The 57,671-nt window shown below is 50.1% G+C and carries 45 protein-coding genes (2 of these 45 only partly in view); 29 read left to right on the top strand and 16 right to left on the bottom strand.

Annotated elements, in window-relative coordinates; all coding sequences use genetic code 11:
- On the top strand, positions 1-365 hold the end of the coding sequence (locus AC3GOJ_RS02385) for an SLC13 family permease (RefSeq protein WP_488235861.1). Its footprint begins 1,474 nt before the window's first position; the window shows 365 of its 1,839 coding nt (coding positions 1,475-1,839); the start codon falls outside the window, past its left edge; the stop codon is at positions 363-365.
- Complete coding sequence (locus tag AC3GOJ_RS02380) at positions 365-1,405, top strand: ABC transporter substrate binding protein (protein ID WP_488235860.1); 1,041 nt, start codon at positions 365-367, stop codon at positions 1,403-1,405. Before AC3GOJ_RS02385 ends, AC3GOJ_RS02380 begins: the two co-directional genes overlap by 1 nt.
- A 10-nt stretch (positions 1,406-1,415) precedes the next feature.
- On the opposite strand, the gene AC3GOJ_RS02375 is transcribed toward AC3GOJ_RS02380, so the two are convergent.
- Complete coding sequence (locus AC3GOJ_RS02375; RefSeq protein ID WP_488235859.1) at positions 1,416-2,492, bottom strand: TAXI family TRAP transporter solute-binding subunit; 1,077 nt, start codon at positions 2,490-2,492, stop codon at positions 1,416-1,418.
- Positions 2,493-2,513: 21 nt separating this feature from the next.
- Complete coding sequence (locus AC3GOJ_RS02370; RefSeq protein ID WP_488235858.1) at positions 2,514-3,599, bottom strand: outer membrane beta-barrel protein; 1,086 nt, start codon at positions 3,597-3,599, stop codon at positions 2,514-2,516.
- A 168-nt stretch (positions 3,600-3,767) separates the two neighbouring features.
- On the opposite strand from AC3GOJ_RS02370, the gene AC3GOJ_RS02365 reads away from it, so the two are divergent.
- The 3 genes from AC3GOJ_RS02365 to AC3GOJ_RS02355 are packed head-to-tail and all read left to right on the top strand — an operon-like array spanning position 3,768 to position 8,238.
- Positions 3,768-5,228: a hypothetical protein gene (locus tag AC3GOJ_RS02365; protein WP_488235857.1), complete on the top strand. Its 1,461-nt coding sequence runs from the start codon at positions 3,768-3,770 to the stop codon at positions 5,226-5,228.
- Positions 5,229-5,264: 36 nt separating this feature from the next.
- The gene (locus AC3GOJ_RS02360; protein ID WP_488235856.1) at positions 5,265-7,502 is read left to right on the top strand and encodes a hypothetical protein; all 2,238 of its coding nucleotides are present in this window, start codon (positions 5,265-5,267) and stop codon (positions 7,500-7,502) included.
- Positions 7,503-7,530: 28 nt separating this feature from the next.
- On the top strand, positions 7,531-8,238 hold the full coding sequence (locus AC3GOJ_RS02355; RefSeq protein ID WP_488235855.1) for a response regulator transcription factor: 708 nt from the start codon (positions 7,531-7,533) through the stop codon (positions 8,236-8,238).
- Here AC3GOJ_RS02355 and AC3GOJ_RS02350 read toward each other — a convergent pair.
- Positions 8,228-10,270: a sensor histidine kinase gene (locus AC3GOJ_RS02350; protein ID WP_488235854.1), complete on the bottom strand. Its 2,043-nt coding sequence runs from the start codon at positions 10,268-10,270 to the stop codon at positions 8,228-8,230. The genes AC3GOJ_RS02355 and AC3GOJ_RS02350 overlap by 11 nt on opposite strands.
- Positions 10,271-10,389: 119 nt before the next feature.
- Between AC3GOJ_RS02350 and AC3GOJ_RS02345 the strand changes: the two genes are divergently transcribed.
- Both AC3GOJ_RS02345 and AC3GOJ_RS02340 read left to right on the top strand, forming a co-directional pair.
- Complete coding sequence (locus AC3GOJ_RS02345) at positions 10,390-12,012, top strand: hypothetical protein (RefSeq protein ID WP_488235853.1); 1,623 nt, start codon at positions 10,390-10,392, stop codon at positions 12,010-12,012.
- A gap of 221 nt (positions 12,013-12,233) precedes the next feature.
- Positions 12,234-13,751, top strand: coding sequence for a flavin monoamine oxidase family protein (locus AC3GOJ_RS02340; protein ID WP_488235852.1), 1,518 nt, complete (start codon positions 12,234-12,236; stop codon positions 13,749-13,751).
- On the opposite strand, the gene AC3GOJ_RS02335 is transcribed toward AC3GOJ_RS02340, so the two are convergent.
- The 4 genes from AC3GOJ_RS02335 to AC3GOJ_RS02320 form a co-directional block, all read right to left on the bottom strand.
- Positions 13,748-14,131 (bottom strand): hypothetical protein, encoded by a 384-nt coding sequence (locus AC3GOJ_RS02335; protein ID WP_488235851.1) that lies wholly within the window; start codon positions 14,129-14,131, stop codon positions 13,748-13,750. The genes AC3GOJ_RS02340 and AC3GOJ_RS02335 overlap by 4 nt on opposite strands.
- Positions 14,132-14,234: 103 nt before the next feature.
- The gene (locus tag AC3GOJ_RS02330; protein WP_488235850.1) at positions 14,235-16,208 is read right to left on the bottom strand and encodes a bifunctional metallophosphatase/5'-nucleotidase; all 1,974 of its coding nucleotides are present in this window, start codon (positions 16,206-16,208) and stop codon (positions 14,235-14,237) included.
- 83 nt (positions 16,209-16,291) lie between these two features.
- Positions 16,292-17,005 carry a class I SAM-dependent methyltransferase gene (locus AC3GOJ_RS02325; protein ID WP_488235849.1) on the bottom strand — a complete coding sequence of 238 codons (714 nt, stop codon included), beginning with the start codon at positions 17,003-17,005 and terminating at the stop codon, positions 16,292-16,294.
- 14 nt (positions 17,006-17,019) lie between these two features.
- Complete coding sequence (locus AC3GOJ_RS02320) at positions 17,020-17,742, bottom strand: carbonic anhydrase (protein WP_488235848.1); 723 nt, start codon at positions 17,740-17,742, stop codon at positions 17,020-17,022.
- A gap of 116 nt (positions 17,743-17,858) precedes the next feature.
- Here AC3GOJ_RS02320 and AC3GOJ_RS02315 point away from each other — a divergent pair, with 116 nt between their 5' ends.
- Positions 17,859-18,560, top strand: a complete 702-nt coding sequence (locus AC3GOJ_RS02315; RefSeq protein ID WP_488235847.1) for a response regulator transcription factor — start codon at positions 17,859-17,861, stop codon at positions 18,558-18,560.
- Here the strand turns inward: AC3GOJ_RS02315 and AC3GOJ_RS02310 are convergent.
- A complete protein-coding gene (locus AC3GOJ_RS02310; protein ID WP_488235846.1) occupies positions 18,536-20,590 on the bottom strand; it encodes a sensor histidine kinase in 2,055 nt (684 codons plus the stop codon). The genes AC3GOJ_RS02315 and AC3GOJ_RS02310 overlap by 25 nt on opposite strands.
- A gap of 106 nt (positions 20,591-20,696) precedes the next feature.
- Here AC3GOJ_RS02310 and AC3GOJ_RS02305 point away from each other — a divergent pair, with 106 nt between their 5' ends.
- Positions 20,697-22,169 carry a hypothetical protein gene (locus AC3GOJ_RS02305; protein ID WP_488235845.1) on the top strand — a complete coding sequence of 491 codons (1,473 nt, stop codon included), beginning with the start codon at positions 20,697-20,699 and terminating at the stop codon, positions 22,167-22,169.
- Positions 22,170-22,251: 82 nt separating this feature from the next.
- Complete coding sequence (locus AC3GOJ_RS02300) at positions 22,252-23,973, top strand: carboxylesterase/lipase family protein (protein ID WP_488235844.1); 1,722 nt, start codon at positions 22,252-22,254, stop codon at positions 23,971-23,973.
- Between the two features lie 31 nt (positions 23,974-24,004).
- Here the strand turns inward: AC3GOJ_RS02300 and AC3GOJ_RS02295 are convergent, their stop codons facing one another.
- Together AC3GOJ_RS02295 and AC3GOJ_RS02290 are read right to left on the bottom strand one after the other, a co-directional pair.
- On the bottom strand, positions 24,005-25,168 hold the full coding sequence (locus AC3GOJ_RS02295; RefSeq protein ID WP_488235843.1) for a class I SAM-dependent methyltransferase: 1,164 nt from the start codon (positions 25,166-25,168) through the stop codon (positions 24,005-24,007).
- A gap of 105 nt (positions 25,169-25,273) precedes the next feature.
- On the bottom strand, positions 25,274-26,542 hold the full coding sequence (locus AC3GOJ_RS02290; RefSeq protein ID WP_488235842.1) for a hypothetical protein: 1,269 nt from the start codon (positions 26,540-26,542) through the stop codon (positions 25,274-25,276).
- Between the two features lie 226 nt (positions 26,543-26,768).
- Here AC3GOJ_RS02290 and AC3GOJ_RS02285 point away from each other — a divergent pair, with 226 nt between their 5' ends.
- The 4 genes from AC3GOJ_RS02285 to AC3GOJ_RS02270 all read left to right on the top strand — a co-directional run bounded on the left by AC3GOJ_RS02285 (position 26,769) and on the right by AC3GOJ_RS02270 (position 33,580).
- Positions 26,769-29,066, top strand: coding sequence for a hypothetical protein (locus AC3GOJ_RS02285; RefSeq protein WP_488235841.1), 2,298 nt, complete (start codon positions 26,769-26,771; stop codon positions 29,064-29,066).
- A 188-nt stretch (positions 29,067-29,254) separates the two neighbouring features.
- Entirely contained in the window at positions 29,255-30,790 is a 1,536-nt protein-coding gene (locus tag AC3GOJ_RS02280; protein ID WP_488235840.1) for a hypothetical protein, read from the top strand.
- A 26-nt stretch (positions 30,791-30,816) separates the two neighbouring features.
- Complete coding sequence (locus AC3GOJ_RS02275) at positions 30,817-32,868, top strand: Tle-like phospholipase domain-containing protein (RefSeq protein ID WP_488235839.1); 2,052 nt, start codon at positions 30,817-30,819, stop codon at positions 32,866-32,868.
- A 16-nt stretch (positions 32,869-32,884) separates the two neighbouring features.
- On the top strand, positions 32,885-33,580 hold the full coding sequence (locus AC3GOJ_RS02270; protein WP_488235838.1) for a response regulator transcription factor: 696 nt from the start codon (positions 32,885-32,887) through the stop codon (positions 33,578-33,580).
- Here AC3GOJ_RS02270 and AC3GOJ_RS02265 read toward each other — a convergent pair.
- Positions 33,563-35,584: a sensor histidine kinase gene (locus AC3GOJ_RS02265; RefSeq protein WP_488235837.1), complete on the bottom strand. Its 2,022-nt coding sequence runs from the start codon at positions 35,582-35,584 to the stop codon at positions 33,563-33,565. The genes AC3GOJ_RS02270 and AC3GOJ_RS02265 overlap by 18 nt on opposite strands.
- Positions 35,585-35,771: 187 nt before the next feature.
- Here AC3GOJ_RS02265 and AC3GOJ_RS02260 point away from each other — a divergent pair, with 187 nt between their 5' ends.
- From AC3GOJ_RS02260 to AC3GOJ_RS02220, 9 genes are all read left to right on the top strand, one after another.
- Positions 35,772-36,785 (top strand): formylglycine-generating enzyme family protein, encoded by a 1,014-nt coding sequence (locus AC3GOJ_RS02260; RefSeq protein ID WP_488235836.1) that lies wholly within the window; start codon positions 35,772-35,774, stop codon positions 36,783-36,785.
- A 10-nt stretch (positions 36,786-36,795) separates the two neighbouring features.
- A complete protein-coding gene (locus AC3GOJ_RS02255) occupies positions 36,796-37,833 on the top strand; it encodes a formylglycine-generating enzyme family protein (RefSeq protein WP_488235835.1) in 1,038 nt (345 codons plus the stop codon).
- Positions 37,834-37,963: 130 nt separating this feature from the next.
- Positions 37,964-38,896: a hypothetical protein gene (locus tag AC3GOJ_RS02250; RefSeq protein WP_488235834.1), complete on the top strand. Its 933-nt coding sequence runs from the start codon at positions 37,964-37,966 to the stop codon at positions 38,894-38,896.
- Positions 38,897-38,919: 23 nt separating this feature from the next.
- Entirely contained in the window at positions 38,920-39,531 is a 612-nt protein-coding gene (locus tag AC3GOJ_RS02245) for a hypothetical protein (RefSeq protein ID WP_488235833.1), read from the top strand.
- Positions 39,532-39,542: 11 nt separating this feature from the next.
- A complete protein-coding gene (locus AC3GOJ_RS02240) occupies positions 39,543-40,118 on the top strand; it encodes a hypothetical protein (protein WP_488235832.1) in 576 nt (191 codons plus the stop codon).
- Positions 40,118-41,512 (top strand): 3-phosphoshikimate 1-carboxyvinyltransferase, encoded by a 1,395-nt coding sequence (gene aroA, locus AC3GOJ_RS02235; protein ID WP_488235831.1) that lies wholly within the window; start codon positions 40,118-40,120, stop codon positions 41,510-41,512. The genes AC3GOJ_RS02240 and aroA overlap by 1 nt, the downstream gene beginning before the upstream one ends.
- A gap of 10 nt (positions 41,513-41,522) precedes the next feature.
- Entirely contained in the window at positions 41,523-41,975 is a 453-nt protein-coding gene (locus AC3GOJ_RS02230; protein ID WP_488235830.1) for a hypothetical protein, read from the top strand.
- Between the two features lie 224 nt (positions 41,976-42,199).
- Positions 42,200-43,669: a hypothetical protein gene (locus AC3GOJ_RS02225; RefSeq protein WP_488235829.1), complete on the top strand. Its 1,470-nt coding sequence runs from the start codon at positions 42,200-42,202 to the stop codon at positions 43,667-43,669.
- Positions 43,670-43,687: 18 nt separating this feature from the next.
- Positions 43,688-46,081: a hypothetical protein gene (locus tag AC3GOJ_RS02220; RefSeq protein WP_488235828.1), complete on the top strand. Its 2,394-nt coding sequence runs from the start codon at positions 43,688-43,690 to the stop codon at positions 46,079-46,081.
- Positions 46,082-46,254: 173 nt separating this feature from the next.
- Here AC3GOJ_RS02220 and AC3GOJ_RS02215 read toward each other — a convergent pair whose 3' ends face one another.
- Positions 46,255-46,782: a hypothetical protein gene (locus AC3GOJ_RS02215; protein WP_488235827.1), complete on the bottom strand. Its 528-nt coding sequence runs from the start codon at positions 46,780-46,782 to the stop codon at positions 46,255-46,257.
- Positions 46,783-46,926: 144 nt separating this feature from the next.
- On the opposite strand from AC3GOJ_RS02215, the gene AC3GOJ_RS02210 reads away from it, so the two are divergent.
- From AC3GOJ_RS02210 to AC3GOJ_RS02185, 6 genes are all read left to right on the top strand, one after another.
- Positions 46,927-47,454: a type II secretion system protein N gene (locus AC3GOJ_RS02210; RefSeq protein ID WP_488235826.1), complete on the top strand. Its 528-nt coding sequence runs from the start codon at positions 46,927-46,929 to the stop codon at positions 47,452-47,454.
- Between the two features lie 9 nt (positions 47,455-47,463).
- Complete coding sequence (gspD, locus tag AC3GOJ_RS02205; protein WP_488235825.1) at positions 47,464-49,671, top strand: type II secretion system secretin GspD; 2,208 nt, start codon at positions 47,464-47,466, stop codon at positions 49,669-49,671.
- 6 nt (positions 49,672-49,677) lie between these two features.
- Positions 49,678-51,081, top strand: a complete 1,404-nt coding sequence (locus tag AC3GOJ_RS02200) for a GspE/PulE family protein (RefSeq protein WP_488235824.1) — start codon at positions 49,678-49,680, stop codon at positions 51,079-51,081.
- 14 nt (positions 51,082-51,095) lie between these two features.
- Positions 51,096-52,316: a type II secretion system inner membrane protein GspF gene (gene gspF / locus AC3GOJ_RS02195; protein WP_488235823.1), complete on the top strand. Its 1,221-nt coding sequence runs from the start codon at positions 51,096-51,098 to the stop codon at positions 52,314-52,316.
- Between the two features lie 2 nt (positions 52,317-52,318).
- On the top strand, positions 52,319-53,215 hold the full coding sequence (locus AC3GOJ_RS02190; protein WP_488235822.1) for a M23 family metallopeptidase: 897 nt from the start codon (positions 52,319-52,321) through the stop codon (positions 53,213-53,215).
- Between the two features lie 130 nt (positions 53,216-53,345).
- Positions 53,346-54,815, top strand: coding sequence for a hypothetical protein (locus AC3GOJ_RS02185; protein ID WP_488235821.1), 1,470 nt, complete (start codon positions 53,346-53,348; stop codon positions 54,813-54,815).
- A 27-nt stretch (positions 54,816-54,842) separates the two neighbouring features.
- Here AC3GOJ_RS02185 and gspN read toward each other — a convergent pair whose 3' ends face one another.
- The 4 genes in view from gspN to gspK are tightly spaced (each overlapping or abutting the next) and all read right to left on the bottom strand, a layout consistent with a single transcriptional unit that may run on beyond the window.
- On the bottom strand, positions 54,843-55,622 hold the full coding sequence (gene gspN, locus AC3GOJ_RS02180; protein ID WP_488235820.1) for a type II secretion system protein N: 780 nt from the start codon (positions 55,620-55,622) through the stop codon (positions 54,843-54,845).
- Positions 55,622-56,281, bottom strand: coding sequence for a type II secretion system protein M (locus AC3GOJ_RS02175; protein WP_488235819.1), 660 nt, complete (start codon positions 56,279-56,281; stop codon positions 55,622-55,624). Before AC3GOJ_RS02175 ends, gspN begins: the two co-directional genes overlap by 1 nt.
- Complete coding sequence (gene gspL, locus AC3GOJ_RS02170; protein ID WP_488235818.1) at positions 56,278-57,510, bottom strand: type II secretion system protein GspL; 1,233 nt, start codon at positions 57,508-57,510, stop codon at positions 56,278-56,280. The genes AC3GOJ_RS02175 and gspL overlap by 4 nt, the downstream gene beginning before the upstream one ends.
- A protein-coding gene (gene gspK / locus AC3GOJ_RS02165) for a type II secretion system minor pseudopilin GspK (protein WP_488235817.1) crosses the window boundary here: on the bottom strand, positions 57,507-57,671 show its end. 780 nt of this gene lie beyond the right edge of the window; the window shows 165 of its 945 coding nt (coding positions 781-945); its start codon lies beyond the right edge, outside the window; it ends in the stop codon at positions 57,507-57,509. Before gspK ends, gspL begins: the two co-directional genes overlap by 4 nt.

The raw sequence follows: 57,671 nt of genomic DNA, 5'->3' as shown, positions 1-57,671 counted from the left end.
AAGACTTATTTGGCTTTGTTGGTGGGCGACTCTGGGTATTTATTCTTGCTGCATGTGTCACGACACTGGTGATACGCCTCGCGTTGCCGCTCACGGCCGGTATGCTGGTGGCTTGTGTGATTCTTCTGCCTGTTGCGGAACATCAGGGCATTCACCCTTGGCTGTGTATATTTCTCTGCGCGGTCTTCAGTGACGTGTGGTTTTTCCCCTATCAAAGCTCCGTATATCTCCAGGTGAAATCAACCGTGTCACAAGACGTGTACTCGGAAACTGGGTTCATGAAATACAACATGCTTGCCAATCTGGGCCGAGTCTTGGTGGTGTTTGCCTCAATCCCCTGGTGGATGTTTCTGGGGCTCGCGTGATGACACTCAGAAATTACCGCTGGCCAGCATTTTTTCTACTGGTTTTTGTCCTGCTTCTGGGTGGTTTTATTCTGCTCAAGCCCAGAATTTTGGTGCTCTACGCCTACAGTAAGCCATCGCCCCTCGTGTCTGCCTTCAATATCGGTCTGACTGAAGCGCTAAAAGGTAACCGCACACCGGTGACCCTCACAAAATATTACATGTCGACTGATGGCTTACAGCTGCCTGATCCTCAAGGCCGGAAAATGCAGGAAGCGCTCGATGCAGTGCGTCATCAGAATCCCGATGTGATTGTTGCTGTGGGTCAACAAGCGAATCAGCTGATAGCTACCCACATCTCTGAGATCAACCCTAAAACCAAAATTGTTTATGCCTCGATTGAATCCGATCCAGCCGATTTGGGTTACAAGCCAGATGCACCCGTAACGGGAATAAAGCGTAACCTCCCCGTTGAGGGCATTCTTGAGTTTATCGATCACACCAAACACCTACAAAGTTTCACGGTGGCAGTTATTGGGAGCGATACGCTAACGAACCGTAACCGCCTTAATGCTTTAAACGGTGCCGTATCCAAGGGGCTTAAAGTTGAAACGCATTTACTGTCGAATTGCTTTGAAGATTGGCAGCAGTTCGTTGCACGTTCAGCCATCAAGCAGGATGTTCTGATTGTTCTGCCAACAATAGGCCTTAAGCAGAATTGCGCCGCCGGCGCTGAATCTGTTGAGCGTCGTCAATTTATTCCCTGGATTGAAGCAAATTCAAAAGCGATTCCCATTGGGCTTGATGGTAATTATGTGAAAGATGGCGGTGCTGTTAGCTTTTATCCATCGTATAGCCAGGAAGGGCGTCAGGCGTTGACGTTAGCTTTGAAGATCGTTGATGGACCTAATCAGAACAGAGTGCCTGCCCCCATCAATAACGAAGATTATCAAGTTGCGATAAACGCTGATCGATTGAAGACCCGGGGCATTTTTGTGCCGACGATCTATCTTGAATATAGTCAGCACGCTGCCCAGGTCCTTCAGGATCATCAGCGCTAACGCTTAAACATCAATCTCTAGTGCGTAGATCGCGGATGGCCGACCATATTTCTTTGAGAGGTACGACAATTGCAACAACCGTGAGCAAAATGACCCAGATCCGATCCAGATAAATCGCTAACCACCAGGGCAAATACTCCGTTAAAGCGGGAAATCCATGATCGTAGTAACGTGCAGCAATCGGACTCAAGTCGGTGGTGTTATCCAGCCGGGCTGGGAAAAAATCGGTAGGCGCAAAAAAATGAGAGCCCTCATTGTGAATTTCGCGAATGGCTCTCAAAAGCATCCATTGAATGAGGGGATGTAATTCGTTTTCGACGAGAAGCGTGGTGGTGGTCGCAAGGATTGTCTTATCCTCATTGGGTCGGATGTTGACAAGATCAATGGATCCACGAGGAACAACAAGTTTGTTGAGATAAGGGATCTGGCGCGTGTAAGCATCCGCCAGGTCAAAGCTGATGATTTTGTTATTCGGGTTTTTTAGCAGTCTTTGCACGTTTTCTGAGTCAAGACCGTCAGCGATAAATACCGCATCCAGCTCACCCTTATCCAGCATGGTGACTGCGTCAGCGTGGGTAGTTTTGATAAAGTTCGGCTGATCTTCGACACGGATACCGCGCGCCTTGGCCAGGACCATAAACAAACTTTGCGTGTTTGTACCGTCGTTCCCTATGGCTATCCGTTTGTTCAGTAGATCCCGACCATTCGATGGCGCTTCACCCCGGTAGATCAACCACAGTGGTGAATATTGAACACTCCCTAGAGACGATAGACCAGACCAGGCGATCGGGGGTGGTTTACCTGCAGTCATAAATGCCGCGTTAATGCTGGCGTGGTCATCGTCCAGCTTCGAAATACCTTCATCCATCCCGTGTGTAGAAACGAGTTCGATGTCTAGACCGTGCGCCCGGAAATACTCGGCAATCTTATGTCCCATGAACTCATAGGATGTCCCTTTTTGGCCAATGGCCAAGCGAAGGGGTTCCGTGGGGTAGGGGTTGCTGAGATAAATCAGGAGCGGTACGAGAATTAGACCCAGCAGCGCGATTGCAGACCGAGATGAAATGCCGAGCGACTTTAAAACCATGTTGACGTTCAACCGTTGAATTTAGTAAAGAATCCCGGCTTCTAGCATCACCCGTGTTTGTGATGGGCTGTTTCCGGTTTGGCCAAAAGCATTGCTATACGTGTAGTTCTGGGCTCTCACATAAGACCCTTCGAGTCTGGCAAAGAAAGGACCGTTCTGATACGTTGGCGTCAGGGTTATGCTCCAGGCGGCGCTGTTAGGACCATAGAGTAAATTGTTCGTCGCAACCCCGCTATCTCCTGACGTATTCAAAAATTCAAACCGAAACGGCAGCGTTGAATTTTTTTTGGGGGGTTGGCCATCGATGAACGGGGTAAAGCGGTATGTTGCGAGAATGCCTACACCCTGCGAGCTTGAAACCCCGTTGATGCCTATGGCAGGTCTAGCTGGTACAACGGTATATTGCAGGTAGGGTGTAATGCCAAAAGAATTGGTTTTATAAGACAGCAGCAGATTGCTGATCTGGGAGTTGTTTTGAAGTAAGGGCGTGCCCATCGTATTTAAAGCATTGCTACTGAGGGAGCCATTCCAGATGGCAGTCATGGCAAGCTGGGGGCTAACCTGGTAAGCGGATGAAACACCAAGCCAGTTGTATGTGCCGGAGTAAGCCCCGTCAGTCCAGGCAATCGATGAACTCCAGGCATCTTTCTGGTAATTGAGCTGCATGCCTCGTGTCACAGAATTGGTCTGCCCCCACAAAAGGCCGCGTTGAATATTAATGTTCTCGTAGGTAAAAGTCCCTTCGGCACCACCAAGCGCAAACAGGTTTCCAATGTTCAACGACCAGTTGTCATCGGGCGCAATCGTTGCGATTGCAATCGGTAATGCACCCCAGGTGTTTTTGGTTTGCGTCGCTGATCGTAAGTAGCTTGTGGCGAGGTCGGGCATTGAGTAGAACCCGGCAACCGCAAAAAACTGAAACAGACCCTCTTGTTTCGAAATAACTCCCTGTGCATTGGATACATCGCCATAGTTTCGCGGCTCACCTGACAGCGCATTGGATTGCGTCGCGGCTAAACCCGTCAGTGCCGCATTAAAATGCCAGGTTCCTAGTACGTCACTCTCAAAATGCACATCAGTACCACCAAAGGAGAGACTATCTCCCATACTGATGCTCGTATCGCCATAGGTCGGGTTATCCCAAGCGAGGCTGGGGGGTGATAATGCAATTAGAAGTCCTGCCAGAGCTAACCACCGTCTGAGCGATTTAACCCCAGTGCATGGGGTTGACGGGCTATGGATCTGCTCATTAAGCATGTGTAATTTTTATGATAAATGTCGGAATTTGTCGAAATTTTTATTCGAGTAAACGATACACTAAACACCATTATTGTAATGGTGTCTGAAATGATAAGCCTCAGAAATAAAAACGGAATTCTTGTTTTAACACTTCTCGGGCTGGCTGGATGTGGTGGTGGATCATCCTCATCTACACCTCAGTCAGGTCAACCGGTCGTTACTTCGGTGCTAGTAGACGGGGTAGAAGTCAGCTCTAAAACCTATACTGTTTATAGTGTTGTTGATAGCCAGGGTACGCTCTCTGACAAGCCATTGAGTCAGACAGAAGAGGCTAAATTGCCACATGTGCTGATTCTGACGTCACAAAGCACTTCTAAAAAAATAAACGAAGTGTCTGCCGATAAATACAAAGCGTGCTATCACGACTTCTGGCAAAGCATTCACAGACAGTTGCCCGACAGGACGGCACAACAGATCGTGCAGCGCCTGAATGATTTTGATATGACGATTGATGAATTGTGCAATCGCCAGGTAGAGTCAGGTCTGACGGTAGATGAGTATGTCGAGCTATTCCGTGTTGTCGAAAAATATTGGCCTGACGACAAAGACATCGATGGCAAAATTGCCAGGTTCTTCACGGATCTCGAAATCCCTGCCAGTGTCTTCAAATCAACACTGCAGAAGTTGGGCTATAGCTGGGATGATTTCGTGAAACGCTTATCCGCAGTTCAGGGCGGTGGTCATAAATTCATCAATGAATATTCGGTATCTCCGCTAACATTAGAACCTTTCCTGCGTGATTACATGGCTCGGCCGAATCCGGTTTTGGCGAGCGCACGCAACAACCTCAAACTTTCCAGCGCCTTTCTGCGGCGTGATATGAGTCCGCGTTTGCTTTACGCACTAGGCGAGCGCAGGCTGGTTTCACAGGTTGCCCCCGCCACGGATCCTTACGAAACGGCGGGTAAGGTGATTGATGTTGTCAATAAAGGGGTAGAAACGCTTGGCAAAGTGTTTGAGTTGGGTAAAACCGTCTGGCAATTCATGAAAGATAACCAGGGGGTGGTTGAATCAACCAAAGGGGAGGCGAGTAGCAAGATTCTCTCAGCCGTTGATTCCAGCGAGCTCAATTACCAGTTTGCCAAGACATCACGTTCACCGGTTGTCTCATTTGTTGGCAAGAGTTTCTTCTTCGGTGCGTGGGAAACCTATCGAACCGATTTGCAGCTGTCTGTTGATTACGGTGCAACCCATCCTGATTTCGGCGGACAGTGGATACCTGATCTACGTATCGTCGTCAAAAAGACTGAAGCACCATGGGGGTATAAGCTTTCAGGTGATGCCAAGCTGAGTCAGGTTGTTAACCGAGGGAGTGTTTCAGATCCCATCCCTGAAGTTCAGATCGATATTGTCATGTCCTCAGCGAATCTGACTACCGTGAACCAGACATTTACATTCTCGGCAAATGGCGCAACCGGCGCGCAATTTGTTGAGTAACTATTGTTACCCTTAATTATTCTAAAGATTATTCCTATGAAAAACCTGACCAAATTTATTCTTGGGTTTACGGCAGCCGCATTGCTGGCAGCGTGCGGTAGCGGTAGTAGTAGCAACCAGAATCCGACAACTGAGGGCAAAACACAATTCCAGATGACTAATCTGGGCGCGTATGACTTGGCGCGTGTCGATATTGTGACGAATGACGGTGTGCTGCAATCCTCCAGATCCATTCAGTGTGCGGCTACGTCAGACTGTAGATTCAAAGCCGATATGGAAAAGCCCGGGGATCTGCTATTTTTCGACAAAAACGGTACTTTAGTCAGCGCCTATATTCTGACGGAGGCACCCACTGAACGTGCCTATGTGCGGACGTCACGTCGCATGATGGGCATTTATGTATTTGATCAATTGCGCAAGCGTTATCCACAGTCAGCGGATTTGCTGGCTGCAAAACTGGCAATTTTCTTCACAAATTATGACAGCCCGGATCAATTGCCGGATGACTTTCAAGAGCTCGGTATGTATTACCAGTATCGTATGGCTGGCACTGGCTTGACGACGGATGAGTTCTATACGGCACTGAATAAACGTTTGGAAAACTCTGAAGTTCTGGAGAGCCAACTCTACGCGATGATTGGTTCACGCGTCTTTAATACACTGCTCGCATCACTACCAAACGTGAACGTTGTGAGTCCTGCTTACGCGGCAGGTGATGGAAAGTGCCCGGCTGGCTTCACCTCCGCCATGACGATCGTATCCGGTATCGGTGATTTTATGATTGGCGATGGATTTATCCCTGTTTTTGGTATCGCCAACGAACTTATTAAGGATGCTTGTGACGATACCACCGAGAGACTCGATAAGATCCAGGACTCGATTAATCAGCTCTATGCCCAACTCGCAAAGACAGACGCCAAGATTGATGATCTCATTGATTTCGTGTCAGCAACAGAGGCGCGAACAATCCTTCGGCAAATGAAACTGCATCAGGAGACCCTTCGTAACAGCTACATCAACGCGTACATTGAATTAGTGAACACCACAACATCAAAGTCGCTTAAAGAAGTTGTGCAGAAACAGGGCGGGCTTGAAAAAGCTTTTGCAAAAAGCACGAATCTCCAAGATGTTTTAAAGTTGGCGGATCAATGGACACTCTTGAACACGGGTATTGGAGATGCGGATAAGACAACCTTTGTTACTGCGTTGAACAACCAATGCGCAGGTAGTAGCGATTCATCATCACGGGATTTGCTGAGAAATCGAACCAATTGCAATCTGCTGATCAGTTATTACAAAATGATTGTGACATCAACGCATGGCAGCTATCTGACCATGCTTAAGGACATTACAGATACGATTCAGTCTTACCAGGCTTCGGAAGGTTCATGGATTGCTTTAAATATTAAAAAGCCAGGAAACGAAGTTAAATCTAACTGGGCCGATCAATACACCTACGTTCTAAAACCAGCATTGCAAGCCAATATGGCTAAATTAGAAACTGGGTTTGCTCGTGGTTCGGAACAGGGGTACTTTAAGCTCACGGAAGGCCTGCCGCAAGCGTTGCTTGATAATCTGGTCAGAATTGACTGTAAAAATGGTACTGGTTCAGCAAACCTGACGGAGTGGATCAAAAATGGCACGGATAAGTCTTATGTGACCGTTCGTTGTCAAAATCGTGGGCCAACACTGTCTCGTTATTACTACGCGAAAGATGGTAATGATGTCACGAACCTCTTGGGGGTGGTGATTCCGAGCAACCGTCCCAGCGGTACTGCGGCCGAGCACGAGTTCGAAAATTTCAACACGTGGTACATACCAGAAAGCTGGCCAACATATACGGGCACATTTACACGTGGAACCGTTGTCAAGCAGAATGAAGGTAACGACAAAATCAGAAAAACGACTTATCCAGGTTCAGGCTATATTCCCTATAGCATTTCGGAAAGCAATTGGTCATCCTCTGACCGGGCAAATCCAACCTCAATGTATGTGCTCTATACTGAACCAAAGGCCCAGCGTTCTGATCCGCTCAGCTACGTCTGGGGTGTCGCATACTGGAGGAACCACAGCATTTCTTACGGTGGCGTTTCAGCAGCAATGATGTGTATGACATCGAACTGCACTTATACTGGGGACTACAGAGTAACATTCAAAGAATTTGATGGGCCTGGTTCCATATGGCATGGTATGACTCATTCAGAGAGCCACAACAGCGCCTCAGTTGCCTACGAGTTGAGTGGGCAATTGTATGCACCAAAAACAAACTGGTAAAAGATGAGGCTTTTCTTGGCCTTTGAATATGTCGCATGAAGACAAACGGTTAAAAGTCCTGATCGTTGAAGACGATCAGGACTATTGTGAAGCCTTGTGTGACATTCTTCGTTTGGAGGGTTTGAGTCCAACGGGTGTTTGTTCTGTGGCGGCGTATAACGCGATAGAAGACCTGGAGTCTTACGCACTACTTCTGCTAGATCGAAATCTTCCAGATGGTGATGGTCTTGGTATTTTGAAAAAGCATCGCCAAATAAACGCAGTTCCCGTAGTCTTCATTACCTGCGAAGGCCAGTTAGAAGATCGTGTTGCCGGGTTGGAAGCGGATGCTGACTATTATCTTGTCAAGCCTGTGCAAAATGATGAGCTGCTAGCGATTGTCCATCGTTGTTTGCGACGAAATGCCTCGCCTTTGCAATCAAAGGCCTGGGTCATAGACTTGGTGAAATGGACGCTACTAGACTCGGATAATCATCAGGTATCACTGACACGCACTGAAAAATTGATCCTAAATTGTTTTGTTGGTGCTCCTGGGTTGGCTGTCTCCCGTGCAGATATTGTTCGTCACCTTGGTAAAGATCCTATGTCGTATGATTATCGGCGCCTGGAGGTTGCTATAAGAAGGCTGCGTAAAAAGATCGACGAAGGTGGACTAGGCGCGTTACCCTTAGAATCAGTGTACGGATTTGGCTATGTTCTGAACGTTGATTTGAAATCGATCAGCCCTAATTTGTAACCTGTTGTTTCGGTAACCACAGTGTAAATGTGGCACCGCTGCCCAGCGCACTAGAAACTTCAATCATGCCCTGGTGTAGATCAGCAATCCTTTTAACAAAAGCCAAGCCAAGACCCGCTCCGCGCTTGGCATGCGTCGGGTTGACCCGGAAATACTCCTGAAAGATGGCTTGGTGCAATGAAGGATCGATGCCCTCACCATGATCACGGACTTCAATGCCTACCAGGTTGTCATCAATTATCGTACGAATGATTGTGTGACTATTGTGCGTAGCGTACTTGCAGGCATTGTCCAGAAGATTAATGACCGCAATTTGTAGCAATGCCTCGTCAGCCATTAGGATGGGGTTCGCTTCACATTCGTTAAATACAAACGCGTGGTTTAGGGTAGATTGCTGGTAACGATCTATAAGATCTTCCAACCAGATGTTAATGTCTATCGGTTGCACGTTACGAAGAGCCAGGGCATTCTTCAGCCGGTCTGTTTGCATCCATCGATCAAAAAGAAACGCCAGTTGACGAGAAGCTGCAGCGATGACGTTCATGCGCTTGTCAAATTGATCAATGCCTACTCGGTGCTCTCGAACCAGAAGGTCCGCTTGAGACTGAATATTGTTCAATGGATTTCTGAACTCGTGAGAAATCATGGCACCAAACCGCACATATTGTTCGTGGAGCTTCTTTTCACTTTCGAGACTGTTTTTGAGCTGAGTCGTTCGTTCTGCAACCTGGTGCTCGAGGGTTTCTTCAGATTTTGTCAGCGTATCCACCATCAACTGATGACTTTTCAATGCGTCGTTTTGAGCCTGTTCGCGCTTGGCCCGTTCGATTCTGATTCTGTAAGCAAGCGCATAAGATAGAAAAAGCATCTCTAAACCCAGACCGATTTGAATTGCATAGGTGGTTAGTATGTTGGTAGGCACCCAGTCCAAAATCCGCAATGTGGCAAGAACAACGCCGCTACACAAGAAGCCCCAAGCCGCTAAGTAAAACTTGGCGCTTTCATGCCCTAGAATTAAAACGCGAACAGCTGCTGTGCTAATTAATATGAAATATGGGGCAGTGAGCACCATCAGCATTTGAAACCAAAAGTAGGTAGTGCTAAAATCCCATAGTGTCGTAATTAAACCGATGCCAACAGTCAGATAGCATGCGATCAGCAGTTTAAGAAATAAATCGATTTTCGGTGTTAATCGTGACGTTTTCAAAAAGCTGCGCGCAAACAGGATACTGAAACTGGCACCGATGCTGAGCAGAACGCTCATGGAGATTTGATCCCATAGCGGTTGTTCTGGCCAAAAAAGAATACGTCCAAAGCCGTTACCGGCGAAAATGCCTAGCCCCATCAGTAGGCCAAAGACCCCATAGAAAAGATAGGTCTTATCGCGTAGCGCGAAATAGAGTTGGACGTTGTAGATAATAAGGGCGAGCAGACCACCGAAGTATAAAAACTGGACAATCAACTCTTTTTGAGTTGACTCCACAAATGTCTGCCGTTCGTAGATTTCTATCGGTACGGTCAGCGAGTTGGTTGATTTAACCCGAAAGTAATAATCTTGAGGCGTTGTGTCAAAACTGACAGGAAACACAAAAAATCGATGATACAAGGCGCGCGATTTAATATCACGTGTCGACCCTGTTGTCACAGGCGGTCTATCGGGTGCGTAGAAATCAATCTGATCCAGCCCGAGATAAGGGATCTTGATGATCCATTCTGCGGGTAATTCTTGCTTCCGTGATGCTGTCAGCTTGATCCAGTATGTGCTCTGTGTAAAACCAAAGTTGAGTGCTGAGCCGGATCTGAACTCAGGCGTGTTGAAGGCTCTGTCGGGCAGTTGTTCGATCTCGCTAAATGACAGGTGGTCATTCGGATCCTCAAGAACCATGAGGTGATGCATCGGGTTGATGGGTGTTGCTATTTCATCGAGTTGAATGCCATAAGCGTGACTCGGAGCGAGCGCAAAGAGCATCAGGAGGTTCAACCCGATAGTCAGTACTAAATAATCCCAGAGTTTTCTGAAAAAAATGCGCATGCAACGATGTTATCAAGAGGCTGCGAATTCGTGTCGGATACAGCTTGAAATGTCGGAATTTGTCGAAGCTTTTGTGATGGCCAGGTCCTATACTGAAAAAACTTGCCTTTGGAGTTGACATGAACCGCTACTGCCCCTTTGCTTTAAAGACTGTTTCCGCCCTAATCCTCTCGGCCGCCTTGGTTGCCTGTGGCGATGGTGGCAGCAGTAACACGACGAGCACGACCCAACCGGTTTATACCGCTGTCTTTGATGCAGGGAGCAGCGGCACGCGTTTGTCATTTTTCAAGGTGACCCCCGGTAATGGGGGCTATCCGATCATCGAATTTATCGCGAAGTACAGCGACAAATTGCTGGATGTACCCAACGATGACGGTATTAACGACTTCATGAATAACGAAGGCGTCATTGAGTTAACCAAGGGTGATGCACTGCCGCCGGGTTGTAACCCGCCTGCCGGTCAAACCGGGCCTAAGTACACGGGCTTGGGGCCAAACGATGTGGCCCCATGCGTTTTGCAGCCTGAGCTCAAAAAGCTGGACGCCGCAATTGCCGATCTGAACGCTAAAAACCCAGGCTTAAATCTGACCAAGTCGCAGGTGCTGGTTGAATTGTTTGCAACCGCAGGGATGCGCACGGAAGCGCTTTACAACGGTGGCTCGCATACACAGTCCGAGATTGATCAGTTCTATGCCAACATGAAAACCTACGTGGCTAAGTGGGGCTACAACGCCGGACAGTACAAGACAATCAACGGTAACAGTGAAGAAGGTCTTTGGACCTGGATCAATCTGAATGATCAGTACTTCAATGCGTTTGGCGGAAACAAGACTTACTGGACGGGTTCACCAACGACACGGGGTAATTTTGAAGTGGGTGGTTCATCCATGCAAATCGCCTTCCCAACGGCTCAGCTCTCAGTGGCAGATGAAAACAACGTGTATACGGTCAAGATTAACGGCTACACCTACAACGTTTATAGCAAGACCTTCCTGGGTTTGGGTGGGGATGATATGCGTAAGTTTATGCGGTCCTATGGTTACCAGACAGGAACGGGCTATAACGGCGGCACGGATTGTTTTGGCACGTCGGCGAATGACACCAATAACACTGAATCCAGTGGTATCTCACTATTCTATAACGCGGCGTTCTTCCCGGACAGCGGCACAATTGTGACCAATGCAGTAAACAATCAATGGACGCCCACGCTCTCAAAGGATGCCTTCCCTCTGAAATTCAGTGCAGGCACCTCGGGGTCGTTCAATGCAAGCACCTGTACCACCAAATACAACGGTATATCTACTGCGGTGATGGCGCTGCCGCGAAACAGCTATGGCACGATCCCGGATCAGGCAAAACCTGCCTCATACGCCAGCTTCGTAACGGCCGTTGGTAAGAGTAGCGCACCGTTTATTGGTGTCGATGGTTTCTACCATGCATCCAATGCGCTAGGGTTAGTCAGTAAAACCTCGCTCATCAGCACGTTTACCCAGGCGCAGTTTGATGCGGCGTACGCGAACCTGTGTAATGCAAGTTACCAGGGTAATACCGCTAAGGGTGTCCAAACACAACGCTCCTGTGCAGACGCCACCTACATGAAGGATTTCCTGTGGCGCACTGGTGGTTTGTTCACGTCCGGTACGGGCGCGATTTTTGAAGGTGTCGCCCCGAATGATGACCTCTCAAAGAAAGAAACCTTGACCTGGACTCGTGGTTATCTGTTGAAGAAATATGCTAACTAGTATTTAGCGATTCAGAACGAGAAGGGGAAGGCCATTTTTTTAAAAACTGGCCTTCCCTTTTTTGTTTAATGTCAGCATTTGTCAGGATTCCTCCCGCAAAATTTATGACATTTGATTTACATTAGACGCTGAGATCCGACTAAACTCAGTCGATCATTTGAACTCAAAAGTTTTATTGAGGACGTATTAGATCGCTACTTCTGCATAACCTAGGAATAACCATGACTCAATCAATCTATCAACAGCTTCGTCGATTTGTTGGTCAAAACACTGTAAACCCTAGCCGTCGGAAATTTATCAAACAGGTTGGTGCTGGTTCAATCCTAATATCGACTTTGGGCTTAACTGCTTGTGGTGGCGGTAGTAGCTCAAGTTCGTCGGCTAATACCGGGCCGCGTGTTGGTGTCATTGGGGCGGGGTTCGCAGGTCTGTCGTGTGCTTATGAGCTGCAGAAGACTGGTTATCAGGTGACGTTACTAGAAGCCAGTGATCATGTTGGTGGCAGAGTGCGCTCAAGTTCAGATTTTGTTAAAGGCCGAGTTGTCGAGATCGGTGCGGAACTTATTGGCGTAAACCACCCGACATGGATGGCATACAAAGACATTTTCAACCTAGAGCTTCGACCTCTAACAGATAACCCGGAATGGGCAAGCCCGGTGAGGATTAACGGGACAGTACTGTCCAAGTCTGAAGCAGAGACATTGCTTGATGAAGTCGACCAAATAATTGAATTGCTCGATATAGATGCTGCGCAAGTGGTTGCTGATGAGCCATGGAAAACGCCGGGTGCTGCAGCATTAGATAGCCGAACACTCAAACAATGGGTGGATGCTCTCAATTGTAGCGATCTTTGTAAAAAGGTCGTGACACTGACCTTTGAATCAGACAATGGACAAGTTGCGTCTAAACAAAGTTACCTTGGTATCTTGGCGGTCATTAAAGGGCATGGCGGTGCTGTCAGTTATTTGAACGACACCGAAACGCATCGCTGCGTCGGTGGTAATCAAACCCTAGCAGCAAAGCTTGCTGAAAGCATTAAAAATCTGCATATCAATCTCCCCGTTACAAAAATTGATTGGAGCAGTTCGCAAGTGAGCGTTACCTGTGCTAATGGGCAAATATTGAACTTCGACGACATCGTCCTTGCTGTCCCGCCCTCGGTGTGGTCTAAAATCGATTTTCAGCCGGCACTTCCGGCGGGGCTTAAACCTCAAATGGGATCAAACACCAAGTGGTTTGCACCCATGGCCAGCCGATTCTGGCAAAGTAGGGGCCAAGAGCAGTATGCCCTTAATGAGGGTATTTTTAATATGACTTGGGATGGCACCGATGGTCAGGGTGACAGCACTAACCCAGTGTTTGTATGCTTCAACGGCGGAGATTCGTCTGAACAAGCGCGGCAGGTTTTCGCGAATGGTGGTGAGTCAGCAGTCAGAGAGCGCTATCTAGCAGACCTTGATTTACTGTACCCAGGTTTCAGATCGAACTTAAGCCAGGCTGGAAACAAAACTTTCTTCATGGATTGGCCGAGCCAGCCATGGGCCTTGGCTAGCTACTCATTTCCTGCCCCAGGCCAGATCACGACCCAGGGTCAGACACTCTTTGATGGGATTGGAAAGCATTTGCACTTTGCGGGTGAGCACACTTGCTATCGTTTTGTTGGGTTTATGGAAGGTGCCTTGTATTCAGGTTCACAACTTGCAAAGCGTTTGGCGAAGCGAGACGGCTTTATCGTTTAATGAGCGTGCGTGTCGACTTGCTTTAAATCAGCAGATGATTTTTGAGGGCGCGGCTGTCTGGCGAGTTCACGGGTTTCTGCAACGCGTATCTTGCAATCCGTCGGTATGATGCTGCATAACGCCATATCATCAATGCCTAATTTGAGCTGAACCGGTCGATAAAGCCAGTAAAAATGTTTGGCGGTGTCTTCAGCGCCCGCCATGCCCGTGCGCGTATTACTCAATGCAATAGCAAACCCCGCATAGGTGACTGCAAGTCGATTGGTGTCGTCGCGCTTGTATTTTTTGGCGGCGCTGTTGACACAGTTTTCAAATGCGTAAGTGTCGAAATGAATCTTGTTGTTACAGAGCAGGCGGGTCTCATCCGCCTTGGCGCTCATTTCTTCCAGTTTGCCGGGACTGAGCGTCCCGGCAGCGCTGAATTGTGCACATAGAATCGTGCCAAGTGTAAGAAGCGGTTTGTATATTCTCCGAGACATGTCTTTAATTATTCACACAGACGCCGTTATTCGGGTCATACATAAAAGCGTCTATGCCGGCAGGGCAACCCTGGCATGTGACACGTGGGCTGGGTTTTGAAATCGGTGCAATACCCGGTTTCAGGGTCTTCTGGAAAAGACTTTGAATGGCGGTGAAGTCATCACCGCCCCAGTTAACGTAGTCGGCCCCGGCTTTAAACTGGCTGAACGCGTCACCACCGTCCACAAGGAACTTGCTGGTGATCACGCGATAGGTTTTAGCATTGTCGATAGCAACGCCATTGATTTTGACACTACCAGGGACTAACAATGCCCCTGTACCATCCGGTTGGCCCTGGCCTTTTGTGTAGTCCCAGGTATAGGTAATGCTGCGACTGGGTTGTAGCAACCGACCACAGATTTCGCCTGTTGGCAGCGTAATGCGTTTTGCATCGTTACAGTTGGTTGACTCCCACTGTTGCTCCAGCAGGCGCACCAGCTCGGCACCGGTCATTAGCTTGTAAACGAGTTCATTGCCAAAAGGCTGAACCGCGTAGAGGGATTCATAGGTCACTTTGCCATCCGGCGCAACGTACTGAATCGTATCTCGTAGGCCGCCAACATTGGTAAATGCCACATCGGCGGGTGCATCGGGGTTGGCATCGTTGTAACTATCCAGGAATGCATCGGCAATGATGTTGCCTAGCGGGGCCTCCCAGCTGGCCAGCTTACGGCCACAATTGCTGATCTTTTCCTGGGTATAGCCTTGCGTGGCCTGAAGTAGATTTTTAGTGGCGTTGTCGTAGGCATCAATAATTTTTTGCGTGTCGGCGTCACCGGCAAGCACTTGATAGCCTTTGGGCAAAGTCACTTTTTTGAGGTCGTTAATATCATTGATGACAGGGACCGTTGTTGCCGATTTCTCAGTCACGCCTTTACCCGGAACGATCTTTAGATTGATATCTGTCACAAGACGACCGTAAAGACCTGCAGAGGTCAGCAGGATCCCCGTGCCACGGAAGTTCGGGCAGACATATTCTTCGTGTGTGTGGCCGCTAATGACCACGTCCACATTTTTGAGTCCTTCAACAATAGGGCCTACATTTTCAAAACCGTTGTATCCGGCAGTGCCTCTGCCGCATTGGTTGATCACCTCCTGAGGCTGGTAGTCAATATAATTAGCCTGGTTGTATTTGCCGCCCTGGTGAATTAAAACGACAACCGCATCGGCACCATTGCGCTTCAATTCTTCGGCCTTCTGATTAATCACCGGGATTTCGTCAACAAAGCTGAGGCCTTTGGCGCCGCTCGTGGAATGCGGGGTATCTTTTAAAGTCAGCCCCACATAACCAATCGTGACGTTCCCCAACTTCTTGGTATACGTCGCTGGCAAAATGGGCTGTTGCGTGGCGGTATCTGTCACATTGGCTGCCAGATATTTAAATTTGGCACCCGAAAACTTCCCGTCTGCACGAGATTGGCTGTTCGCGATACAGGTGTTGACGCCTTCCTTACCACCCAGGCTGGCCGGTTTGCAGCCGCCGTTCTGCATACGGATCAGCTCGTCCTTACCTTTGTCGAACTCGTGGTTGCCGACAGAAGTGACTTCCAGACCAATCTGACTCATGACATCGATCGCGGCTTCTTCCGAAGTCAGACCGGCAATCGGCTGAGAGGCACCAATAATATCGCCAGCAGCGACCACCATTGAAAACTCGGATGTGCTGCGCAGTTGTTTAACCAGTGTTGCCAGAAATGCGGCACCGCCAGCGTAAACACTCGACACTTGCCCTGTCGAAGGGTCATACACCTTCACCTTGGCACCGCTATCATTGATGTCGGTTTTGAGTCGGCCATGAAAATCATTCACAGCAATCAGCTTGACATTAACAGCCTGTTGGTCTGTTTGCTGGTTAGAGCTACCGCCGGAGCAGGACGCCAGCGACAAAGTTATCAAGGCACCAGCCAGCAAGCGATTGATTTTTGGTGTTTTAAACATGAGATGCTTCCGAAGGGGGATGGCTAAATTATCGCGTAATGCCTTGCCCGATGTTTCGACAAATTCCGACATTTTTGTGTCAGTCAGCGGGTAAATATCCAGGCTTCGTGCCAGGTATGTTTGGCTAACCGCTTAGAGTTCGGTAGCCTTTGCCTTTCGCATTCAACTTGGTAAAAGTCAGGATGTTCAGGAAAATCAAATTCACTCGCGTGGTTGATCACCAATGCTTGTGCTTCGGCACTCAGATTTTTCCAAGTTTGCCGGAGATGTGACATGTAATTGCGAATGTAGGCTGCGCGGTCTTCCGAGGGTTCGCGAAAGATATCGATCAATACGAATTGACCATTTACAGTCAGCAGATTCGCAACGCCCTCAAGTATTTGCTGTTTTTTCTGGGCGTTCAGATGATGAATGGCATAGCTGCTGAACACCAGGTCGATACTGTTTGCGGGGATCTCTTCAACAACTTTGATCATATCGTCGCAAACAAATTTTGCGTTGATCCCCAGTTGGTTTGCATGTTTGTGAGCGAGATCCAGAGCGGGTTTGCTGAGATCAGAGCCAAGATACGACAGAATACGAGCGGGTGGCAGTAGACTGAGCGTCATGCTGCCATCACCACAACCCAGATCCAATACCCTGAGCCCCTGCTGGGATTGCGATTCTGCAAGTTCACTGCGGACAGCCGCAGCGATTTCATGATGAAACATGTAGTTATGACGAATAATGTCCTGGTAGACCTCCCAGGACTTCAGAAATACCTCGACGGCGCTGTGATCAGGCGTTTGATTTTTCATCGTTGTCTTCTGGCTTAAACCAAGGCTACTTGCCCTGTTTTCAGGTCGTAAACGCCGCCGACCACGCGGAGGCTATGATTTTGCACGAGCCGCCGAAGAATCGGGGTGGAATTCTGTAACTTAGTGACGTTCAAACGAACGTTTTCACGAACGGCCGCGTTTTCAAGGTTATTAGGATCTTTCTTCATTGCAGTATCGACTGCAGGGGCCAGGTTGGAGGTGAGTTGCTGGATATGACCAGGAAAATCTTCATCGTTTTTGACAGCCTTAATGGCCGCATTAATTGCGCCGCAGCTCGTATGACCTAACACCATAATCAGCGGGGATTTGAGCACGGCCGCACCATATTCCAGGCTCGCCAGAATTTCTGGCGTCACAAAGTTGCCGGCAACCCGCGTTACGAACAGATCCCCCCGTTCGGCATCGAAGCATAATTCCGGGCTGATGCGCGAATCGGCGCAACTCAAAAGGCTGGCATACGGGTTTTGGCCGCCGGCCAGTGCCGCCCGAGTTGCCGCAAAATCCGCGGGTAAGGGTTGGTTGCTGACGTAGCGTTGATTGCCGGCGATTAACCTTTTCAGGGCCTCATCTGGAGAAATCACATTTTCGGGTTTGGGGGGTGACGCCGCAAATGCAGGTATACCCGCAGCAAGCAAGCCAGCCGAAGCAGCCAACGTCGTTATCAATTTGCGACGGCTTAGATTGGGCGAAGCTTTTTCTTCACATACCTGGCACATGACGAATTTCCTTAACAAAGCTTTAATGTCTGATTTTAAACGGGTATTGCGGTTCTAAAACTGACAAATACTGACAAAACCAAGCGCTTGCGCCTTATTGCTGGTAATTTAATGAAATGACTTACACCATATTAATTGTCGAAGACGAGCCAGGGTTCAGCCAGCCCCTGAGTGAGATTCTCTCTTTTGCAGGTTTTCAGGTGTCGGTGCTTGCGACTTTGTCTGAATTTCGACGTTTTGCCAACATTCGCGCCACTGATTTGCTCATTCTGGATCGGACCTTGCCCGATGGTGATGGGTTAACGCTGTTACCCGAAATTCGCCAGATTTCCGACATGCCAGTCGTGATACTCACAGGTCTTGGCGCAGCGTCGGAGCGCATTCGCGGTCTAAATGCCGATGTGGATCACTATCTGGTCAAACCGGTCGATATCGAAGAGATATTGGCACTGGTTCAACGCCTGTCGCGAAAACATCATCAACACCTGACCCAGAATGGGGCGTGGTCGCTCGATACCAGTAGCTGGTCACTAATATCGCCCACGGGTCGAATCGCCAAACTGACCCATCGAGAGGCGCTTTTGATGACAAAGTTTGCGGGTATTCCCGGTGAATCGGTTCACCGTGATGTCCTGGTAGAGGCTATGGGGTTTATTCCGGCGGTATTTGATTTCCGGCGCCTTGAATCCACCTTGTCCCGTCTGCGTAAAAAACTGGAAGAGCATGGTTTTGAGAAATTTCCCCTAGAAACAATCTACGGAGGCAAGTACGCTTTCAATGCACTGTTAAATCTTCATGATCGACCCAGAGTGTCATGAGACGCAGGCAGCCAGAGCGTGATGGTGCTACCTTTCCCTAAGGTGCTGTCAATATCAATCCGGCCATTGTGTAATGCCATGATCTTATCGACAAAGGCCAGGCCTAGGCCAATACCATCAGGCGCTGGTTGTTCCTGAGCGGCACGCACATAGGGTTCTAGGATCTGGCGAATTTGCTGCTGATCAATACCGCGCCCCTGGTCAGTGACCGAAATGCCCAAATCATCGTTGTCGCTCTGTAGCCGAATCGTTACAGCACTGCCCGATGCGCTGTACTTGCATGCGTTATCCACCAGATTGAGCAGCGCGATTTCTAGTAGGTGTTTATCTGCCAAAACAGTTGGATTGGGGGCGGATGATTGCAGTATGAATTGATGCTGGTTGTAGTAAGTCCGGCAACCATCCACAATTTCTTCAAGCCAGGGCTGTAGATCGAACTGAGTCAGTTGGAGCTGATCTATCGACATATTCAGCCGATCATTGGCAAGCCACTGATCGAACAGTGTCACCAAGCGACCAATGCCGCCCCGGATGACCTCAATTCGTTCGTGATTCTTTTCAGGGGTAGGGCGTGAGTCCTTATCCAGCATAGTGGCCTGTGCCTGAATCACGTTCAGAGGATTGCGGAACTCATGAGCAATCATCGCGCAAAACCGGGTGTACTGGCTGCGCATGTGTTGCTCACTCAAAAGCAACTTCTGCAGTTTCTGCGTCCGGCGATCTACCGCCTTCTCCAGCCGCTCTTCTGAAACCTGGAGCGCATGAAGTGTCTCTTCCTGTGCAGCAATCAGGGCGTTTTGAGCCTGCTCGCGTTGAGCGCGTTCGCGCTGAAACCGGTATGCCAAAGCCAGAGAAAAAAGCAGCATCTCCAAACCGGAACTGATTTGAAGCGCGTATAACGTGAAGCCATTGCTGGGCAGCAGGCCAAAAATTCGGGCCGCAGACACAAAAACGCCCACGCACAGCACACCCCATGCTGCAAGAAAATACCGTGAGCTCTGGATGTGGTAACGGATATTGCGTATTCCTGCGGCCAGAACGATGACCGGTGTGATGAGCGTCAGCAGGAAAAGTCCCTGAAAAACCGATTCCAGTGGGAAAGGCCTCCACAGGCTTGCAGCAAGCAAGACCGCAATTCCTGCATAAAGCCACATCATCGTTTGTAAAAAACGGTGTGTTTTGGGTAGATAGCGTCGCGTACGAAGAAAGCGCGTTGAAAACAATACGGCCAAACCGCTGGCAATGCTCAATAAAACGGATTGGGACAAGGCATCCCAGGTAGGCGAGTCCGGCCAGAGATAAATACTGGCATAACCATTGCCGGCAAAGATGCCCAGACCCGTAAACAGGGTAAAAAAGCTGTAAATCAGATACTTGTCATCACGGATCACAATAAACAACATAAAGTTGTAGATCAGTAAGCTCAGCAAACCGCCAAAATAGAAGAACTGCAGCAGGTTTTCCCGAGATTCGAGTTCCGAAAAGCGGCTTTTTTCTAGCAAACGCACGGGCAGACTGATCGGGTACGCAGATTGAACGCGCAGATAATAATTCGCGGGCTCGGGGCCTAAAGTGACTGGAAACGCATAAAAGCGGGAGAAAACGGGTCTCTCAGCAATGGGTACCAGGCTACCGCTATGCAATACGGCGCCATCCGGTAGGTATAAATCTGCATGATTAATACCCAGATAGGGTATTTCCACAATCCAGTCTGGCGAAGCATCTGCTTTACGATCAAGTGTCAGGCGAACCCAGACTGGGGACTGGATAAACCCGAGATTCAACACCTCGGTATTCGGGGATGCGGCTTGAAAAGCCTTACCTGCTGACGCCGTTGACACCGATGCCAGCGTTGCCGTGCCCTCGTGGTCTATCCAGTACTGGAGTTCTGGGTTGAGGCTAATTTCGGCGGCCTGTGATTGGCCCGCCGCTGCCAAACCCTGCACAAGGCCAAAGGGCAGCAAAAGCAACAAGACTAGGAAACAGATTCTTTTCAGCATGGGTTTGGGCAGCAAAAGCGTATTCAGCACTTTAAATGCTACTGGCACCAAGCTTACAGGATGTCAGTATTCGTCAGGGTCTTGCGTATCTAATTCACGTAGGATTTTGATCAATTGGATCTCAATGGAGTCTGTCATGCGTATAAATCCGCCGAACGTTTACGCTAAATTATCAACGTTGCTTGCAACGGCAACACTGGCAGCCTGCGGGGGCGGTAGCAATAATTCAACCAGCGCACCTGCGGCCCAGGTAGCTGAAGCCGGTCAACCCGTGGTCAACAAAATTCTGGTGGATGACGTTGAAGTAAGCAAAGCAACGTATAAGGTGTATAGCGTAAGCGATGAGGTGGGTACGCTTTCAGATACCCCCCTGGCCACCGAGGCTGATGAAAAGCGGTTACCGCACGTCCTACTCTTAGAGAGTCAGACCGACTCGTCATCTGCGCTATTGCGTGCCAGGTATGCTGACAAAGGGGTGCCCGCGCTTGCGGCAGCGATGCCTTTGCCGGATCTCAAGTCCTGCTACAAGGATCTCTTTGCAACCGTTAAAACATTCCACCCTACCTGGGGTCGTGATGAGATTGCTGCAAGGCTCAACGATCTGGATATGACGGTGGACGAGGTATGCGGGCAAGTTCAAACCTCGGGCTTAAGCATGAGGGACTACATCGTCCTGATGGACAAAGTTTCGGATTATTGGCCAAACCAGAAAAATATTGATGGCGAAGTCGTCATATTCTTCATAAACATTGGTGTGAAACCATCAACCTTTCAACAGGCGCTCATCGATAATGGTTACACGTGGGATCAGTTTTTGAAGCGTGTGTCAGATCGAGACAAGGGTATTACAGAATTCTATTCGCTCTACGAACAATCATCGCTGACGCTGACCCCGTTTTTAAAGTACTACATGGAAACGGCCACCCAGCCAAAAGTGTTGGCCGCCGCTAAAAACCAATTAAAACTCATGGCTGCCTGGTTGAAGAAGGATCTGCGCCCACAGGTAACCGCGGCTGTTGAACCGAACAGAGTGGTTGCGGCAGCGGGCGACTCCTGGCAAACATTTAATGAGAATGCTCAAAAAACCTTTGATGTATTCAGCCAGTATTTTAATATGGCCAAAGTTATTTGGAGCATCGTTGAAAACAGTGCCGGATCAGCTGAGGTTAAAAATAACCTAGCTCAAAACTATATTCTTTCCAAAAACGACGCGAACGCCATGAATTACTATGGATCGACCCTTTCTAATTCCAAGAAAGTATCTTTTGTGGGTGAAACCTACGCATTTAAAATGTGGGAAAACTATCGTGTCGATGCCTACCTCTCTTGCCGGTATGGCGCTAAAAACGATTCGCAGCCTGGTCAATGGATTCCGGATATCAGCATGAAGATACCAAGGATAGAGGCCGGTTGGAGCGCTATCGGAGGCTATGAAGTTAATGCCAATGCAGTGGCGGGCAGTATTTATAACAACGGAACACCCAATGCCCCGATCCCAGGAATGGACGTGACGATGCAGGTGTCTGCTAAAAACTTCACCACGGTTCGTAATGAGTACACCTTTACATGTACGGGTGATAAAGGCGCGTCGCTGCAATTACAGCCGTAGTTTTAGATTGAAGGCTACTTCTACCATTGGTTAAGAAGTGGCTTCAACAGGGTTATCCGATTCGGCATCAGGAGTATTTGACATGAAAAAACTCATCCAGTTAATCATCGCGGCGGCATTGATTACCTGCCTAGTGTCTTGTGGGGGCGGTAATACGGATAGCGCGTCACCACCAACTGCGCAGACAGATACCGGTAAAGTGCAAGGTGCCGTACGCAATGGGGTGATTGAATATCGCGGTATCCCCTATGCGGAAGCGCCCGTCGGTCATTTGCGCTGGGCTCTGCCGGTTTCTAAAGCGGCCTGGAGCGGCACCCTGGATGCCACAAACTTTGGTTCGGCCTGCCCGCAGCAATCTCGTTATTCGGGTTTGACCGACAGCAGCACCACAGAAGACTGTCTGAGCATCAATGTGACGGTTCCTGCAGATATCAAGCCGGGTGAGCGCTTACCCGTTATTTTCTGGATTCATGGCGGCGCCTACGTTGGCGGTTCTTCCAACCTCTATCGTCTGGACAAACTAGCCAATCAGGGCCGGGTGATCGTTGTTTCTCCCAACTATAGAATCGGCATTCTCGGTTTTATGCCGCTGACGCCACTCAAAGGACAATTGGTTAATGGCAACTTCGGATTAGAAGATCAGCGCTTGGCCATGCGTTGGGTCCAACGCAATATCGCCGCATTCGGCGGTGATGCTAGCAATGTGACTTTGGCGGGTGAATCTGCTGGTGCTGCATCCATCTGCGCACACCTGACCGCGCCTGAAGCCACTGATGCACTTTTCCACAAAGCGATCGTCATGAGCTTTGGCTGTCTCGCGCCGATGAAGAGCATGGATGACATTTTCACCGAGGTCAGCGGACCTGTTGAAAGTGACAGCAAGTACCTCAATTGCTCAGGCAGTGGTGAAGCCCTATTGCAATGTCTGCGAAATAAGTCTGTTGAAGAGATTCTGCAGACTCAAGGTAAATTCACGGCAGATAATGCCACCAATCCTAGGCTCGCTAATCCGTTCTTTACGGTGTATGGCACAAAGAGCGTGCCTAATGTGACGATGCCACGTTCCTTCAAGGAGGCGTTGGACACGCAACATTTGAGAAACGTCCCTTTGCTGATTGGTGGTGCTAAAAATGAGCTGGGCCTCTATGTCGGGTACTTTTGGCAGGCGAACCAGGCTAACCCCAACGCGCCGCCCATCAATGCTTCGAGCGTAGAGCGTTTTTGGTTGCCGTTTTTCTACGGGAATAATTCGACGGTGGTTTCAGGGCAATACGAACCCACGGTAGGTTGGTCAAAAGCAACGGACAACCAATCTGCTGAAATATTGAGTCAAGCGCTATCGGATCATAATCCGTTGATAGGCTTTTCTGGCTGCTTGTATTTGCACACCTACAACAGCATTCGTCAGTACCCCGGAGCCAGCCCTTTGTATGTCTACGAGTTTGCTGACCCGGATGCACTGGTCAATGGGGTGGGCATTACAGAGCCTTACCCACCTTTTCCGTTGGGACCTGTGCATTCGTCAATACTGAACTACGTATTCCCGAACTATTCCAACAATAGCAAGATGAATGCGCAGTCTTTGCCGGATGCCTCAGAGGCGTTATCGCTTAAGATTGTCGATGCATGGACACGTTTTGCGACCACGGGAAAGCCTTCTATGACAGGCGTGACGAATTGGCCAACCTATTCCGGTGGATCTTCGGTCATGAAGCTGATTCCAAACCAGGTGGGTTTATTCAATGCAGATGAAGCGCACCGCTGTAGCAGTTTCTGGAAAGGCCTATATCCAGGTAGTCTCTAGCGGCATCAAGATGCCTAACGCATCAAACAACTCAAGGCTTGTTGGGCAGGAGAACATAAACATGGCCTCTTGCCCATAAAGATTGGATTTCATTCTTGAGTGCCTCAAGGCTTATGTCTTTGATCAGCGGTTCATCCCGCATTTCATCAAGCACCGTCGAAAGGCAATTCTCGCCATTCAGCAATGACATGATTTGAGCAAGGCCAGCGCTAATTTCAAAGTGATAACCATCTCGGGAGCATGCTGCAGGCTTCGACGTGGTAAGGTCGCTCGCTCTATTCAGAACAAGGTTTCTATGGGGAATGATGCTGAAATCGAGGAAATCGTTACCGTCAAAATTGATGTTGATCGATTCCACGTACTCGGGGTGCCCCACCAGCCATCGGTGCGTCCCCTGACGTTGTAAAAGTAGATCGCAGATATGTGCTGCAGATTCAGCGCTGAGACCGTTGAACTTGGCCCAGAGGGGGTGTTCTGCTGGGATGTGTTGTTCCAAGCTGTAATTAATCGGATCACACCATGAGATAAATTCTAAGCCACAGTTTCTGGTGAGTTCGTAAATGCCTTTGACGTCATACGCCACATCCTGCGGATGTAAAAAAGTATCAACCAAACCCGAGTCATAGCTCAGGTCATTAACCGCTTTGATGTACTTCTGTGCAACGTGATCTTCGGGCAGCGTTTGTATGACCGACCTTACAATGTCCACATCCGGAGCGGTTTGTTTGAACGCTAGTTCACGGAAGACCTCTTGCAACAGGTAGACGCCTAGTCGTAACGAAGACCCATAAACCATGAGGTTTATAACCCCATTGGGAGCGAGCACGCTTCTTAGTGCGCGTAATCCCGCTTCGGGATTTGGCAAGTGATGCAACACGCCAGTGCAGGTAATGAAGTCAAACTCTTTCCCGAGCAAAGCGACGTTTTCGATATCCAGCTTATGCAGTGTCAGGTTATCAAGCTGATGACGCTCTTTCAGGGTTAATTGATGCGCCAGGCTCGTGTCTGAAAAATCAATGCCCACAACAGACCACGTCGGGTTTTTGAGTGCGTAATAGGCCGCCTGAACCGTGCCACAACCGGCTACTAGAATGCGCAGCCCATCAACGCCTCTTCGATTCGGGCGAAAGAGCGGCCAATACAGCATGGGGTCACCAATTTCCCAATAAGCACCGGTTGCTATGGCATCAGCCATGTCAGCAATCGGCAACGGGTAGGCCCAGGTTTTGTATTGGTTCTCTACGGAAGATGGCACAAGTGGCATAGGTGGCGAAGCCAATGCTTTGAACAGCTTGCACGTTTAACAGCAAACAGCATAGCCACTCGGAGGTAACTTATGCAGGCCAATGAGCTTAATGACCCCATCGTTGGGTTGTAGGTTGGTGGCATTTGAGTTATCAACCACAACGTAGGTATTGCCCTCGAAGTTAAACCAACTAATCACCGAATTAACGCCGGCTGCCGGATTTTGAGCGGCTAAATCAAGTGCCTGTGCAAGCGTCGTTGCACCGCTCACATCGACTGGTGCCTCATTTATAGAAGCGGTGCCATTAAGAAGGCCTCCGCTTAACCCCACTTGAGAGACAATCTTCAAGGTGTCCCCGGTTTTCCAATCGTGGATGACAATCTGATTCAGTGAGTTGGTCGGCGCAGCACCGCCGATAACAAAAGTATTATGGCCCAGGCCGCCGTACAGGTGATCCAGGCCGCCAGACGTGAGGATCTGGTCATCGTTTTTGCCACCAATAATCTTGTCGGCATCTTTGGAGCCGGAAACATTGAGTTGTCCGCTAAACGAGTTTGCATCAACAATCACTGCGGCACTGAAACCCGTCATGCATGGCAATGTGTTTGATGTATTGGTACTGCCCGCGCCCCCATTGCCGCCAAAACTGACAATGCTGCCATTACCGCCATTACCCCCTAAGCCGCCATTACCCCCTACACCCGCATTGCCCCCATTGCCTGCGCCTGCATTACCCGTACCACCGATCGTATTTCCTGCATTCCCGCCTAAGCCTATGATGCTTCCGACGCCACCATTGCCCCCGTTTCCGCCATTACCTGCGCTTATGCCGTTTCCACCGTTACCGCCGTTCCCTCCATTACCACAAGCAATCGTCAAGTTCTGATCACCCGTGATGGTGACATTCAGGCCGGGGTTGTTAATCATGGCAACGGCACCATTGCCACCATTGCCACCATTGCCACCATTGCCACCATTGCCACCATTGCCGCCTAAACCGCCGTTGCCGCCTGAGGGCCCACCCGCGCCACCATTGCCCCCCGACCCGCCCATGAGGGCATTCGGGCTCGACCCGGTAGAGCTAATCGTTAATTGGTTAACGCCCGATGCTGCTAAGTCATACAAAGCTGAACCAGCGCCGCCATTCCCCCCAACGCCACCAGGCATATTGGCATTCGATCCTGCTATTCCCGGTGTGCCCGAAAGGCGCATTCCGCCAGTGAGATTAACGTTGTTGTTCGACTGAGAGCTATCGCTACCATTGCCGCATGCGGTCAATGCAATTACGGCCGCACTGGCCAGAATAAATTTTTCGTGTGCCATGTTTCACCTAAGTGGCTGTAAGGAGATATCTGCCCTTGCTCGCAAGTGCGTTGGTTCCAGCATGAAATGGGATGGAACGATTTATTGAAGGAATTATTACAGCAGTATAAGCATTGCCTTCCCCCTGGAGCCAGAGTGTCAGTATTCGTCAGGGTTTTGTTAGACAAAATACGGTAGATTCTTAACCTATTAGCAGAATTGTCACAGAAGCATCAAGGAGTCTGACATGAAAAAACTTATCCAACTGAGTGTCGTGATGGCATCAGCCATCTATCTCACCGCTTGCGGCGGCGGGGGCAGTTCCAATAACAGCCAGCCCTCCAGTGAGGCCAAAACGGTCATGAAAATTGGCAACGACAGTCCTTTTGACTATGCCAGTCTGGTTGTTCAATCTGCCAACGGAACAGTTTTTTACGATGGCCAGTTCAAGTGCGTGAAGACTGATACGAATTGCTACCTGAATTTGAATCAGGATATTAACGAGTCTGTTACCCTGCTGTTCAAAGACCCCGCGGGTAAGTTGGTTCGTGCGGTTGTCTTAGCTGATGTGCCTGGCACTTACATCAGCCTGTATCCAAGCGCCATGTCCACAGGGTTTTATCTCGTCTCACGTCTTGCCCGTGATCTAAAGGCGAGTGATAACCTGAGCTGGACTGAGGTCAATGACCGGGTACAGAATTTCTTCACCAATTATGATAGCCCCGATGGCACCTTAGATCCCTATGAGGAAGTCGGCGATTATTACACCAGCCAGCTCATTAAAGGTGTTGGTTCAGAGGCCGACTTTTTAAGTGCATTTGAGCAGCGTTTGCTGAAATGGGATGTTGCCCAGAGCGATGAGCTGCCTAAACCAGGCGCTCAGTATGCCAATCTGTATCAACGCGTTATTGCGCAATTTAAACCGAGCGAGTCTGGCTTGATCAGTTACGCCTTTGCACAAGAAGCAAGCTGTGGAACAGGGCTGTCAACATTTCTTAACTTTACCGAAAATCTTGCGTCAATTATTCCTGTTGTGGGCGATGCCGTATCAGGTGCCGCGGCGATCGGTAACAGCTATTGTGACGACACCGATGCCAAGCTCGATAAGATCATAGGCCAGCTGAATGATCTGCAGAACAGCGTCAATGTTGTGGATAGTAATGTGAGCGCAATCGGGAGTTTCTTATCTAAAAAAGAGGCAAATGACAAAACTGCCGAGATTCAATCAGTAGTTAAAGAACTACAAGACTTGAACGCTCAATACAATGATTTTCTGTTAAGGAAGAAAGCTAATAGTCTCCAAGCATACTTTGCTCAGGTGGGCGGATGGGATGCTGCTATCAAAGATGGAGGCTCTGCACTGGATAAACTTCTGGGTGCGGCTTATAAGAATCGAGATACAAAAAATTTATTCCCGCTGATTCTCAATACGACTGGAAATGCAACATTCCAAACTTACGTGGATGCTCTAATAGCCCGATGTGATAAACAGCCAACGTCTAGCAATGAAAATTTTGTGATCACCCGACAGCAATGCAACAACATTATTCAGGCCAATTCCGGGAGACTGGTTGCAGCGCAGGGAATTCTGCTTCCTATTGCCAAGGATGTCTATGCTGTCCTGAATACTTACAACAAACAAGCTGCAGATACCTATCTGCTGCCTAGCGAAATACCATCTTATGCCGATGCTTACGTGAGAATCAGGAATGAGTTCAATAAGCAGCAAACTCTTATGGTCAACAATTATAAATCCATTATCGGTGAACTCGGGTACTTCAATGCCTTCTCAGGCTTAAACGCACAGTTGATTAGCTCTCTGGTGAGCCGCCAATGTATGCAAGATGGCAAGGACCGGGCCAATGGTCCGTCTATCATTGGCTGGTATCAGCCCAACACAAACACAAAAAATAACTACATCGTGACCAATTGTAAGGTTGGGAGTTCATCAAATCGGATTGTCGCCCGTTACTATTACAACGGTCAAAATGCCAATGGCAGCAATGTAAATGCGAATGACGTAGCCAATGTGCTCGGTGTGCCGGTCGCTTATCATTATGTAAGTACGGGTAACCCACTCTATAATTCTGATGCCAATATCAGCAAGGAAGATATTGATGGTTATGGTAGCTCTCTTATTGAGGCCCCATCACTTTTAGAGGTCGGTGCAGGGGGCACTGGAGTCATCAATCCAGGCAGTCGTTATTTTTATAAAGAATCTCCTGGATTGTGGTATGAGGAGATTACGAGTACTCCATATTGGGTTCTTATTCCCTCCCTTTCAAAAGACCAAAATAAAAAGCCGTTGTACCACCTGGTTGCCAAGATGTATTTAAAAACAATCTCTCGTGAACGGGCAGACTGGTATACAGAAGCAAGCCTGACATGCGTTGCTTCGCCCTGCCGGGTGGATCCGGGTACGGGTCAGTGGTTAATTTTCCACGATGGAACAAGTGAACTAAGGCAAACCCTTGATTTGCGAGATACCGGTAAGAAAACGTATATAAATGAAAGAATTTTAAGACTCGCCCCTGTGAATCAATAGTTCTTATTAAGCGACTTTATCGAGAACCTTGAGAGCCAAGCCCAACAAGCTTGGCTCTCTCGTTTGAAGGATGTCAGTATTTGTCGGTTTCTGTGCCTGAATCTGCTTTAGACTACTAGCATCACTTGAAATAAATGTCTTGCAATGACGTATGTTGTCGCAAATCGGTCCGATTGAAGAGGATTACTATGTTTTCTCATGTCTCAAAACCAATGAATGCATTTATTGCCGTCGTTGCTGCGTCGGTGCTTGTAGCCTGTGGTAACGGTAGCTCATCCACCGCCACCGGCCAGCCGGTTTACACCGGGGTTTTTGATGCGGGGAGTAGTGGCACGCGTTTGTCCTTCTACAAGGTCATCCCCAGCAGCGGTGGCTATCCGGCAATCACTAAAATTGTGACGATTGATGATGACATGGACGGGGTCGTCAATGACGACGGCATCAACGATTTCCTGAATGGTAACGGCTCGATCAAACTGAAGAATGACACCCTGCCACCAGGGTGTCCGGGCACCAGCAATCTGGGGCAGCAGGATGTGGAGCCCTGTGTGCTTCAGCCTTTGCTAACCCAGTTGGACAAAGAAATTGCCACGCTGAATACAAAAAATCCGGGTCTTAATCTGACCAAGGCACAGGTTAAGGTCGATCTCTTCGCCACCGCCGGTATGCGCACAGAAGATACCCGTAACGGGGGCAACCACTCTACAGCTGCTATTGAGCAATACTACGGCCAGATGAAGGGTTATGTGGCCAATTGGGGCTACGACGCTGGTCAATTCAAGACCATTAATGGCAATAGCGAAGAAGGTCTCTGGACCTGGATCAACCTGAACGACTATTACTACAACATCTTTGGTGGCAACCCGACCAAGACAGGTATTGCCTTGCCGCCAGTAGGTGATTTTGAGGTGGGTGGCTCATCGATGCAGATCGCCTTCCCTGTTAATCAATTTCCGAGTGATGCCAATAATGTCTATCGGGTATCGATTAATGGCCGCAGCTTCAATGTGTACAGCAAAACTTTCCTCGGTTTGGGAGGAGATGATGCCCGTAAGTACATGAAGGCCTACAACTTCAACCAGCAGAATGGTGGCGCGAACTGCTACGCCAGTACAGCCACGGCAACGAATACCAAAGAAGGCAGCGGTGTGCAGCTGTATCCAAATCCAAGCACCCAAGTGGCCGGAACGTATCCATTCCCGAGCAACACATTTACCGGTACACCATGGACCACATTGTCGGCCAGCCAGTTGAATCTAAGCCAGGTGGCGGGTTATGACTTTGCGGGTTGCTCGGCTAAGTTCAACACGATTATTGGCCAGGTTATCTCGTTGCCGCGCAACAAGTATGGTACCTATGAGGAAGGGCAAACGGCAACGGTTGCTTCCTTTAAATCAGCCGTTCAGCAAAGTACGGCACCTTTCGTCGGTCTGGATAACTTCTATTATTCCGCGAATGATCTGAAATATGCGCCAACAACCGGTTTTGTAGCGGCCGAGTTTAAGACCAAGCTGCTGAACTACTGTACCGGCCCCGTTGTCAGCAGCACGTTCGCTCAGAATGTTTGCCCAAACGCGACGTATATGTATGACTTCCTGTTTGGCAGCAATGGCCTCTTTGCGAATGGTTCTGCCAAATTCACAGGTGTGCAACCGACCAAAGAAAACGGTGATACCGTGCTGACCTGGACGCGGGGCTATCTGTTGCAGAAGTATTCGAAGTAATTTCTTTGTGTGAAAAGGTGTAGGCTATGAGCGCACCCATCTCTAACGAGCTGTTCTACGCCATTCTGGCGATGGACGCCTATAACCGTGGCTACAATGCCAAGCTGTCGGGCCTCTCAGATGCTATCGGCACCAGGCTGGGCAATGCCACAGTGATTGGCTCTGCAGGAGGCGCTGCTGCCCAGGCCGATGGCTTCTATGCCATCGCCTATGATTTGAACGGCCAGAAAATCATTTCATACCGGGGGACTGATAACGCAGACGTTTTCAGCAAGGGTAACGATATCTGGAACGGATGGGTACAGGGCGCGGGGGTGCTTAGCTCGCAATCCGAAGATGCCATCCGATTTTATGAACAGATTTCAGGCGAATCCGTTTTTAAAGCGAATCCGGGCATCATTACGACAGGACATTCACTCGGTGGCGGGTTGGCAGGCTATATTGGCGCACTCTCCAATGGTCAGGCCTATGTGTACGACGCCATGCCCTTTGGTGCCGCCAGCATGACCCGGGTGATCAAGGAACAGATTGATCAGGCCAATATCATTACCGGACCGGCTGAATTAACGGCATTCCTCACCACGAAGCTGTCGTTTTTTGTGCAGATGCCGGATGCAGACAACGTGCACTATACGTCTGTTGATGGTGAAGTCTTGCAGTTAGTGAGAGCCGCAGCCTTGACTCTGGGCTCCGCCCTAGAAATCGGTGTGGCGACCGCCGTGATTGGGCAGCATATCGCGTATCTACCGATAGCGCCGGCCACGGGTTTGCTGGCAGGCCCCTGGGCTTTGGCAGTCAGCCTTGAGGGAAGCGAGACTAAGCTCGATCCGGTTGCGACCTCGTTAGGAGCAACCGATTTACATTCCCAGGCGTTGTTAGCTTTGCTGCAGTACGCCAAAGATAACAACGATACGGCTTGGCAGACCATTGCAGAGCCTTTGCTTTCTGGCTGGCTCCAAGCCGATAACCAAATCGGCCAATCGCTGGGCTTAACCAGCAACGATCAGATGCTGCGTCAGATTGTGTACACGGCGCTGGATAGCGGCGAAACACCCTACGGTACGGTTGCGATCCAGGCGTTGTTTGATGATGCCAACCAGCTCGGCACGCTCTTCAGCCAAAGCGATATTCTGCAAAGCCTGAATCAGGCCTCCGTCAAAACGGCGTTGACGTCCATGGTCAGCGGTTTTGCCGGTTTTCTTGCCATGGAAAAATCAACAGACGTCAATCTTGCCCAGGGTATCGTGCAACTGGATACGACAAACCATCAGGTGGTTTTCGATCTGACTGCCACAGACATTGCAGACACCCTCATCCTCAAGGCGGACATGATCAACGGCCTGGCTCAGGGCTACAAGCTGCCCTACGATGTCCGTCACGTGGATTACGTGCTTGCCGAGTATGCCGAAACTGCTACGCCAATACTGGCACCTGCCTGGCTATCGTCGACCGATGGTAGTTTCATTATTGGCTCTGGTACAAGCAACAATGTCACCGGCAGCCTCGGTGACGACTTCATTATTTGCGCCAACGATTGCGTGGACGTCGTCAATGGCTTATCAGGCACCGATACCGTCGTGTATTCGGGCAACAAAACCGATTACACCATTGCACGAACCGAAAACGGATTCACAGTCTCGGTGAACAATGTGGTGGATACACTCAGTAATATTGAGACGTTGACTTTTGCTGATGGCAGTCTGGTTTACGGGGTGACTGATGCACATCATCACATTGAGCTTTACGGACTTTATGATACGGTATTCAATCGAACACCAACCCTAGATGAGTTCGAGTATTGGGGCGGGGCGCTTGACTCAGGGCAGGTCATGCTTGGCCAGGTGGCGAATAGTTTGCTGGCTTCAGATGAATATGTCCAGCAGGCAACCGATGCAGCCACCGTGTCACTGCTTTACTCAAATGCCTTCGAGATTACACCGGATGCATCCACTGTTGATTATTGGTTTGGCAAGATGCAGGCTGGCTACAGTGAAGAACAGGTGGCACTGGAGTTTGGCCGATTGAATCAACCGGTCGTCCTGACGGGTCTTGCTGATGGCGGTTACTGGGTGGTGTAACCAAAACGAGACGAGAATGACGTTCAAAATTCTAGTTGTCGAAGACGAGGATGATTTCCGCGATGTGCTAGTTGAGTACCTCGTCCTAAAAGGCTTTGAAGCCGAAGGGATTGGCTCGATTGCTCAGTACCAGGCGCTCTCCAATTCGGGCAGCGTCGATCTGATCGTACTCGATCGCACATTGCCAGATGGTGATGGTCTCGATATCTTAAAAGCACACCGCAAGATCGCAGATATCCCGGTGATCATACTATCGGGTCTAGGTACACTCGAGGACCGTGTCAAAGGTTTGGAGTCGGATGCGGATTATTACCTCGTCAAACCGGTCAAAACGCCTGAGTTACTGGCGATTGTTAATCGATACGCTCGTCGTGGTAAAACCATCCCTTCGCTAGAAACCTGCTGGAAGATAAATGGCAGGCAATGGGAGTTATATTCACCCTGCGGCATTGCTATCAAGCTCACCAACTTGGAAATGGTTTTTCTGCATTGCTTTACTGATGCGGAAGGTGTGACAATTTCCCGTGATGACATCATTAAAATACTGGGCCATCGGCCTGACGTTTACGATGTGCGCCGCCTAGAGACCATGGTCAGTCGGCTGCGTCATAAAACCAAAGAGGCAGGCATGGCCGAGTTTCCGCTCGCGACAGTTTATGGTGCCGGTTATACCTTTAATGGCAAAATAGTCGCACTAGATCCTGGTGCCTGAATCTGACTTTGGTAGCGGTAGCCAAAGAGTAAACGTTGAGCCAGTGCCAAGTTTGCTCTGGACTTCAATGTCTCCGTTGTGCAGCTCGACAATCCGTTTAACGAAAGCCAGGCCTAACCCTGTCCCTTTGATCTGGTTTTCCCGGGAAGCACGGAAGTAAACCTCAAAGATCAGTTCCAAATCCGAAGAGGCAATACCAGTGCCCTGATCGATCACGCGTATACCAATACGGTCTATGCCACCGATGAGGTGTAATCGAATCGTGGTTTTGGGTTGAGAATATTTACAGGCGTTATCAATCAGATTCAAAACCGCAATCTGGAGTAAGTGGCTGTCGGCCTGTATCGAGACAGGACCTGTTGTCGGTTCATATTCAAAAACATACTCCGGATGAAAGCTCTGACTATTTCGCATGAGTTCGGCAAGCATCTCGGTCAGATTAATCTGAACCAGATCAAGATGACCCGCCTGCTGATTGAGACGATCACTCTGCATCCATTGATCAAATAGATTTGCTAGACGGAATGTTGCACTACGAATCGCTCCGGTGCGCTTGCCGGTATTGTTGATGCCAGATTCCGATTCTAGTTCGAGCATCGAAGTCTGGCCTTCAATGATATTGAGCGGATTGCGGAACTCATGAGCAATCATTGCACCAAAACGTACGTATTGATCATGAATGACCCGTTCGCTAATCAGCAGCTGTTGCAGTTTTTCCGTGCGTTTCTCTACGGCTTCTTCCAGGCGATCTTCAGAAATCTTCATCGCATCAAGTGCTGCCTGTTTGGCAACAAGGGATTCTGCCTGAATGTTTTCTCGCATCAGCCGTTCATGCTGGATACGGTAAGCCAAGGCAAAGGAAAATAGCAACATCTCCAGTCCGGAGCCAATCTGAAGAGCGTACAAGGTGAAACCGTTGCTTGGGATGAGTTCAAAGACGCGTAGCGAGGCAATAATTGATCCGACTGCTAACGACCCCCAGGCCAGTGAAAAGTAGTAAGCGCTCAGATGGCCATGCTTGACTGCAATTACGCTGCTGTAAAGGCAGGTGACCGAGGCCAGAAAATTGACGACAAAAAAGATCTCGAAAAGCCATTGTCGCGACAGATAATTACTAAACAGCGTGGAGATAAAGAGCAGGGCTAAAAGCCCGTAAAGTCCGCTCATCGTTTTTAAAAACAGATTGAGCTTGGGCTGCGTCTCACGGGTTCTGAGATAGAGCGCGGTAAAGGCCATGGCAAAGATGCCAGCAAAACCAAAAAGTGTGTTTTGAGAAATCAGATCCCATTCAATCGCATGTGGCCATAGATAGAGGCGGGCATAGCCATTGCCGGCAAAAACACCTAATCCGGTAAATCCGGTAAAGAGGCAATAGATCAGATACTGACGATCACGAACTGTCAGAAACAAGATCAGGTTGTAGAACAGCAGGCTTAGCAATCCACCGTAATACAGTGCCTGGATCAGCGTATCGGTGACCTGCTCATTGTTGAAAGCCGACAGTGTGTAGAGCACCAACGGTATTGTTACTGCATAGTTGGATTCGACCCGTAGATAAAAATACTCAGTTGTGGTGCTCAGTGCCAGAGGGAAGGCGAAGTAGCGATACTTAAACGGACGGCTTTCAATCGGCGCAACTGCACCGCTAGTCACGACAGGCTTACCCGGTGCATAGAAACAAACCTCGTAGAGTCCCAGATAAGGTAGTTCAAGAATCCAGTCGCTGGGTGCCTGAGGCGCTCTGGATAACGGGATTTTGACCCAGAAAACCGCATCCGAAAAACCAAAATTGAGCTGGGAAGCTAACGAGGGAGTTGGTTTAAAGTCAAATCGTTCCGGATACGCAATGATTTCTTCCGATGGCACCTTTCTCGATTCATCGACAAAGACCTCGACATTGCGCAATAGGTTATAGCGCTCTGGTATCGATTCAACGACCATTGCCTGAGCCGGCCAGGCGAGCCCGAGCAGTAGGGTCAGCAGCAGGAAACGTAGAGCAGCCATAAAAATAGGCGTAAGTTATTAATGTCGAGAGACTTTAACCGCTAACCACAGTTTTTGTTCAGTCTTGTCGTGTATTGTCAGTATTGATCAGAAAGTGATTCCTGAATGTCAGGATTTGTCAGGGTTTTTGTCGAAGAGTTAAGTATGATCAAGGAAATCTATCGTTAGGCTGAACCATGGAGTAGTTATGCGATCGAGTGATATCTTTACGGGGCGTCAGCTACCATTGGCGCTAGTAACGACTGCCTTTCTTCTCACGGCTTGTTCTGGAGGGAGCTCAACATCATCAACAGCGACAACCTGTACCGGTTTGGTCTGTATTGAAACGGTGAACGTGGCTGATGTTGGTAACCCGGCAGATAGTGATACCGGCTTCGGCGCTGTAACCTATGACTATGCGATTGGCAAGTATGAAACCACGGTCGGCCAGTATGTCATCTTTCTCAATGCCGTTGCGACTATCCCCGCCAATTCGGCAATTAAGGATCTGTGGACACCCGACATGGAAGACACGGCGAATTATGTCTCTCCGGGGTTGATATCTCGCAAGGGCTCCGGTACGAATGCTGATCCGTATGTGTATGCTGAAATCCCTGATACAGGCTTAGGACAGAACTCCAGCCGGCGGGCCATATTGAATATTTCTTGGTTTTCGGCGGCACGTTTTGCCAATTGGCTCCATAACGGTGCTACCAAAACTTCCAGTACTGAAACGGGCGCGTACACACTCAATGGCGCAACCAGTGGGGTTTTTACTAAGAACGCCGATGCGAAATGGTGGATTCCGTCAGAAAACGAGTGGTACAAGGCCGCGTATTACGACCCGACTAAGTCTGGCACCAACAAATACTGGAAATACCCGACTCGTAGTGATTCACTGCCAGTGGCAGAGCCCTTCCCCGGAGGGACTAATTCGGCCAATTATGATAGCCCTGATGCATTGGAGGGGCACCGCGTCACACCGGTCGGTGCCTACGCTAACAGTATTAGTTACTACGGCACTTTTGATCAGGCCGGGCTGATGTGGGAATGGAACGATGCCATCTACACCGACTATGAGGATAAGCCGTTAACGCGAGGTATGCGTGGTGGATCCTGGAGCCTTGGCATGATCAACGTATCCAAATTCGGACCACGGGATTACGAACCGGTTTATGACGATGACGACAGCGGTTTCCGTTTGGCCACGACGCGTAAGTAAGGGTTGAATTATGATGAAACGTTATTTGACTTCTATGGTTTCGGTATTTGCCCTGACGGCAGGGTTACTCGCGACCTCCTTCACCGCGCAAGCGTTTGTGGTGATTGATACCGTAACCGTTGGTCATCCAGGCAATGCAGCAGATCCGTCCACAGGCTATGGGGCTGTACGTAATTCATTCCTGATGGGCAAATACAAAGTCACTCTTGAACAGTACACCGAGTTTTTGAATGCAGTAGCCAGCGTGCCGCCAAATAGCGTCATAAAAGGCCTGTATAAATGCGAGATGGATGTGCTTAAGAGTGACTGCGCCTCACCCAGCAAACCGCAGGACCCGGGTCAGCTTATTCAGAGAACCGGTGCAGGAACATCCACTAGCCCATACGTGTACACAATTCGTCCATCAACGGTCTGGGGTGCGAATGCCGGTAAGCGTCCCATCCCCTGGGTGACATGGTTTGATGCAGCCCGATTTGCCAATTGGATGCATAACGGTCAGGGTGTCGGGAGCACCGAAACAGGTGCTTATACGCTGGTTAATTACCAAGAAGCCGGCTATGTTCCGCGTAATCCAGAGGCAATTTACTGGATACCCAGCGAAGACGAATGGTACAAAGCGGCATACTACGACCCAACAAAATCCGGCAATAGCTATTGGAGCTATCCGGCCAAAAGTGAAAAACCACCGCGCATAGCTAAAGTGTCCAGCAATCCGCTGGCACCCGCTGCAAATTTCCAGAATGTTTACAAAAAGGATCCGGCTGGTGTGTTGACCCCGGTGGGGGCTTATTGCTCTTCAGACCCTGCGTATAACTCAGCTAGTTATTACGGCACCTGTGATCAGGGCGGCCTATTGTGGGAATGGACTGAGGCCGCTTACCCCAACAACCCTACCGCTGGGCCCAACCGGATCGTTCGCGGAGGATCCTGGGGGCCTGGGCTGACCCCGCTGAATAAGACGATTCGCCGCGACTACGGGCCTATGGGAACAGATCCCTTTTATTACGATGACGATACGGGGTTCCGTATAGCGACAACACTTAGGTAATTAAACAGGGGTAGCCCCCTGGCGGAATGTCAGTATTGCTCAGGAATCGGGCTCAAAATGTCAGGATTTGTCAGGGCTTTTTGTTAAATGAATGCGTAGGATTGTCTCCATTAATCATTAGGAGACCGTCATGCAACGATGTAAAACAGCCCTGGCAGCCTCCATGGCGCTGGCCATCACCACCCTGGTCGCCTGTGGCGGTGGCGGCAGCAACAGCACACAAACAACGACTGTGTCTGGCAAGGTCATGGATGGGTACATCGCCAACGCCACAGTCTGTCTGGATCTCAATACCAACTATCGTTGCGATGCTGGAGAAGCAGCAACTACGACTGATGCTAACGGTAACTTCATACTCACTTTTAACGGCAGTGCTACCAACCGGATCATTTTGGCAGAGGCTTTTGCCAATGCTAAGGATGCGGACGATGGAGGCAAAACCCTGGACGAAGCAGATCGCCATGGCTTTACCTTGGCAGCGCCGGCTATTCAGGCCACGGTTATTAGCCCACTAACCACCTTAGTTACTCTAGACTTGCTGGCGAATATCAATGCGCCAATAACTGACGCCAGCATTGCCGCCTCCGCCAAGAACGTACAAACCGCACTGGATAATGCCGACCCAATTATGGGCGTGGATTATATCAAGTCAGGTAATGTGAAATTGCATCAACTGGCAACCGTTATCACGTCAGCTTTGGCCGAAACCTACATGAAGGCGGATACAGCGGTGCGGGGTGCTGCGTCGGAAACGCTGACCGACCCGCAGTTTATAAGGCAGACGGCATACAAAGCTTTTCTTGATGGACTTTATACCAGCCTGGGGTTTGTGCTGGATTTCAAGAGTAGCAATCCTCTGAAGTACCCCCTGGCAGCAGCAAGAACCAACGTCATGACCGCGATAGGTTTTCTGAGAGTCACGGGTAGTGGCGCTAATACTGGCCTGGTATTTGTTATGCCTGATAGAGAAACATATTTGAACAATCTCTCCTTCCACGAAAGTGCATGTCCTGTGAACTTAACGGATCTTGAGTGTTTTGTGCGTCAAGAGTTTGTACATTAATCAAGCTATCGGGGCCTGAAATCATGAAAAAATTCTATTCTTATTTGGTGCCGCCACTGCTGGTTGTGCTCGCGACTTTATCGATGCAAGTTTCAGCAGCCGAGACAGGGAATGACTGCACGAGACCGGGAAATGATCCACAATATTGGTACGGTACCCTCAATAATGCGTTGGACGTAACTGTTATTCTTGTAATACCCCGCGACCAATGGCAATGCGCAGATTGGCTCGGGACAAACACCCCTGGTCAACTCAACTGGTTGCGGCTGGAACCAGGTCAGTCGCACAAATTTTCAATGTGGCTTATGCCAAAGGGCGCTGCAAACAGTTCCGTCAGCCTTTTTACCATGCAGGTTAGATTCCTAACACAAGCGGGCGGCGGTTTTAATTTGCGCAATGAACGAGTAGGTCTCAATACTTTTCAGGGAATATGGTTGAATGGAACAGACGCTTTTATTTATACGTACAACCCAAATCGATGGGTCTATGTCAACGAGGCACCGGTCGATAATGGCAGCATACCCCTAAGCAACGGTAAGACTGCAACCATATCTTATGTAACTGGGTATATAAATGTCCCCGGCGGAAAACTACCACAATACCCCAGTGGCACCATTACCTTCAAATATCAGTGAGAAACATTGTGATGAGGAAGGTTGTAATTATTATTAGGTGGGCACTGTTTGTTTTGCTCGGCTTTGTTCCCATGAGTGCATCAGCAGAGACAGGCAATACCTGTGTCGTTCCGGAAAAACCATTGAACTGGTATGGGACACTGAAAAACGAATTGGATCTACCGATTGAGATTCGGATACCGCGAAACGAATGGCAATGTGCTGATTGGCGGGGCGTAAATACGCCAGCAATACTTGATGGCGTTGTATTGCAACCTGGAGAGCAGAAGCAATTTGTATTGGGGTTGAACGTTTTAGCAACCCAATGGAGTGTCGCACCCTTCACCATGCAAGTGCGATATAAGCTGTCAAACTCAATGTATGTTGTCCACAATGAACGGGTTGGTCTTAACGATATTAGCTCAATGTCAGCAGCGTACCTCTACGTGTATAACCCAAATCAATGGGTCTACAAGAATTCACCGCCCGTTGATCAAGGTGATATCGTCGTGAGAGGTAAGGTTTCGACCATACGCTACACGTCTACAGACAAGGTTATAGGCCAGGACCTTCAAGTAGGTGGCATCGTTGCATTTAGATATCGCTAATGACTGATGCAGCATTTTCTGGGGCTGCTCTTTCTAACACTGCGTGTAATGAGTTTAACTATCTCACCCCAACCGAGATCTGCAGCATCAGAGAAGTATTGCCTCTTGAGAAACCGATTAATCAACAGGTTTTGCTTCCTGGCGGGAAAGAGGATACCAACAGAGCCTTGATTTTAGCCGCGATCAGCGACGGCCTCGTGTTCCTTGATAACGTTTCACTTGCAGATGACAGTATTGAGCTCATAGAAGCGCTCATCAACCTTGGCGTTGAAATTACGCTTGAAGGCAGGCGCTGCGCAGTTAAGGGAACCTCCGGTAAATTTGAGCCCTGCAGAAGCCATGTTTATTCCGGAATATCCGGGACTTCTAGTAGGTTTCTCACGGGTTTGTCCATGCTTGTTCCGGGCCAGTTTATCTTGGATTGCGGACCACGAATGAGAGAGCGCCCAATGGCTGACCTGATCAACGCCGCAAGAAACCTTGGAGCTAACATTAGGTGCGTTGAGTCAGAAGGTCATCTTCCAGTACAGTTTAACAATGGTCCTTCACCATTCATTCAGGGCGGCAGTATCAAAATGAGTGGGGAGCATAGTAGCCAATTCTTCACCGCGCTATTGCTGGTCGGTTCATGCTTTGGTAACGGTTTAGAGATTGAAGTCGTCGGCAATCAGGTTTCACGCTCATATATTGACATGACGCAATATAGTCTCGCTCAGTTTGGTATCCGGATGACAAATTCCAATTACCAACGTTACCTTGTACCGAAGACGGATCGAATTTTTTGTGAAAATTATCTGGTGGAATGTGATGCCACCGCCGCCACCTACTTTATGGGCATTGCTGCAATCACAGGCAGCAAAGTACGTATAGGGAATCTTTCAGTGAATTCACCCCAAGGTGATGTGAGATTTCATCAATATCTGGAACAGATGGGATGCCTTGTTTCGGTCAATGTCGACGAACATTGGATTGAAGTGACTGGGCCCAAGGAGCTAACCTGTTGTCGTGTCGACATGCTGAGCACACCCGATTCTGCTCAAACACTTGCCGTGATCGCTGCTTTCGCCAAGGGAACGTCACGAATCAGCGGGCTACAAACACTGAGGTTTAAAGAAACAGATCGCCTCAAGGCACTAGAAACAGAACTCTCTCGAATGGGGGTTCGCGTGCAAACAGGCGTGGATTGGATCGAGATTGAAGGGTGCAAGCCGCATGGCGCATTGATCAAAACCTACGAAGACCATCGCATGGCAATGAGCTTCGCGATTGCTGGGGCCGCTATCAATGGCGTTAAGATTGGCGGCGCTGATACTGTTACGAAGTCATTTCCCGAGTTCTGGGCGACACTCGATAAAATTGGTGTCAAAACAAAGCTACAAGAGTGGCTAGTTTGAGGTTTACGTCATGACCATGATATCTATCAATGATGGGTTATTCATTCTCTGGATGATGGGATGCTTTGCCCTTATCCTTACGTCGCCGGGGAAGATCCCAAAAAACAATTACAGCAAGCTGATTGCATGGATCTTTTTGATTTCTTGCCTGACAACTATATGGTTTCATGAAACTGTCATTGATGTTTCTGAACTCAGCCCAATTCATGGGGCGCTTCTTGCTTTTGCTCAACTAGGTATACTAACCCTAACCTCAAAATTGTGGCTATCGATTAACTACGCAAAGCTTAGTCATGCAATAAAGTTGTTAATCTGTGTCGTGATCTATACCTGCCTGTTCGTTTCACTGTTTTTTTCGTATTGGCTCTATAAATTTTTCCCAGAAGCACAGTTGCTATTGTATCCATTGGCAGGCGCAGCGCTCTCAATATCGGCACAGATTCTTGAAGACCGCTGGAAGTGATTAAGACTAACGATGAAACAAAAGATACGACCTTGATGCGAACACTTTAATCAAAAAAAGCTTATTGATACTCATCCCACATTATCTTCTAGTCAAGGAGGTCTACAAGGTGGCTGTGAAATGTCAGTATTGCTCAGGAATCAGGCCCTAAATGTCAGGATTTGTCAGGGCTTTTTGTTTAATGAATGCGTAGGATTGTCTCCATTACTCATTAGGAGACCGTCATGCAACGATGCAAAAAAGCCCTGGCCACCCCTTTGGCATTTGCCACGCTGGCCCTCGTTGGCTGCGGTAGCGGCAGCGATAACAACACGCAAGCTAATTCGCAGCCCGTTCAAGCTGGAGAAACTCAAAACAGCAGGATCATCGTTGATGGTACCGAGGTTAAAAAGACCACGTACCGGGTTTATAGCGTTGCTGATGATCAAGGTACGCTGACAGATGCGCCGCTGGCCAATGCAACCGATGAAGCTAATCGTCCGCATGTGCTGATCGCTGAATCACATAGCCAAGCCAATCTTGCACCAGCCGCCGCCGCGGCTAGCGCTGTGAGAAGTGCTGCCTATGCAATCTCCGCGCCATCGATACCTATTCCCACAACTTTGGCTGAATATAAGATTTGCTATCACGAGTTCTGGAAGGGCATGCAGAAGCACTATCCTACAAAGGATAAGGCCTTCATCGCAAAACGACTTAATGACTTCAACATGACGATTGATGATCTCTGCATCAAGCAGGCCTCATCGAAGCTGACCATGGATGAGTACATCGAGATGTTCCAGGTCGTGCTCAAGTACTGGCCGAATGATCCGCAGATAGAGGGCAAGGTTGCGCGGTTCTTCATGAATATGAATGTAACGCCTGGCACATTCAAGCAAACACTCGTAAGTTTAAATTACACCTGGGAAGACTTCGCACGTCGACTTAGCAATGATAAAAAAGGCGTGACAAGCTTTGCTAATGACTACGAATTGTCCGATCTGGCGCTAGAGCCGTTTCTCAGAAACTACATGGCACAGCAGCAACCAGGCCCTGTGATTGCCATGATCCAGAACAAAATCCAGGCCATTACCAGCGCAATGGCCGATACATTGAGCCCACGTTTGCTAATGGCCGCAAAATCTAATCTGCAGTTGGCACAGGCGTCATCGGTTACCCCCTACACGGATGGTGCAAAAGCCGTCGTTGATGCCGCAGATAAAATTTGGGATCTGGGCGTCAAAATCTGGAAGTTCATTGATCCGGGCGATGCAAGCCTTGACGCAGCTAATTTGGCAAAGACGGGTGAAAGTCTAAAAAATAAAATTGTTGCGGCGAGTGTGACGGAGCCTGGCAGCTATGAATATGCAAAATCAAGCCAGACAAAAACTATCACTTTTTTAGGGGACTCATGGCGGGGTGTGGCCTATAAGGTCGATATGGTTGTTAATGCAGATTACGCTGCAACCAATCCGAATGTGGGTGGTCAATGGGTACCGAATTTCGGGGTGGTTGTGAAATCCGCTCAAGTTGACAAGGGTTACACAGTCAAGGGTGATGCCAAGGTTTCAAATGTCGTAAACCGAGGCTCACTAGCCGACCCGGTACCTGAAGCACAAATCGACCTCACACTCACAGCTTCAAACTGGACGGTAAATCAACAAACCTTCTCCGTGCTCGTAAATGGCTCCTCGGGTGCTTCGGTAAAGAATTAATAAGGAAGGGCAGATATCATGAAAAAATTAATGACATATAGCGCTGTATTAGCTTCAACGGCTTTCTTGGTGGGATGTGGTGGTGGTAGTTCGTCGAATACGCCTCCAGCAGGTACAAAGGCAACAGTTAATATTATAAATAAAAGTGAATCAACTTATTCACGCGCAATTTTGTTAGACCAAAATGGTGCTGTGGTCGCTCAGCAAGATATTAATTGCCAGCCGGCAACGGCTAACTGCGAAATATATCTAACAAAAAGTCTTGACGAACAACCCCTCTTGCTTGTGATTCAGGATAGCGAAGGCCATCTAATCCGAGCATTTAAAGCAACTGGTGTGCAGTTAACTGAAAGTCTGATCGATCCTTCTAATAATTCAACCGGCTTTTATTTAACGCAGCAACTGCAAAGAGGCTCCCTAAGCAAGGTGAATGTCCCCAGTAGTGAGGTCTTTGTACGTTTGAAACAGTTTTTTCAAAACTACCAGAGTCCAGATGGTTTCCCTGAATACAATGAAGAGGTTGGAGAATATTACGCAAAACAAAGATCTGCGAATCCTACGTTAACTGAAACACAGTTTCTTGAAGATTTGGCAAAGCGCTTGGCTAAATGGGATATTGCGAGTCCTGATGAACTTCCACAAAGCGGAAATGTGAAGCAAGCGAATCTTCATCCCTTAAAAATGGTTGCTAATGCACTAAGCGATTTGATTCATGGTCGTTATGAATTGGTTAAGCCTGCGTATGCACAAACGGTACAAAGTGGTTGTTCAGACGGATTGTCAACCTTTCTAAAGCTAGGGGGTGGTTCGGCTCAAGCCATACCAATTGCGGGCGGATTGGTATCAGAATTGTTCAATATTGCAACTGCTTCTTGCTCTACTGAAGACGAAGTTTTAGCGTTGATTAGCTCTAAACTCGATACGCTTCAACAGAGTGTTGATGGTGTTGGCGCGACGCTTGCTCAAGTTAAGTCATTGGTTGAAGCCAAGTGGATTAATGATCAAACGCAGAAATTCAGATCGAATAGAGATATGGTGGCTAAAGCCATTAAAAAATATAATGACTTTCTCGCTAACAACAAGATTAATGGTACCTCAGCCAATAATCTTGAACAATGGTTTTCTTCAAAAGGAGGTTATAAAGCAGCAACATCAGATCCAGTTGTCAAAGCGAGTGTTCTTGAAGTATTGACATCTATGAATACGGTCATGGATGAGATGACAAAATTGACATCGGACGCAAATCTCGACACGTACTATCAAGCGCTGAACAGCCAGTGTGGGAATATAAGCACCAATTCGTTCACGCCTGGTATGAATTTTGTTGCAAGGCGACAAGCATGCAATAACGTGCTATTTACAAATACAGCCTTGCTTATGGGGTCGGAGGCGATGGTGTTGCCGATGGCAAAGGACATTTATAGCGTATTGGATACTTATTCCAAATCAGAAGGCTCGGTGGTTTACAACGATGTTAAATTCCCATTTATATCATCTGATTTGACGTCGAAAGACAAGTCCTTAGAAATTACCTCCTATAACGGTGCCTTTGAAAAGATAAAGAGAATATTTAGGGCTCAACAGGATGAGTTTTTGAGTGATCTAAAAAGGGGTGTTGGTCACAAAGATGGCTATTTCAAGGCGTATGCAGGGTTGCCCGAGCCGATGTTGACAAGAATTGGTAAAGTATGTGGAAGCAAAGTCAATGGGCAATCAACTTTGGATCCAGCAATTGTTGGCTGGTATTCACCATCGGGCATAGAATCGGAACGATATGTTGTAACTAATTGTTATTTGATAGACGGTAATGCCGCAAATAACAACACGATGTCTCCAGTGAATGCCAAGTACTATTATGCGACCGGAAAAACAAAATACAATTATGAAAACCTCGTAAATGTGATGGGAGTTTTGGCAGACAAAACTCCGGTAGTCGTGGCAGATCTTAGGGATGGAGCGCCCGATTATACTTTCGAGAGATTCACTACAACCGAAAAAGGGTTGGTATTCTATGCGCCCAAGTTGTTGGCGTATAGTCAGTCAGGTGTAAATAGCGACGCTTACGTGCCTACATACAGTTCTACTGGGGCAACGAAACCTAACTATTTGTATAAGACAGATAATCCAAGTTTAGGTTACTATAAAGCCACATTGGACTCAACTCTGAGTGTGGTGCCGACATGGTTGTTGTTCAAAGATGGCGAGGGTTATCACCATGTAGTACTGCTGATATTAAACACAGCAACTGGAAAAATTATCTCGCTGCATTGTAAAACACCAGATTGCAGTGTGGGGGATGGGCAGGAGTGGCTTAAATTTAGTGATAGTGACCTTGTGGTAGATGTTTCATATATGAGCAATCATGCGTACGTTGATAATATGTACGTGTATCAGTTGGGGCCATTGAAATAAGTATTTGGACGTTGTATCGATGACCAATTTGAGGTTGCTAGTTTAAAACAAGGAGGCATAATGAGTTTATTTTGCCTCCTTGTTTTTGATTGACTCTCTTGTGGCGCATGAAATTACTTTAAAAGAGAGTAGTCTCTAGCTGACGGAAATCTTCCTGGTCCAATTTCGACTAGTTATTCCCAAATCTTTAATTTAAGCTGCAGCGACAGGGCTCCATGGACCCGGTCGCCCATGGTGGGGATAACAAACAGGTTGCCGCCAACCCATTTGCTTTCATAGGTAATGGCGGGGAGGGCGGCGGCAAACCAGCCGCCGTTATTCGTTTGTGGATAGCCGTTAAAGCCGCCGGCCACGAGACCGATGTTAAACGGGCCAATGCCAATCGGTTGCCAGTAGACGCCGGCATAGTTGGAGTAGGCGCGGTCACTGTTGTAAAAACGTCCGGCAGTGACCGAGGCAACGTTGGCAAACCGATATTCGGCACCATAGCCCCAGTTGTCGTTGTTGTAGCCGGGGTCAAAGTGATAAGAGATCATGCCGGGGTTGATCCAGAGCTGGTTACGGCTTTCGAAGTCATGCCAGGTCAGCCAGTCGGTGGTTGATTCCTCAGCAAGACTCGTTGCAGGATTCTGGCAGAGGGCAGTGACGAGTAATGCACTAATCAGGCGGTTTCTGGATGGCAGGGCATGCGAGCTTTTCATGGGTAAAAGTCTCTCATAAAAGCGCAGTAATTAGGCTGTATCCTGTAGAATTTACCTGTGTTTGATTTGGCGCTTATCTTTTTGAATTTACGCAAGTTTGGCTTGAAGCCAACCCTTTTTTCCCGCCAGGTATCCGGCGATTATGTGAGCCATGCAAAAGCATCGCTCAAACGGCTTGTTGCCCGAATTCGGGCACGTGACTTTTCAGCAGCGTCCTGGCCGGCTCGCCGCGCCGGGCTGAACGTTAAACCTGAAACACTATCCCGTTGGGTTATGGTGCTTTTAGTGCTGCTTGCCAGCGCCATTGGCGCTTACTGGGTGATGAAAATCATTCAGGTACCGTTCCCCGCGCCGCTCTCAGCCAAGGGAGTGGTTTTCTACGGCGCGGGCAATGAGCAATCGGTTCGCGCGTTGTTTGGCGAGAAAAGTTTTGATGCTTCGCGGTTGGCTTTACGAGGCCTGGTGATTACAGGCACCGAGGGTGGTGCGGCCCAGGGTATTGCATTGATTGAGGTGGATGGTAAACCGGCCGAGGCGATGTCGCCTGGCGATATGGTGCCACCGGGTATTCGCCTTGAAAAAATCTCACCGGATGGCGTGGTGGTCAGCTATCAGGGTAAGGAAATCAGTCTGCAGCAATCGTTTGATAACGCTTCAGGGAAAACCCCCTAAGGTATCGGTATGAATCTGAAATCTCGCACGCTTCTCTTGTTGACCCTGGCCGGGCTGTGGTCGGCAACATCGTGGGTTCATGCCCAGCCGGCTGATGCCCAGCCGATCCCGCTGCCCGGCGGTGGGACATCGGATGCATCAGGTCAGGCCAACACCGCCAGTATTACATTGGCTTTCCAGAATACGGATATCGAGCCGGTAAGTGCGGCCGTGGCCAAGGCTACGGGGCAATCGATCATTGTGGATCCGCGCGTCAAGGGTAAGGTGTCGCTGATGACGCCACGGCCAGTGACGAAGCAGGGGGCGCTGGATCTGTTTTCTTCGGCTTTGCGATCGGCCGGTTTTGCCCTGGTACAGGTGAACGGTATTTACCGGGTGGTGCCGGAGGCGGATGCCAAGATTCAGGGTAATACGGTGCTGACGCAAAACAACCCTGACGGTGATCAGGTGGTCACGCGGGTCTTCAAGATCAAGCAGGATTCGGCAACCAATCTGGTCAACGTGCTGAAGCCTTTGCTAACGCCCAACAGCTCGATTACCGCTAACCCGGGTAACAACACGATCATCGTGACGGATTACGCGAGTAATGTGAAGCGCGTTGCCAAGCTCATTGATTCGATGGACGAGCCGACGGTGGGTGATGTGCAGACGGTGCATCTACGCTATGGCGTGGCCATTGATGTCGCCAGTATTCTGAACAAGGTGGTAGAAACGAGCTCCAACCCGGCTGATGCGGCGGGCGGTAAAACGGTGGTGATTGCCGAGCCACGTAGTAATTCGATTCTGATCAAGTCTTCGAACCCGGAAAAGATACGCCAGATCCGCAGTCTGATTACCCGGATTGATACGCCGACCGCCAACAGCGGCAATATCTGGGTAGTGCCGCTGAAGAATGCCGAGGCTTCCAAGCTGGCAGTGACCCTGCGGGCCATCGTTGCTGCCGATAACACGTTTTCGCAGCAGTCGGGTGTGAGTAATACCGGGGCCGTGAGCGGCTCCACGGGCAATACGCCGCAGCCCCCGAATCAACCGAACATGCCTCAAGCAGCGGGTGCCCCGGGGCAATCCGGTTCGAACTCAATGTCGGCTGCGGCAACGAGTAGTCTGACGAGCACCAGTGCACCGACAACGGGTGGTCTGATTCAGGCAGATCCGCCCACCAACTCGCTGATTATTACGGCCTCCGAGCCATATTACCGGCACCTACGCCAGGTGATTGATCAGCTGGACAAGCGCCGCACACAGATTTACGTCGAGGCGATGATTGCAGAGGTTGCTTCAAACAGCAGTGCGCAACTGGGTATTCAGTGGCAAGGCATTATTAATGCGGGTGGCCAGAATGTGCCCTTTGGTGGGACCAATTACGGTGCGGGTAACCAGAACATTTTTGATCTGAGTAAGTTCTCGGCCTGTTTGCTGAATCCGGCAGCTTGTGTGGGCACGACGTCTGCTGTGACGCCTGCCAACGGCCTCAATGTGGGGATGCTGTCGAAGTTTGGTGGCAACTACAGTATGTCTGCGCTCATTCAGGCACTGGATACCGAGAAGGGCTTCCGCGTGCTCTCGACGCCGAATCTGGTGACCTTGGATAATGAAGAAGCACGGATCATGGTGGGTCAGAACGTGCCGATTCTGTCGGGTTCCTACACGACGAATGCGACATCACAGACAACCCCGTTCCAGACCTATAACCGGCAGGATATCGGTGTGCTTCTTCGGGTTCGCCCACAGGTTGCGCAGAATGGTACGGTGAAGCTGTCGGTCTATCAGGAGGTGTCGCAGCTTGAAACCCAGAATCCTCTGATTGTGTTGCAGCAGGGCTATACGATTCTCAAGCGAAATATTGAGTCAAACATCATTGTCGACGACGGTCAATTGTTCGTCATCGGCGGTTTGATTGATGACCAGTACAACGATATGTCTGATGGGGTGCCGTTTCTGAAAGACATTCCATTGATTGGTCAGCTGTTTCGGTATGACAGTAAAAATCGGAACAAACGGAACCTGATGGTTTTTCTGCGTCCCTACATCATTAAGGACGCCAAGGCGGGCGAGGAGCTGACAGCCAATCGCTTTGACTTTATTCAGGATAAGCAGGATGAATTCAAGCAGCTTCCGATGCTGTTGCCGAAGGAAAACCTGCCTACCATGGAGTCTTTCTCGAAACCACTAACGCATCCGGGTGCGGTACCGCATGCGCCGACCTTAACGCCGTAATAGTTTATGCAGCTTATACCTTTCGCATTTGCCAAGACGCATGAGGTGCTGCTGGAGCAGCAGCCCAATGCTGCGCTGCCAGTGCTTTGGCATACGGCAAATACGCCCTATTCAGTGATCCATGAGGTGTGTCGGGTCAACGGGCCGGTGCTGCGTCAACGGGTTGAGGCGGATCTGGTGCGCCAGAAGATCAACGAGAGCTACGCCAAGGCGGATCAGAATGCAGCACAGGTGGTGGACGAAGTCGGTGAAACGCTGGATCTGAGCAAACTGCTGCAGGAGTTGCCGGAGTCGGTAGATCTCCTGGAAACCACCGATGATGCGCCGGTGATTCGCATGATTAATAGCCTGTTGCGTCAGGCCACCCGGGATGGTGCATCGGATATTCATCTGGAGGCCTTTGAACGGCAGTCGATGGTGCGCTTTAGGGTCGATGGTAATTTGCGGGATGTTGTGGAGATGCGCCGCGATCTGCATGCGGCGCTGGTGTCCCGGATTAAGATCATGGCGTCGCTGGATATTGCCGAGAAGCGTTTGCCTCAGGATGGCCGTATTTCAATCCGTGTGGGGGGGCGAGCCATTGATATTCGCGTATCTACACTGCCCACCGCGCACGGTGAGCGGGTGGTGCTGCGTCTGCTCGAAAAGGATTACGACAAGCTCGATTTGCGTGCACTGGGCATGGCGGACGACACATTTGTCAGCTTTGACCGCTTGCTGCATAAGCCGCATGGCATTGTGCTGGTGACTGGACCAACCGGGAGCGGTAAGACGACCACGCTCTACGCCTCGTTGCTGAGTCTACGCTCCAATACAAGCAACATCATGACGGTGGAAGACCCCATCGAATACGATCTGGAGGGCATCGGCCAGACGCAGGTGAACTCCCGCATTGAGATGAGTTTTGCCCGTGCTTTACGCGCGATTCTGCGTCAGGATCCGGATATCGTCATGATTGGGGAAATCCGCGATCTGGAGACGGCGCAGATTGCGGTGCAGGCATCGCTGACGGGGCACCTGGTTCTGGCTACCCTGCACACCAATGATGCCCCTTCGGCCGTGACCCGTCTGATTGATATGGGTATTGAGCCCTTCCTTCTGGCATCCTCACTCCTGGGTGTTCTGGGACAACGACTGATTCGTTTGTCCTGCAAGGCCTGCCAGGGTGAGGGCTGTGATGTGTGTGGACAGGGTGGCTACAGTGGACGCGCTGGTATTTATGAGCTGATGCAGGTAACCGAACCACTGCGCGAGTTGATTCACGGGCATGCTGCAGAGTCCGAGTTACGAAAGCAGGCTTGTGTCGACGGCATGCGGACCTTGACCGAAGATTGTCAGCGTTGGGTCGACAGCGGTGCGACAACCCGTGAAGAAATGCTGCGCGTGACCGGCAGCGTTCATCTGGATTAGGCAGATAAGCCACTATGCCGCGATTCCGATTCGAAGCCATTACGTATGACGGCCAGACCGAAAAGGGTGTGGTGGAAAGTGATGCGCTCAAATCGGCCCGGCAACAGTTACTGTCCAGGGGCCTGGTGCCTGTTAGTGTGGAGCCGGATACGGCAGGCAGGAAAAAGACCGGGGTTTCATCCTTATGGTTTGGTCGCCAGGGGATTGCCAACGCCGATCTGGCGGTGGTGACCAAGCAGTTTGCGCTGCTGGTGCGCTCCGGTTTACCGCTGGATGAAGCGCTGGGCCTCCTGGCGGAAGAGTCTCCTAAACCGGCTACCCGTGCGATTCTGGCGGAAATTGTGCAGGAGCTGCAGTCCGGTGTGCCGCTATCGCGGGCGCTGGCCAGCCAACCGGCGACCTTTGATACGCTTTATCAATCGGTGGTGGCGGCGGCAGAGCACTCCGGGTTGATGGCACCGGTGCTAACCCAGTTTGCGACTTTTCTGGAAAAGCGCCAGGCTATGAAGCAGAAAGTGATCGCCGCCATGGTGTACCCAGTCATGCTGATTGGTGTGTCCTTTATGGTCATGACGGTGCTGATGGTCTATGTGATTCCCCAGGTGACACGGGTGTTTGAAAGCACGCGTCAGAAGTTGCCCCTGATGACCGAAATGGTGATGGGCATTTCTGAATTTCTCTCGCAGTGGGGTTGGTTACTGGCGCTGGTTTTACTGGGGCTCGTCTGGCTTGTGCGTCGTTTGTTACAGAATCGGGAGACCCGCCTGGGATTTGATCGGCGTTGTCTGGCAATGCCGGTGATCGGTCCGCTGATTCTTGCCTACGAAACAGCGCGTTTCGCGAACACCATGTCGATGCTGGTGGCGGCTAATGTGCCCATTCTTTCGGCGTTGAAGAGTGCGCGCGATACCTTGAAAAATACGTACATGCGTTCAGCAATTGATGCTGCCGAGCTGCGGGTGCGCGAGGGAAGTACGCTGGCCAGAGCCCTGGGGGTTCAGGGCGTGTTTTCGCCGTTGTTTGTGCATATGATCCGCTCGGGGGAAGCCACGGGTCAGTTAGCGGATATGTTGCGCTTTGGCGCAGAAAATGCCGAAGTGGATGCGGAACAGACCACCCGGATTTTTACCAGCATCCTGGAGCCTGCCATGATTCTGTTCATGGGGGTGATGGTGCTGATTATTGTGATGGCGGTGATGCAGCCCATCCTTGAAATGAACGCGGGGATTCGCTGACCATGCAGATTCTTGTCGTCCGGGATACGCAAACGCCGGTTCGCCAGATTGAGGTCACGCCTTGGCGCGTGTTCAAATGGTTAAGTGTGCTGGTCACATTGCTGGTGATTCTGAATCTGGTGGCGAACTGGACTCTGGAAATGCTCGGCCTGGATGAGGCAACACAGCAACGTGCATTGTCTGAGGCTCAGTACGAGCGCAAGCTGGTAGAGCTGGAGGCTCAGCTGGCTGAGTTGCATGCGCGGCTGAAAGGCCTGGATGCGACGCGCCAGCAAATGCTGCAGGATCAACCGGGATTGCCGGGGGGGCAGCCGGCAGGTGTTGTGCCACTCTCTGCGCCGACTACGATGCCGGAGGCACCCGTAATAATGCCGCAGGCGCAAGGCGGTCAGGGCGGCCCGATGATAACCACGATGGTTCTATCACCGCCGGATCGCTCCTTTGCAACCCGTTTGCACCAGCTGGAGTTGGCGTCTCTGGATATTCGTTCGCACTCGGAGCGCGTATCCGAGCAGATGACAACGCTACAACAGTTTCAGATGGCCTCGCCGACCGGTTATCCATTACCTTACCAGGCGCTGGTCACCAGTGCACCGGGCTACCGAATGGATCCGTTTACCGGAAGAAGCAGCTGGCATGCCGGCACGGATTATGGTGCTTATCCGGGAACGCCGATTCTTGCGACCGGCGATGGTTATGTGATTCATGCGGCCTGGGATGATGAGTTTGGTCATCTGATCGAGATTGCCCACCCGGGGGTGAATATGGTCTCGCGCTACGCGCATGCGCAGGACATCTATGTGAAGCTGGGGCAGCGCGTCGTAAAAGGTGAGGCGATTGCCAGTGTTGGTTCCACCGGGCGCTCAACAGGCCCCCACCTGCATTACGAGCTTCGCTAATCGAGTGGTCTCCGTGTTACCGGGTGCTTGTAACAATTTGTAACGGAACATTGAGAGTGCGTCGCTGACTATCTAAGATTGTTGAAAAATTGCAGTCCGTGATTCTTCAATTCATCCTTTGAATGTCTTCATGAAAGCCCAAAGCATGTTTAACGCACACCTGAAAAAAACATTGTGGTTGGCTATGGCTGCTGCAATTGCTGGATGTGGTGATGGCGGCAGTAGCAATAATACCAATCCCAGCCAGAGTGGATTGGTTGTGCCGCAGGATATTCCCGCAGGATATGACTATCCGGGTGTCAGAAGTGTCTTGCAGGTCTATGCAGACCAGAATGATGTCGTGGCAATGCGGCGGCATTCCTGGAGTTTGTGGGCAGGGATGACGACAGTGTCCGATTCGTCCTATAACGGTGCACCATTGCCAATATGGGAAACGTGGTGCGGTACGGAAGAGGTCTTTGATCGCAAAACCTGTGGTCTTCTCAGTTTGCCGACGCGTCAGTTTGCAGCACCGAATCAGCATGCCCATTTTTTAAGTCAGGGCTTGAACATTGCTCGAGATAATACGCAAGTGGTGTCGTTCAATAAGTACAATCCGGCGGCTGCAAATTTTCTGGCTAAACGCCATGCGCAGAATGGCGCTTTATACGACTACACGAACGGTTCGGACTTGGTGGCATTGAATGCCTCTTGGCCCCAGTTTACGCCCATTGCCGATCGCTCCATCATCGAAGCACCTTACACCCCTTCAAGCGCGGGCGTACAAGGATCTGCCGCGATTGAGACAAAACCGGTGATGCTCTATATCAAGTCAACGGGTTTGACGGCGATTCCGTTGTGGCGGGGTCCGGCGGATAGCTGGAATCTGCAGAATCCCACGCCAGAAACCTGGAAAACCTGTGTACTGATTGACCCGGCAAACACGGGGCCTGCAAGTACGCCGCCGGTCCCGTATGATCCGAACATCCATGCAGGTGTGATTAATCGACAGAACACCGACAACGGACAATCCGGCGAGACACCCGGCTGTGTGTCCGGACAGTATTTGTATGCCCCGATGTCGACGCTATATACCTTCAAAATGACGGCCGATGAAGCGGTACAGTTCAATAAGGCCCAAGGCGGCACAGCGACGGCCGGTGATTATGCCGCCCTGGTCGCCATGCATGTCAGTACCAAGGAAATCAAACATTGGGTCTGGCAGACTTACTGGTGGCAACCTGGTCCGGACACGCTTAATAATTTCCCGGGTAATAAGCTGAACATGACTGATAACGTCAAAGGCTTGTGGCGTAATTTTGCGATGTGCACGACCTGGTATCAGACGCAAGGGGCTACCAGTGACCAGATGAGCGTCTGTTTCAACCCGTATCTTGAAACCTCCCCAACGATTCCTGCCGGCCTGAGCAGCAATTGCATGACCTGCCATGGAACGGCAACCGTGGGGGTGGCAAGCACGAATGCAGCGTTTCCGATTAGCTCGCTGCCGTATCCGCCGCATTACCGAAATCCGATAAACTTTAACGGGCCAGAATTTGCACCCTTTACCAAGACGGATTTTATGTGGTCGATACAGAATAACGCGTCTGCACCCAAATAAGCATGGGCCGGTGCTCGGCAACCTGGTCTAAAACGTGAGGCGGTAGGTGTCGCCCTGCCGTTTACCGATCAGGTTCAGTAGACCGGTCAGCGCTTCTTTCATTTCCGGTGTCGCACTGGCATCGCCCTGACCGTTGACGCCGCGCGGGCCGAAGGTACCCTGTGCCTGTAGAAGCAACGGGCCCTTGCTGGTGCTGAGCACGTAGCTGATCCCTTCGGCGGTCAGATCAGCCAGAACATCGTAACTGCCCAAGGGCTGAATCTGGCTGATCGGGCTGATCAGATCATGCATGCTGACCCGAATGCTGCCGTTGCCGGTGTTTTTTCCGACGGTGAGATCGGTCCAGCGGGCGTGCAGTTGTGCTCGTGGGTGCAGCAGTGTCCAGGGGGCACCAAGGACTTCGAGCATTTCTGCCGGCAGTCGGGCTTCATTGTCCTGCACGCGAACCTCGTTGAGCCCCAGGTAAATCTTTAAGGGTTTGCTCAGCGCCGGGGTCTCGATGCTCAACTGGCAACCCGGATTGAAAGCCTGGCAAGACATCTGCCAGTGTAGACGCTCCGTGATGGCCAGTGCGGGTCGACAACCTTTGCCGTCGAGCGCCGGTTCGGAAAAGCCTATGGCTGCACTGCCTTGCCAGATGCTGCCGGATGGACTGTCAACGAGCACTTTGCATTGGGTGAGTGTACCCACGGATGAAAGTACCCAGCGTGCAGGTAATTGCCAGATGACAACCACGATGATCACCAGGATGATGCCAATCCCGTAGATCCAGCGTGGTGTTTCAGTTTGCTCGAGTTTCAAGCCCATTATGGCGTTGCCTGACTTTGCTGCAGCGTGCCGCGGACTGTGACGCTGCCCGGTTGTTCGCTGGCCTGAAGCGTGAGTTGAATCGGGTAGACCTGCCAGCGTTTGGCGATTTCTTCAAGAAAAGATACCCACTGGCCAAACGGCACCTGTTCCGCCTGAAGCTCGATACGTACGCCTTGATCCAGGTTGAGGCGGAGGATATTGGTATTGATTCCTCGGTTTTGCAGAATGACGCGCATCGTTTCCAGGTCGTTGTCGGTCAGTGGCGGCGCTATCGACGGGTTGGCATTGTGACTCTTGCTATCCTGAACTAGTGATTCGATGGCGGTTAGCTGGGCGGGTTTGAGCGCCAGGCTGGTGCTCAGGTGGTTGATTTGCTGATGCACAATCAGTAACAAAACTAGGCCGAGCAGGGGTAACCCGGCGGTGATGGCCAGTTGACGTCCGTGCTGATGCATCCAGGGACGGACCTGTGCCATAGAAAACGATGGCTTTTGCCGAAGTCGCTGCTGCAGGTTGGCGAACAGGCGCGCCATGCTGCGCTTGATGTCATTAAAATCAACCTGCTGGGTTCTGGCACGTTGCAAGGCGGCGGCACTTTGCCGGCCAAGAATGCTCAGACGCTCGCGAGCCTGTTGAAGCTGCTGACGTAGATTCATGGGCGGGCCTCTTGCCCATGTAATGAACTAACTCCGGCATATGGCAGGAGTTGGTATTCATTGCGGCCGAGCGCGACAACGGCCATGTCTAGTGTGCGAGCCCGTTGCAGCAGCTTATCCGCATCGGGCGTGGCGCTCATATTGCGTAGACGGAAGCGCATGCCATCGGGTTGATACACCAGGTTTTCCAGCAACCCCTCCGGATAGGCTGAGAGCAGCGCCTGCAGACTGGCGGCCATCGGGATGAAGTCACCGCCGGTATCTTTGCCGTTTGCATGAATTTTCTGAGTGGCTTGCTGAATATACGTGGGCAACACCGCTGAATGGTTGGTGACCGGATTGACCAGATTCTGGCGTGCGGCCTCTTCCGTCACCTTATTCCAGCGCCAGTGACTTAAACCTAACGCGGCCAGATACACGATGCTGCCGGCAAGATAGATCGCCCCGGTGTACGCAGCCAGTTTGAGCGGTTTACGCCACAGAGACCATGTAACTTGCGGCTGCCAGCGTACCTTTTGTCGCGTGCGTTGGGCTTTGGGTTTTGAGGGGGCCTGGCGTATTAGATTGATGCCGGTTTTTTGCGCGATCCAGGCCGCGGCCTGAGGCACCACCCATGTCCAATCAAAGGCGCTGGTGTCGCTGGTGCTGGCGTCGAACGCTTCGATCCAGCCGGAGCCCCAGTCGTACCCTTCCCGAACGGCCATTGCCATCAATGGGCCGATAGGGTCGGAGAGTGTCAATAGTGTGGGTGAGTCGGCTGCTGGCTCGGGTAGCAGCAGACAGTCAGGAATCATGCGAATGCTACGCACGGGCAGATCAGCCAGCTGAGTTTCCAGCCAAGACATCCAGGAGGCACTGGTGACAACGATCGTCCGTTCAATGCCACTCGCCCCGGGTTGTGGGGGCAATGCCTGGTAGCGTAACGGGGTGCGCTGATCAATGAGAAAAGGCTCTGCCAGTGTCGGCAACAGTGAGTCGAGTTTCTTGCCGCTGATCAACGGCAGGCGTGTGTGAATCAAACGGACATCAACCGTGGGGAGCAGGATCAAGGCCTCGTCAGCAAAAGGCATGCTACCCACCGGGCCCTCACCGCCGCTAACCCGGTTTCCCGCTTCAACCAAGCACCACCGAAAGCCTTCCGTGGGGGAGGCGAAGTCGATATCAACACCGCCTGTGGGATTCAGGGTCCTCGGGTTGATCGGGCAATAGATAAGCAGCAGTCGGCTCATTCTTTCAACGTACTATAGAAGCGGGTGCTGATGATTTGTGTGAGGGTTGAAGCGTTACCTGGTGATGCTGGACCGGCAGCTCGGCGCAAGATGGATTGTCCCACATACAAGGCCTCTCCAAACCGAACTTCGGAACGTGTAATAAAAAAACTACTTTTCGT

The organism is Fluviibacter sp. (assembly GCF_057744235.1).
Note: the sequence above shows the minus strand (reverse complement) of the source record. Positions and strands in the feature narration are given on the sequence as shown.

What these genes read in the sequence shown, in the direction of transcription:
- AC3GOJ_RS02380 (WP_488235860.1), top strand. Translation starts at nt 365, where the DNA reads ATGACACTCAGAAATTACCGCTGGCCAGCATTTTTTCTACTGGTTTTT.
- AC3GOJ_RS02375 (WP_488235859.1), bottom strand. Translation starts at nt 2,492, where the DNA reads ATGGTTTTAAAGTCGCTCGGCATTTCATCTCGGTCTGCAATCGCGCTG.
- AC3GOJ_RS02370 (WP_488235858.1), bottom strand. Translation starts at nt 3,599, where the DNA reads ATGGGAGATAGTCTCTCCTTTGGTGGTACTGATGTGCATTTTGAGAGT.
- AC3GOJ_RS02365 (WP_488235857.1), top strand. Translation starts at nt 3,768, where the DNA reads ATGTCGGAATTTGTCGAAATTTTTATTCGAGTAAACGATACACTAAAC.
- AC3GOJ_RS02360 (WP_488235856.1), top strand. Translation starts at nt 5,265, where the DNA reads ATGAAAAACCTGACCAAATTTATTCTTGGGTTTACGGCAGCCGCATTG.
- AC3GOJ_RS02355 (WP_488235855.1), top strand. Translation starts at nt 7,531, where the DNA reads ATGTCGCATGAAGACAAACGGTTAAAAGTCCTGATCGTTGAAGACGAT.
- AC3GOJ_RS02350 (WP_488235854.1), bottom strand. Translation starts at nt 10,270, where the DNA reads ATGCGCATTTTTTTCAGAAAACTCTGGGATTATTTAGTACTGACTATC.
- AC3GOJ_RS02345 (WP_488235853.1), top strand. Translation starts at nt 10,390, where the DNA reads ATGAACCGCTACTGCCCCTTTGCTTTAAAGACTGTTTCCGCCCTAATC.
- AC3GOJ_RS02340 (WP_488235852.1), top strand. Translation starts at nt 12,234, where the DNA reads ATGACTCAATCAATCTATCAACAGCTTCGTCGATTTGTTGGTCAAAAC.
- AC3GOJ_RS02335 (WP_488235851.1), bottom strand. Translation starts at nt 14,131, where the DNA reads ATGAGCGCCAAGGCGGATGAGACCCGCCTGCTCTGTAACAACAAGATT.
- AC3GOJ_RS02330 (WP_488235850.1), bottom strand. Translation starts at nt 16,208, where the DNA reads ATGTTTAAAACACCAAAAATCAATCGCTTGCTGGCTGGTGCCTTGATA.
- AC3GOJ_RS02325 (WP_488235849.1), bottom strand. Translation starts at nt 17,005, where the DNA reads ATGAAAAATCAAACGCCTGATCACAGCGCCGTCGAGGTATTTCTGAAG.
- AC3GOJ_RS02320 (WP_488235848.1), bottom strand. Translation starts at nt 17,742, where the DNA reads ATGTGCCAGGTATGTGAAGAAAAAGCTTCGCCCAATCTAAGCCGTCGC.
- AC3GOJ_RS02315 (WP_488235847.1), top strand. Translation starts at nt 17,859, where the DNA reads ATGACTTACACCATATTAATTGTCGAAGACGAGCCAGGGTTCAGCCAG.
- AC3GOJ_RS02305 (WP_488235845.1), top strand. Translation starts at nt 20,697, where the DNA reads ATGCGTATAAATCCGCCGAACGTTTACGCTAAATTATCAACGTTGCTT.
- AC3GOJ_RS02300 (WP_488235844.1), top strand. Translation starts at nt 22,252, where the DNA reads ATGAAAAAACTCATCCAGTTAATCATCGCGGCGGCATTGATTACCTGC.
- AC3GOJ_RS02295 (WP_488235843.1), bottom strand. Translation starts at nt 25,168, where the DNA reads ATGGCTGATGCCATAGCAACCGGTGCTTATTGGGAAATTGGTGACCCC.
- AC3GOJ_RS02290 (WP_488235842.1), bottom strand. Translation starts at nt 26,542, where the DNA reads ATGGCACACGAAAAATTTATTCTGGCCAGTGCGGCCGTAATTGCATTG.
- AC3GOJ_RS02285 (WP_488235841.1), top strand. Translation starts at nt 26,769, where the DNA reads ATGAAAAAACTTATCCAACTGAGTGTCGTGATGGCATCAGCCATCTAT.
- AC3GOJ_RS02280 (WP_488235840.1), top strand. Translation starts at nt 29,255, where the DNA reads ATGTTTTCTCATGTCTCAAAACCAATGAATGCATTTATTGCCGTCGTT.
- AC3GOJ_RS02275 (WP_488235839.1), top strand. Translation starts at nt 30,817, where the DNA reads ATGAGCGCACCCATCTCTAACGAGCTGTTCTACGCCATTCTGGCGATG.
- AC3GOJ_RS02270 (WP_488235838.1), top strand. Translation starts at nt 32,885, where the DNA reads ATGACGTTCAAAATTCTAGTTGTCGAAGACGAGGATGATTTCCGCGAT.
- AC3GOJ_RS02265 (WP_488235837.1), bottom strand. Translation starts at nt 35,584, where the DNA reads ATGGCTGCTCTACGTTTCCTGCTGCTGACCCTACTGCTCGGGCTCGCC.
- AC3GOJ_RS02260 (WP_488235836.1), top strand. Translation starts at nt 35,772, where the DNA reads ATGCGATCGAGTGATATCTTTACGGGGCGTCAGCTACCATTGGCGCTA.
- AC3GOJ_RS02255 (WP_488235835.1), top strand. Translation starts at nt 36,796, where the DNA reads ATGATGAAACGTTATTTGACTTCTATGGTTTCGGTATTTGCCCTGACG.
- AC3GOJ_RS02250 (WP_488235834.1), top strand. Translation starts at nt 37,964, where the DNA reads ATGCAACGATGTAAAACAGCCCTGGCAGCCTCCATGGCGCTGGCCATC.
- AC3GOJ_RS02245 (WP_488235833.1), top strand. Translation starts at nt 38,920, where the DNA reads ATGAAAAAATTCTATTCTTATTTGGTGCCGCCACTGCTGGTTGTGCTC.
- AC3GOJ_RS02240 (WP_488235832.1), top strand. Translation starts at nt 39,543, where the DNA reads ATGAGGAAGGTTGTAATTATTATTAGGTGGGCACTGTTTGTTTTGCTC.
- aroA (WP_488235831.1), top strand. Translation starts at nt 40,118, where the DNA reads ATGACTGATGCAGCATTTTCTGGGGCTGCTCTTTCTAACACTGCGTGT.
- AC3GOJ_RS02230 (WP_488235830.1), top strand. Translation starts at nt 41,523, where the DNA reads ATGACCATGATATCTATCAATGATGGGTTATTCATTCTCTGGATGATG.
- AC3GOJ_RS02225 (WP_488235829.1), top strand. Translation starts at nt 42,200, where the DNA reads ATGCAACGATGCAAAAAAGCCCTGGCCACCCCTTTGGCATTTGCCACG.
- AC3GOJ_RS02220 (WP_488235828.1), top strand. Translation starts at nt 43,688, where the DNA reads ATGAAAAAATTAATGACATATAGCGCTGTATTAGCTTCAACGGCTTTC.
- AC3GOJ_RS02215 (WP_488235827.1), bottom strand. Translation starts at nt 46,782, where the DNA reads ATGAAAAGCTCGCATGCCCTGCCATCCAGAAACCGCCTGATTAGTGCA.
- gspD (WP_488235825.1), top strand. Translation starts at nt 47,464, where the DNA reads ATGAATCTGAAATCTCGCACGCTTCTCTTGTTGACCCTGGCCGGGCTG.
- AC3GOJ_RS02200 (WP_488235824.1), top strand. Translation starts at nt 49,678, where the DNA reads ATGCAGCTTATACCTTTCGCATTTGCCAAGACGCATGAGGTGCTGCTG.
- gspF (WP_488235823.1), top strand. Translation starts at nt 51,096, where the DNA reads ATGCCGCGATTCCGATTCGAAGCCATTACGTATGACGGCCAGACCGAA.
- AC3GOJ_RS02190 (WP_488235822.1), top strand. Translation starts at nt 52,319, where the DNA reads ATGCAGATTCTTGTCGTCCGGGATACGCAAACGCCGGTTCGCCAGATT.
- AC3GOJ_RS02185 (WP_488235821.1), top strand. Translation starts at nt 53,346, where the DNA reads ATGAAAGCCCAAAGCATGTTTAACGCACACCTGAAAAAAACATTGTGG.
- gspN (WP_488235820.1), bottom strand. Translation starts at nt 55,622, where the DNA reads ATGGGCTTGAAACTCGAGCAAACTGAAACACCACGCTGGATCTACGGG.
- AC3GOJ_RS02175 (WP_488235819.1), bottom strand. Translation starts at nt 56,281, where the DNA reads ATGAATCTACGTCAGCAGCTTCAACAGGCTCGCGAGCGTCTGAGCATT.
- gspL (WP_488235818.1), bottom strand. Translation starts at nt 57,510, where the DNA reads ATGAGCCGACTGCTGCTTATCTATTGCCCGATCAACCCGAGGACCCTG.